54 protein-coding genes and 1 other RNA gene (2 of these 55 only partly in view) are annotated in these 57,671 nt (G+C 31.4%); 36 read left to right on the forward strand and 19 right to left on the reverse strand.

The annotated features are described in order from the left end of the window. From D1816_RS23775 to D1816_RS23820, 10 genes are all read left to right on the forward strand, one after another. Positions 1-50, forward strand: partial view of a hypothetical protein gene (locus tag D1816_RS23775; RefSeq protein WP_147405044.1) — the final stretch only. It extends 190 nt beyond the left edge of the window; the window shows 50 of its 240 coding nt (coding positions 191-240); the start codon falls outside the window, past its left edge; it ends in the stop codon at positions 48-50. A gap of 358 nt (positions 51-408) precedes the next feature. Beyond that, positions 409-1,131 (forward strand): HNH endonuclease, encoded by a 723-nt coding sequence (locus D1816_RS23780; protein WP_118506325.1) that lies wholly within the window; start codon positions 409-411, stop codon positions 1,129-1,131. Between the two features lie 33 nt (positions 1,132-1,164). Then, a complete protein-coding gene (locus tag D1816_RS23785; RefSeq protein ID WP_118505973.1) occupies positions 1,165-2,460 on the forward strand; it encodes a phospholipase D family protein in 1,296 nt (431 codons plus the stop codon). Between the two features lie 205 nt (positions 2,461-2,665). Further along, the gene (locus tag D1816_RS23790; RefSeq protein WP_118505974.1) at positions 2,666-5,395 is read left to right on the forward strand and encodes an N-6 DNA methylase; all 2,730 of its coding nucleotides are present in this window, start codon (positions 2,666-2,668) and stop codon (positions 5,393-5,395) included. Then, on the forward strand, positions 5,386-6,813 hold the full coding sequence (locus tag D1816_RS23795) for a restriction endonuclease subunit S (RefSeq protein WP_118505975.1): 1,428 nt from the start codon (positions 5,386-5,388) through the stop codon (positions 6,811-6,813). Before D1816_RS23790 ends, D1816_RS23795 begins: the two co-directional genes overlap by 10 nt. Before the next feature lie 10 nt (positions 6,814-6,823). Continuing rightward, positions 6,824-7,387: a hypothetical protein gene (locus D1816_RS23800; RefSeq protein WP_118505976.1), complete on the forward strand. Its 564-nt coding sequence runs from the start codon at positions 6,824-6,826 to the stop codon at positions 7,385-7,387. 209 nt (positions 7,388-7,596) lie between these two features. Next, complete coding sequence (locus D1816_RS23805; RefSeq protein ID WP_118505977.1) at positions 7,597-8,178, forward strand: hypothetical protein; 582 nt, start codon at positions 7,597-7,599, stop codon at positions 8,176-8,178. Next, complete coding sequence (locus tag D1816_RS23810) at positions 8,133-9,953, forward strand: sensor histidine kinase (RefSeq protein ID WP_118505978.1); 1,821 nt, start codon at positions 8,133-8,135, stop codon at positions 9,951-9,953. The genes D1816_RS23805 and D1816_RS23810 overlap by 46 nt, the downstream gene beginning before the upstream one ends. After that, entirely contained in the window at positions 9,950-10,570 is a 621-nt protein-coding gene (locus D1816_RS23815; RefSeq protein ID WP_118505979.1) for a response regulator transcription factor, read from the forward strand. Before D1816_RS23810 ends, D1816_RS23815 begins: the two co-directional genes overlap by 4 nt. A 123-nt stretch (positions 10,571-10,693) precedes the next feature. Continuing rightward, positions 10,694-11,746: a hypothetical protein gene (locus tag D1816_RS23820; RefSeq protein ID WP_147405043.1), complete on the forward strand. Its 1,053-nt coding sequence runs from the start codon at positions 10,694-10,696 to the stop codon at positions 11,744-11,746. 122 nt (positions 11,747-11,868) lie between these two features. Here D1816_RS23820 and ssrA read toward each other — a convergent pair. Next, positions 11,869-12,267, reverse strand: a transfer-messenger RNA (tmRNA) gene (ssrA, locus tag D1816_RS23825). Between the two features lie 154 nt (positions 12,268-12,421). Here ssrA and D1816_RS23830 point away from each other — a divergent pair. The 4 genes from D1816_RS23830 to D1816_RS23845 all read left to right on the forward strand — a co-directional run bounded on the left by D1816_RS23830 (position 12,422) and on the right by D1816_RS23845 (position 16,459). After that, the gene (locus tag D1816_RS23830) at positions 12,422-13,627 is read left to right on the forward strand and encodes an NAD(P)-dependent oxidoreductase (RefSeq protein WP_118506326.1); all 1,206 of its coding nucleotides are present in this window, start codon (positions 12,422-12,424) and stop codon (positions 13,625-13,627) included. A gap of 24 nt (positions 13,628-13,651) precedes the next feature. Next, complete coding sequence (gene pyrF / locus D1816_RS23835; RefSeq protein WP_118505981.1) at positions 13,652-14,470, forward strand: orotidine-5'-phosphate decarboxylase; 819 nt, start codon at positions 13,652-13,654, stop codon at positions 14,468-14,470. Positions 14,471-14,802: 332 nt separating this feature from the next. Next, on the forward strand, positions 14,803-15,591 hold the full coding sequence (locus tag D1816_RS23840) for an ABC transporter substrate-binding protein (protein WP_118505982.1): 789 nt from the start codon (positions 14,803-14,805) through the stop codon (positions 15,589-15,591). Between the two features lie 88 nt (positions 15,592-15,679). Beyond that, positions 15,680-16,459 (forward strand): alpha/beta fold hydrolase, encoded by a 780-nt coding sequence (locus D1816_RS23845; protein ID WP_066313946.1) that lies wholly within the window; start codon positions 15,680-15,682, stop codon positions 16,457-16,459. 9 nt (positions 16,460-16,468) lie between these two features. Here the strand turns inward: D1816_RS23845 and D1816_RS26310 are convergent, their stop codons facing one another. The 3 genes from D1816_RS26310 to purU all read right to left on the reverse strand — a co-directional run bounded on the left by D1816_RS26310 (position 16,469) and on the right by purU (position 18,529). Further along, positions 16,469-16,648: a Lacal_2735 family protein gene (locus D1816_RS26310; protein WP_118505983.1), complete on the reverse strand. Its 180-nt coding sequence runs from the start codon at positions 16,646-16,648 to the stop codon at positions 16,469-16,471. Between the two features lie 174 nt (positions 16,649-16,822). After that, a complete protein-coding gene (locus tag D1816_RS23855; RefSeq protein ID WP_118505984.1) occupies positions 16,823-17,542 on the reverse strand; it encodes a DUF4197 domain-containing protein in 720 nt (239 codons plus the stop codon). A gap of 132 nt (positions 17,543-17,674) precedes the next feature. After that, positions 17,675-18,529 (reverse strand): formyltetrahydrofolate deformylase, encoded by an 855-nt coding sequence (gene purU, locus D1816_RS23860; RefSeq protein WP_118505985.1) that lies wholly within the window; start codon positions 18,527-18,529, stop codon positions 17,675-17,677. Positions 18,530-18,809: 280 nt separating this feature from the next. On the opposite strand from purU, the gene D1816_RS23865 reads away from it, so the two are divergent. The 4 genes from D1816_RS23865 to D1816_RS23880 all read left to right on the forward strand — a co-directional run bounded on the left by D1816_RS23865 (position 18,810) and on the right by D1816_RS23880 (position 26,464). Beyond that, complete coding sequence (locus tag D1816_RS23865; RefSeq protein ID WP_066313941.1) at positions 18,810-22,244, forward strand: methylmalonyl-CoA mutase family protein; 3,435 nt, start codon at positions 18,810-18,812, stop codon at positions 22,242-22,244. Between the two features lie 120 nt (positions 22,245-22,364). After that, positions 22,365-23,483: a hypothetical protein gene (locus D1816_RS23870; RefSeq protein ID WP_118505986.1), complete on the forward strand. Its 1,119-nt coding sequence runs from the start codon at positions 22,365-22,367 to the stop codon at positions 23,481-23,483. 93 nt (positions 23,484-23,576) lie between these two features. After that, complete coding sequence (locus D1816_RS23875; RefSeq protein ID WP_118505987.1) at positions 23,577-25,088, forward strand: sodium:alanine symporter family protein; 1,512 nt, start codon at positions 23,577-23,579, stop codon at positions 25,086-25,088. 44 nt (positions 25,089-25,132) lie between these two features. Next, the gene (locus D1816_RS23880; protein ID WP_118505988.1) at positions 25,133-26,464 is read left to right on the forward strand and encodes an amidohydrolase family protein; all 1,332 of its coding nucleotides are present in this window, start codon (positions 25,133-25,135) and stop codon (positions 26,462-26,464) included. Between the two features lie 10 nt (positions 26,465-26,474). Here the strand turns inward: D1816_RS23880 and D1816_RS23885 are convergent, their stop codons facing one another. Next, entirely contained in the window at positions 26,475-26,858 is a 384-nt protein-coding gene (locus tag D1816_RS23885) for a hypothetical protein (protein WP_066313934.1), read from the reverse strand. A 213-nt stretch (positions 26,859-27,071) separates the two neighbouring features. Here D1816_RS23885 and D1816_RS23890 point away from each other — a divergent pair, with 213 nt between their 5' ends. After that, the gene (locus D1816_RS23890) at positions 27,072-27,515 is read left to right on the forward strand and encodes an Lrp/AsnC family transcriptional regulator (protein WP_118505989.1); all 444 of its coding nucleotides are present in this window, start codon (positions 27,072-27,074) and stop codon (positions 27,513-27,515) included. Positions 27,516-27,831: 316 nt separating this feature from the next. Beyond that, complete coding sequence (locus D1816_RS23895) at positions 27,832-29,172, forward strand: hypothetical protein (protein WP_118505990.1); 1,341 nt, start codon at positions 27,832-27,834, stop codon at positions 29,170-29,172. Between the two features lie 776 nt (positions 29,173-29,948). Here the strand turns inward: D1816_RS23895 and D1816_RS23900 are convergent. Together D1816_RS23900 and D1816_RS23905 are read right to left on the reverse strand one after the other, a co-directional pair. Beyond that, a complete protein-coding gene (locus D1816_RS23900; protein ID WP_118505991.1) occupies positions 29,949-30,704 on the reverse strand; it encodes a DJ-1/PfpI family protein in 756 nt (251 codons plus the stop codon). Between the two features lie 5 nt (positions 30,705-30,709). Next, positions 30,710-31,927, reverse strand: a complete 1,218-nt coding sequence (locus D1816_RS23905) for an MFS transporter (RefSeq protein ID WP_162900360.1) — start codon at positions 31,925-31,927, stop codon at positions 30,710-30,712. A 175-nt stretch (positions 31,928-32,102) separates the two neighbouring features. Between D1816_RS23905 and D1816_RS23910 the strand changes: the two genes are divergently transcribed. Further along, positions 32,103-32,717, forward strand: coding sequence for a DUF1684 domain-containing protein (locus D1816_RS23910; protein ID WP_232517381.1), 615 nt, complete (start codon positions 32,103-32,105; stop codon positions 32,715-32,717). Between the two features lie 68 nt (positions 32,718-32,785). On the opposite strand, the gene D1816_RS23915 is transcribed toward D1816_RS23910, so the two are convergent. The 4 genes from D1816_RS23915 to D1816_RS23930 form a co-directional block, all read right to left on the reverse strand. After that, positions 32,786-33,931 (reverse strand): porin, encoded by a 1,146-nt coding sequence (locus tag D1816_RS23915; protein ID WP_066314637.1) that lies wholly within the window; start codon positions 33,929-33,931, stop codon positions 32,786-32,788. A gap of 340 nt (positions 33,932-34,271) precedes the next feature. Next, entirely contained in the window at positions 34,272-34,610 is a 339-nt protein-coding gene (locus tag D1816_RS23920) for a P-II family nitrogen regulator (protein ID WP_066313927.1), read from the reverse strand. Between the two features lie 15 nt (positions 34,611-34,625). Next, positions 34,626-34,991: a fluoride efflux transporter CrcB gene (gene crcB, locus D1816_RS23925; RefSeq protein WP_066313926.1), complete on the reverse strand. Its 366-nt coding sequence runs from the start codon at positions 34,989-34,991 to the stop codon at positions 34,626-34,628. A 66-nt stretch (positions 34,992-35,057) separates the two neighbouring features. Then, positions 35,058-36,092 (reverse strand): GyrI-like domain-containing protein, encoded by a 1,035-nt coding sequence (locus D1816_RS23930; RefSeq protein WP_118505993.1) that lies wholly within the window; start codon positions 36,090-36,092, stop codon positions 35,058-35,060. Between the two features lie 183 nt (positions 36,093-36,275). On the opposite strand from D1816_RS23930, the gene D1816_RS23935 reads away from it, so the two are divergent. Further along, positions 36,276-38,321 carry a dihydrofolate reductase gene (locus D1816_RS23935; protein WP_118505994.1) on the forward strand — a complete coding sequence of 682 codons (2,046 nt, stop codon included), beginning with the start codon at positions 36,276-36,278 and terminating at the stop codon, positions 38,319-38,321. A gap of 73 nt (positions 38,322-38,394) precedes the next feature. On the opposite strand, the gene D1816_RS23940 is transcribed toward D1816_RS23935, so the two are convergent. From D1816_RS23940 to D1816_RS23960, 6 genes are all read right to left on the reverse strand, one after another. Then, entirely contained in the window at positions 38,395-39,099 is a 705-nt protein-coding gene (locus tag D1816_RS23940; RefSeq protein ID WP_066313922.1) for a hypothetical protein, read from the reverse strand. Positions 39,100-39,202: 103 nt separating this feature from the next. Continuing rightward, complete coding sequence (locus tag D1816_RS26315; RefSeq protein ID WP_369886870.1) at positions 39,203-39,583, reverse strand: LuxR C-terminal-related transcriptional regulator; 381 nt, start codon at positions 39,581-39,583, stop codon at positions 39,203-39,205. Positions 39,584-39,594: 11 nt separating this feature from the next. Further along, positions 39,595-39,828 carry a response regulator transcription factor gene (locus D1816_RS26320; protein ID WP_369886871.1) on the reverse strand — a complete coding sequence of 78 codons (234 nt, stop codon included), beginning with the start codon at positions 39,826-39,828 and terminating at the stop codon, positions 39,595-39,597. Beyond that, positions 39,825-41,717: a sensor histidine kinase gene (locus D1816_RS23950; protein ID WP_118505995.1), complete on the reverse strand. Its 1,893-nt coding sequence runs from the start codon at positions 41,715-41,717 to the stop codon at positions 39,825-39,827. The genes D1816_RS26320 and D1816_RS23950 overlap by 4 nt, the downstream gene beginning before the upstream one ends. After that, positions 41,718-42,500: a hypothetical protein gene (locus tag D1816_RS23955; protein WP_118505996.1), complete on the reverse strand. Its 783-nt coding sequence runs from the start codon at positions 42,498-42,500 to the stop codon at positions 41,718-41,720. Positions 42,501-42,524: 24 nt separating this feature from the next. Then, positions 42,525-43,328, reverse strand: a complete 804-nt coding sequence (locus D1816_RS23960; protein WP_118505997.1) for a caspase family protein — start codon at positions 43,326-43,328, stop codon at positions 42,525-42,527. Positions 43,329-43,749: 421 nt separating this feature from the next. Between D1816_RS23960 and D1816_RS23970 the strand changes: the two genes are divergently transcribed. Further along, complete coding sequence (locus tag D1816_RS23970) at positions 43,750-44,136, forward strand: nucleoside triphosphate pyrophosphohydrolase family protein (RefSeq protein WP_066313914.1); 387 nt, start codon at positions 43,750-43,752, stop codon at positions 44,134-44,136. A 62-nt stretch (positions 44,137-44,198) separates the two neighbouring features. Here the strand turns inward: D1816_RS23970 and D1816_RS23975 are convergent, their stop codons facing one another. Continuing rightward, positions 44,199-45,266: a branched-chain amino acid aminotransferase gene (locus D1816_RS23975; RefSeq protein ID WP_066313911.1), complete on the reverse strand. Its 1,068-nt coding sequence runs from the start codon at positions 45,264-45,266 to the stop codon at positions 44,199-44,201. A gap of 182 nt (positions 45,267-45,448) precedes the next feature. On the opposite strand from D1816_RS23975, the gene D1816_RS23980 reads away from it, so the two are divergent. The 3 genes from D1816_RS23980 (at position 45,449) to D1816_RS23990 (ending at position 47,656) form a co-directional block, all read left to right on the forward strand. Then, on the forward strand, positions 45,449-45,952 hold the full coding sequence (locus D1816_RS23980; protein ID WP_066314635.1) for a DUF4920 domain-containing protein: 504 nt from the start codon (positions 45,449-45,451) through the stop codon (positions 45,950-45,952). A gap of 11 nt (positions 45,953-45,963) precedes the next feature. Further along, positions 45,964-46,638 (forward strand): tRNA (5-methylaminomethyl-2-thiouridine)(34)-methyltransferase MnmD, encoded by a 675-nt coding sequence (gene mnmD / locus D1816_RS23985; RefSeq protein WP_118506327.1) that lies wholly within the window; start codon positions 45,964-45,966, stop codon positions 46,636-46,638. A gap of 112 nt (positions 46,639-46,750) precedes the next feature. After that, the gene (locus tag D1816_RS23990; RefSeq protein WP_118505999.1) at positions 46,751-47,656 is read left to right on the forward strand and encodes a TIGR01777 family oxidoreductase; all 906 of its coding nucleotides are present in this window, start codon (positions 46,751-46,753) and stop codon (positions 47,654-47,656) included. A gap of 57 nt (positions 47,657-47,713) precedes the next feature. On the opposite strand, the gene D1816_RS23995 is transcribed toward D1816_RS23990, so the two are convergent. Next, entirely contained in the window at positions 47,714-48,385 is a 672-nt protein-coding gene (locus tag D1816_RS23995; RefSeq protein WP_118506328.1) for a YceI family protein, read from the reverse strand. A gap of 161 nt (positions 48,386-48,546) precedes the next feature. Between D1816_RS23995 and D1816_RS24000 the strand changes: the two genes are divergently transcribed. From D1816_RS24000 to D1816_RS24045, 10 genes are all read left to right on the forward strand, one after another. Then, on the forward strand, positions 48,547-49,089 hold the full coding sequence (locus D1816_RS24000; RefSeq protein ID WP_066313906.1) for a nucleotide exchange factor GrpE: 543 nt from the start codon (positions 48,547-48,549) through the stop codon (positions 49,087-49,089). Positions 49,090-49,095: 6 nt separating this feature from the next. After that, on the forward strand, positions 49,096-50,211 hold the full coding sequence (gene dnaJ / locus D1816_RS24005; RefSeq protein WP_118506000.1) for a molecular chaperone DnaJ: 1,116 nt from the start codon (positions 49,096-49,098) through the stop codon (positions 50,209-50,211). A gap of 342 nt (positions 50,212-50,553) precedes the next feature. Beyond that, on the forward strand, positions 50,554-51,483 hold the full coding sequence (locus D1816_RS24010; protein WP_118506001.1) for an ABC transporter ATP-binding protein: 930 nt from the start codon (positions 50,554-50,556) through the stop codon (positions 51,481-51,483). Next, the gene (locus D1816_RS24015) at positions 51,476-52,768 is read left to right on the forward strand and encodes an ABC transporter permease (protein ID WP_118506329.1); all 1,293 of its coding nucleotides are present in this window, start codon (positions 51,476-51,478) and stop codon (positions 52,766-52,768) included. The genes D1816_RS24010 and D1816_RS24015 overlap by 8 nt, the downstream gene beginning before the upstream one ends. A gap of 4 nt (positions 52,769-52,772) precedes the next feature. Further along, the gene (locus D1816_RS24020; RefSeq protein WP_118506002.1) at positions 52,773-53,687 is read left to right on the forward strand and encodes a mechanosensitive ion channel family protein; all 915 of its coding nucleotides are present in this window, start codon (positions 52,773-52,775) and stop codon (positions 53,685-53,687) included. A gap of 20 nt (positions 53,688-53,707) precedes the next feature. Next, complete coding sequence (locus tag D1816_RS24025; RefSeq protein ID WP_118506003.1) at positions 53,708-54,607, forward strand: DUF6268 family outer membrane beta-barrel protein; 900 nt, start codon at positions 53,708-53,710, stop codon at positions 54,605-54,607. Further along, positions 54,607-55,770 (forward strand): sigma-54 dependent transcriptional regulator, encoded by a 1,164-nt coding sequence (locus D1816_RS24030; protein WP_066313896.1) that lies wholly within the window; start codon positions 54,607-54,609, stop codon positions 55,768-55,770. Before D1816_RS24025 ends, D1816_RS24030 begins: the two co-directional genes overlap by 1 nt. A 111-nt stretch (positions 55,771-55,881) precedes the next feature. After that, positions 55,882-56,400: a hypothetical protein gene (locus D1816_RS24035; protein ID WP_118506004.1), complete on the forward strand. Its 519-nt coding sequence runs from the start codon at positions 55,882-55,884 to the stop codon at positions 56,398-56,400. Between the two features lie 122 nt (positions 56,401-56,522). Next, the gene (locus D1816_RS24040) at positions 56,523-57,401 is read left to right on the forward strand and encodes a PPK2 family polyphosphate kinase (protein WP_066313894.1); all 879 of its coding nucleotides are present in this window, start codon (positions 56,523-56,525) and stop codon (positions 57,399-57,401) included. 51 nt (positions 57,402-57,452) lie between these two features. Continuing rightward, on the forward strand, positions 57,453-57,671 hold the 5' end (the start) of the coding sequence (locus D1816_RS24045) for a M20/M25/M40 family metallo-hydrolase (protein WP_066313893.1). 1,170 nt of this gene lie beyond the right edge of the window; 219 of the gene's 1,389 nt are visible here — the first part of the coding sequence; the start codon lies at positions 57,453-57,455; its stop codon lies beyond the right edge, outside the window.

Raw genomic sequence — 57,671 nt, forward strand, 5'->3', positions numbered from 1 at the left:
TAATTAGGTATATACTATCTATTACTAATGCAAAGAAAAAGGTACTGTAAAATGATATAAATCTTTATGCAATACGTTGCGCACGGCAACTGCCAAAAGCTTTACTATGATTTAAAAAAGTGCAACAAAAAGTGCAACAAAAATTTTAAAGACTTAAAGGGTGCGGGTTAAGTGTTTGTTTTTTAGGTTTTTACTTTGATTAAATCGTGTTGCACTTTTTGTTGCAGTCGCGTATTGTAGCACTTTTTTTAACAATTCTTGGTAATGACTGTAAAATAATGTCTAAATTTAGAAAGTAAACACATAACCCCTGTGTCCGAATTATATATTTGGGCAGAGGGGTTATGTGTTTATGTAGAAACTTTATAACGGATTATTACAACAAAATTGGAAAAAAGCCCTAACCTAATGAGAAAGATTACGAATGAAATGGTTGAAAAAGCTTTTGAAATTGGAAAGAAAATATATCACAATCAATTATCTCGAAAAGAAGGAATTTCAATTCTTGAAAAAATGGGGATGAAAGAAAGCTCAGCTCATGATTATATTTATAGCTACTTTAATTTAATTCAAGGAAAACTATTTACACGAACAACAAGTGCTTATGGAACGGAATATTTTCTTGAAAGGATTTACAATGAAAATGGAATAAGTGGACTTAAAAACGCTTTACTTGCTCTATCACAACATTTCGATTATTATGAAGAAATTTCAGGGGGTTCAATAAAGAAAAGAAAAGAAATTTATAACCGTTATTATGATTTAGTAAAGGATTCTTATGATAATTCTGTTTATGCAGATGAGGTAGATCCAAATCAAAAATATTCTGAAGGTAAAACAAAACAGGTAGTTGTTAATAATTATGAGCGTAATCCAATTGCAAGAAAAAAATGTATCGAACATTTTGGATTGGATTGTCAGGTATGTGGTTTTAACTTTGAGGAGAAATTTGGTGAACTAGGAAAAGACTTTATTCATGTTCATCATAAAGTGGATATTGCATCTATAGGTAATGAGTATTCTATAAATCCGATAACTGATTTAATTCCTGTTTGTCCCAATTGCCATTCTATGCTGCACAAGAAAAAACCGTCCTATTCGATCGAAGAATTAAAAAGTGTATTGAAGTAAATACTGTTTAATTGATGTTTAGAAAAATGAAATATGAAAGAAAAGATAATACTTAATCCAATTTCTAAAGTCATAAAAGAAAGCATTAGTAATGCAAGCAAGAAAATAAATATAGCAGTTCCATTTATAAGTCCATTTGCACAAAAAATAATCAAACAAGAAGTTATACTTAGTACAGTAGATAAACGATTAATAACGAGGTTTGATGAAAACAATATTAATACATTTGATTTGCCTACTCTTGAATATTTAATTGATTGCGGATTCCAAATTTGTTACAATAATAGGATTCATCTTAAATTATATATAACTGACAGCAAAACATTTGTAACTTCTTCCAATTTAACTAAAGGTGGTTTTGAAAATAATATTGAGTTGACAGTTGATGTAGAGTCTAATAATTTTGCAAATTGCCAGCAAATATTTGATGACTTATGGGAACAATCAAAAAATAACTTAATTACTAAAGCTATATTAAAAAAGAATTATGATAAGTATGAGGTTCTTTTAAAAAGACAAAAACATAAAACAGAAAAAATCCCAGAGGTAGGTGAGATCTTCCGATTAGGCACATTAGATGTTCGGAAGCTTATTGACGAAGTGTTTAATTCAAACGAAGATTACTCAAACCACATAAAATTATCTGGTGTAGCAAATAAATCAAGAAACCAGATTAGAGATAGATTAAAAAGCAAAGGTTTTAATGCTATATGCTTTTATGCTCCTGAAGGACATTCAAGGAGATATAAAAATTTGTTTTATGACTTTTCTTATGGAATTGAATCAAAATTGGCAGGAACTGGTTTAAGAGAGTCTCAATTTAGAGCTGTATTCGAACACTCAGATTTTAAGAAAGTCATATCATATGTGTATCCAGAGTCTATAGGTTTAGAACCTTGGAATTTCGAAGATGAAAAATCCCGCCTCAATTTTTGCAACGGACTTTTTGATTTCAGGATACCACAGTATGCTGAAGCATTACCTATTAGATTGGCTTCTTATTTTTACCCTCAATATTTTGTTTCGATTTTTCGACTAAGTCATATGCAAAAAGTTTGTGATGAATTAGGAATAAATACGGAAGCTAAAACTAAGGGGGAAAGGTTGTACGCATATAGTACATTTTTGAGTAATATAATGAGAGATATTCCATATGACAGTTATATTAAATCTGTAATGATTTATCAAATTCTTTACTCTATAGAGCTTTTTAGACGAATTGAAGTGGGTGAAGATTACGATGAAATTTTAAATAGTTATAAAAAACAGTGGATGAAATACTATATCGAAAAAGGAAAAGTAATATTAAAAAGAATTAAAGCTATTTAAAAGATAGAATTAAGACTTATTGTGGTGTGTTATGGAGTGCTTTTAGAAGAATTTTTTTAATATCAATAGGTGAAGTAATCTTCTGATTAGTGAATGATTTTTTGGGTGTCACAAATGAAATAGTAGAAAATGATTAGTACATTAGTGCTTTGAATTAAAATTAAAAAAAAGGAAAAATAGATTCTAAAAAAATGAATCAGAACCAATGAGTGATTGGAAAATATTAACTAAAGAAAAACTTGCCAAAAGCAAGAATAAGGTTGCCAAAATCGACCTAGAAAAAGAAAAAGTTGAGTATTCTAAAGATATTACAAAACCGAAAATTGAAAAACTAGGACCAGAAGAAGTTGTTAGAGCTTTTTTGGTTGACAAACTTGTAAATGAACTTGGTTACTCTGAGAAAAATATAGAACTTGAAAAATACTATGTAAGAGATAGTATTGGAAGAGAAAAGCAAAAGAATAAAGACGATTCAGCTAGAATTGATGTTATAGTTAAAGACAAGCTTGGAAATCCTTTTTTATATATTGAAGCAAAAGCACCTGATAAATTTGAAGATGGTCAAAAAGACATTAAAGGTCAGCTTTTCGAACTTTCTGATTTAGAAGAAAAACAGAACAAAACAAAAGTTAAATATCTTGTTTACTATTCCTTTGATACAAGTGAAGAACTTGCTGATCGTATGTATCTCATTGAAAAAGACGAATACAAAGAATATGATGATTGGTTAGAGGGAAAAGATAAAACTTTTGGTTTAGAAATTCCTTACAATTATGGAAAACCTAAACTTAAAGAACGAGTAAAGGATGAAGATGATTCTGACCTGCTTTCTATTTCAGAATTCAAGATGTCTGAAATTAGAAGAAACATTCATAACACACTTTGGAGTTCTGGAGTTGAAGATAATGAAGCTTATATTTTCTTAGTTAAATTCTTGTTGACTAAAATTTATGACGAAGATGAAACCGCAGAAGATGAAAAATATCAATGTCAGATTTACGATAAAGATTATGATGATGAAACAAAATTTTTTGATCGTATAAACAAATGTTATAAAGATGCTCTTCAAAACAAATTAAACTATACGGAAGAAGATTTAAAAAATGTAGGTAACATTTTAACTACAGAAAAAATATCAATTCAGAGTTTATATTTCCTTGTAAAAGAGCTTCAAAACTATTCTTTCTCTAAAAGTATTAGAACACAGAAAAAAGATATTTTAGGACACTTTTTTGAAGAAACAAACAGAGAGAAGTTTAAACAATCAAAAGGACAATTCTTTACAACAACCAACGTAGTTGACTTTTTAGTTTATGCAATGAAAGTTGACGAATTAGCAATTAAATGTTTTGAAAAAGATTATTCCTTACCATATATCATAGATCCTAGTGCAGGAAGTGGAACTTTTTTAATCGAAGCAATGAAAATTATTACCAAAGAATTTTCTAAACATGATTTTAAGTTAACCAACACAAAAAAGAGTAAACTTAAAAAGCTTTTTCCAGAAGAAAAACCAAACGATTGGGCAGAACAATATATTTACGGAATAGACAACTCATATAGCTTAACTGTTTCCACAAAAGTAAACATGATACTGCATGGAGACGGAAGCAGTAACACTTTCAAAGATGATGGTCTTAAAAGCCTTCAAACCTTTTCAAAGTATACAAATACGAAGTTAGCAACTTATGAAACAGGTCATAAAGTCTATAACAAAACAAAAGGGAACATTGGAGTAAATGAACAATTTGATGTAATTATTTCGAATCCACCTTTCAGCGTAAATATAAACGACTCAAAAGAAGAAGTAGATAAATATTATTTATTTGGAAAGAAAAAGAATTCCGAAAACTTGTTTTTAGAACGATATTACCAACTTTTAAAAGAAGGGGGGAGATTAGGGGTTGTTTTACCTGAAAGTGTCTTTGATACTACGGAAAATAAATACATTCGTTTGTTTTTGTTCAAGTATTTTAAAATAAAAGCAGTAGTAAGTTTACCACAAATAACATTTGAACCTTTTACTTCAACCAAAACAAGTATTCTTTTTGCTCAAAAAAAGAAAGTAGCAGAAATTGAAAAATGGAACATTAAATGGGATAAGTTTGGTAAAGAATGGAGTTTGCTTAAAACAAGAATGAGTAGTTATGTTCAATTTTTTACAGAAGATAAAAAACTCAATAAAAAATGGGCAAAAGATGTGGTTTCTGATATTGAGAAAAATAATACCAAAAACATTCTAAAAAATATACATAGATTTTTAAAAGATTACCTAACCAAGGAAGATAAAGTCTTAAAAATAAAAGAACTTCTAACTAAATATAGTTCTGAAATTACTGATTTATCTAAGTACGAAAAAGAAACAGAAGTATTTGGATTCTATAACGCTTGGTGGGTTTTTGGAGAAGTCGCCAAAGAAATGGATATTGATTATGATATTTTTATGGCAGAAGCCGAAAATGTAGGTTACAAAAGAACCAAAAGAGGAGAAAATCCAAGACCAAACGATTTGTTTGATATAGAATATGCTCCAAAAAAATTAGAATGCTCTGCAATAATTGACAATTATGATAATAAAATTAAGACATACGAAGATGATCAACTAGAAGCTAAAACAAAAAAAACAGCTATAGAAGCAAAAAAGAAAACAGCTAAAACGAAAAAATCAATAAAGAAATTTGAAACGGAAATTGAAGAACTAAAAACGAAAATTGAAGAACTTAAAGCCGAAAAAGAAACAGTTATTGAGATTTTGGCTATCTATTATGAGAATGATATTTTAAAAGCGGAATATGATGAAAGAACAGACATCGATTTAATAAACCATTTTGATAAAGGACTTTTAGAAAAGCACAGATGTAATGATGTCTTATTAAGAAAAAAAGAAACCCATAAAATTTTAGATTCAATTAGAAAAGAAGTCATATGGGAGTAAAAACTACAACATTTAAGTTTAGTGATTTTTCAACTCACAATTTAGTTAGAGTTGACTTTAAATATTTGAATTTCAAAAAAAACATCGAGTTAGATTATAATAAATTTTATAAAGTAAAAGATGTTTTAAAATCATATTATAAAGGTTTTGCTTTTAAAGGGAAGGATTTTTCTGAGGAAGGAAAGATTTATGCTATTAAAGGGGATTCTTTTAATCAAGATTTTTCTATTGATTATCAAAACTGTTCCTTTTTACCGGATGATTTTTATTCTAATGGAATCTATGATCGCTTTAAAGTAAATAAAAATGATATTATTATTTCCCTTGTTGGGAGTATTGGGAAAATGGTTGTCGTAAATGACGACAAGAAATCATTATTAAATCAAAATAATATTGCTTTACAATTAAATCAAGATTTTTATAACATTAAAATTTTTTCATATTTATTAAAACAAAAAATAAAAATTTTAGTAGATAATGTATACAATGGTGCTGGTTATTCATTTTTAGCTATTGATGACTTATTTGATATTAAATTACCCGTAATTAAAGATGAGAAACAAGAAATAATACTAAAGAAAATAGAACCTTTAGAAGTAGAAATAAAGCAATTAACTTCAAAAATAAATTCTCAACAAGAAATCATTAATACCGTTTTTACAGATTTTTTCAGCATTGATTTAATCAAAGCGAAAGAGGTTGATTCTAAAAACATTTTTCAATTATCATTAAGTGAAATTTCATTTAGAAACTCAAACTTTAGAAATAGTTCTAGATGGTTTAAAGTTCAAAGGATTCAGGAATTCTTGTATAAAGATATTGATTGTATTGAAAAATTAGGAACTTACATAACTAAAACTAAAAATGGTTGGAGTCCAAATTCGCAAGAAGGAGGGGATGGTACACCTATTCTAGGCCAAGAGCATTTTAATACAAATACAACCTTAGAGGTTTCTCCATCTAAAACAACGATTAAAACAAGAGAAAACATTAAAGACTTTTACATAAAAAAAGGAGACTTTTTTGTTAGTAGGGGAAATACAATTGATTTAGTTGCTTTAGCTTCTATTGTAAAAGATGAAGTTGCAGAAGGTGTTTTATTTCCAGACTTATATATTAAGCTTGAGTTTGATGTTGAAATTATTGATGAGGAATATTTAGCCTATTTGTTTAATTCATTTTTTGGTAGATATTATTTTAAATATGTTTCTAAAGGTAAAAACCAAACAATGGTAAAAATATCTTCTACAGAACTAGATAACTTTTACATTCCAATTCCTGATAAAGACAAACAAGTTGAAATAGTAAGTAAAATAAAAACACAAATAAACGCTCAAAAAGAAATTGACAAGAGAATAGGAGAGAAACAAGCAGAAATAAGTGCGATAATAGAAAAAGCGATACAAGAATCTAGTTGAAAAATAATGAATGGGTAAGCTTTTTAATATAAATAAAACAGAATGGGAAAATCACTCCTTAATTCATAACACAATTGATAAGTGGTTGTTTTATGCAGAAGGTTATAAAATTGCTTCAGAATTAATAGAGAAAGAGTTGATAAAGACTCTTAAAGACAGAGATTCTTTAATATATCCTTTGATGTATTTGAATAGGCATTATCTCGAATTAAAACTTAAGGAAATAATTGTTGAAGGAAATTATATTCTGGATAATAAGCATTTTATGCCTAAAGGCGGACACGATTTAATGACACTTTGGATTGAATCTCAAAGAGTTTTAGTTAAAGTGTGGAGGGGAGAGTATGATAAACCATCAGTTAGAATTTCAAATAAAATTAAGGAATTTCATAAGGCTGATTTAAAATCTGACGGATTTAGATATCCAGTGAATAAAGAGGGCGAAGATAACCTAATAGAATTTCAAAGAATCGATTTTAAAAGCTTCATAAATGAGTTTTCCGAGGTGAAAGAATATATGGAAGAAATTACAGATGGATTATATTATCTCAAAGATGAAAAAGATAGTATCTGATGTTTTAATGATGTAAAAGCTAAATAGATTTTTGAACATCATTATAGGATTTTTCAGGATGCTATAATAATACACTACCCCAAAGTGGACATATGCCAAAAATACCGTCGTGAAGGTATATTTTATATATGTGGATTCTAGTAATTTCCCCTAAGTCAAAGTTTTAATGTCTTTGACCATTAAATAATAACTTTTTAAAATATGAGAAAATGGAAATTACTATTATTATTCTTGCAACATTTTTAATTTTGTCTTATGCTTTAAGTATATCTAGACCAATCGATTGCTCTCTAAGAATTAGAACTAATGTGTTTATTAATACTAATTCTTTAATTAAGAAAAAAGAAAAAAAGAGAATTTACCAACCTATTTTGGTATCAAAAAAGTTTACCAGTACTTTTTCAGTAATGGCAGATTTTTTATATGATAAATGTCTAATAGAAGGCGAAGAAGCTTGTATTCTTAATGTAATAAAATTTAAAACAGATAAAATTTCAGGGTTGTTTCATTTTAAGATTTTAGACATTGATTTTTCCCAAATACAAGCTACGGGTAAAATTTATATAGTATTGAAACCTAGTTTGTTTAAAGGGAGAATTTACCCAAAAGAAGTAAAGGGAAATAATGAATATGTAAATGGTTGTTTAAAACAATTTACAATGGTACCTTTATACAAAGTCCCACTGAGTAAAACACCTATGAAGGATAATCTTTGTAGGAATCCAGAATTTTTTGAAGGTAGAATATGCAATTTCAATATCTCTTACGATACGAACGTAAAGCCAGAATAGTATATCTTTTAATAACATCGCTTTTTTTTAATTCTGTTTTTGGTCAGTCTAAAAGAAGACTAAATAGTGATATTGATTCTTTAAGTGTTTTAATTAATCAATGGAAGCTAGAAATGGAGGCAGTAGGTTTAAATAATGAAAACTTGCATCAAAAAATTGAAAGGCTAAATTCAGAAGTAGCAGCCCCTGCTCCTAGTTACTTTATCCATTTGGGTAATTATTATTTTGATAAAGCAAATCAAAGTTTATCCTTTCAGAATTATAATAAAGCATTCGATCTTTCAATAACAACTAAGGATAAGTTATTAATTTGTAATTCGGCACATCAAATATTAGAACTAATAAAAAGAAATGATAGCTTATCTTCATACAATGGAAAGTATATTTCTGGTTATATTAAATATGCAACAACATTATCGCAGAAAGCCTATAGTATTTATTATCAAAAATACTTTGAACTAGTTGCATCTAAAAATTTTCGTTTTGCTGATTTTACTGATGGTTTAGATCTCGCTATTAAATCTAATAACTATAAATGTATAGCAGATTATTATCAACTTCTAGGTGTTGGGTACGACGTTTTTCTCGGGAAATCAGATAGTGCATTATTCTATTATAAGAAAGTGGAAGATATAGTCAAAAGAGATACAACTTATTATAATAAAAGTAGACTTCAAGGCGTGTATAATAATATAGGTGTACTAGAGTATCAAAATAATCATCTCCAAAATGCAATCGGAAATTTTAGAAAAGCATTATCTATAGATACAACATCAAGAAAATTAAAAAGTAGGATTTTTATTCTTGGATGGTTAGAACAATCTTATAAAAAGCTTGGAAATTTAGATAGTGCTTATCTCTTTTTAAGCAACAAAGTTAACTTGGAAAATAAGTTTAGCCAAATCGAGTATGCTTCTCAAATTGCAAGGTATAAAAGGAAATATGACCTAGAAAAAAGCCAAAAAGAAAATACTATTCTTGAATCTAATAAAAGAAATTTACAGCTTATCTCTTTTACTATTGCTCTTATAGCTCTAATACTTTTTTTGTTAATGTTGAATTATAGAAATAAGAAGAAGCTTGCTGAAAGTGAAAAGCATATGGAAATGGAAAAGGCTGATAAACTATTAAAAAGACAGGAAATCGTAGGGATTGATGCAATGATATCTGGTCAAGAAAAAGAACGTAAAAAAATAGCAGATGATTTACATGATAACTTAGGAAGTGTTTTTGCTCTAATAAGTCATCATTTTGATTATCTGAAAAAGAAAAAACAAAAATTACTAGATATCGAAGATGATATGATAGAGAAAACTTCAGAGTTAATAGAAGAAGCATATCAAAAGATAAGGGCAATGGCTCATTCAAGGAATTCAATCACAATTGGTGGTCAAAACCTAATTCAGTCAATCAACCAATTCGTAAAACAATTAAATTCTTTGAGTAACCTTAATTTTGAAGTTATTTCTGATGGAATGGATGTCTCGATTGATAATGAAGTAGAAATTCAATTATTTAGAATGATCCAAGAATTGACTACAAACGTAATAAAACATTCAAATGCCGATGAAGCAAATATATACTTAACAAATTATGGAGATAAAATTAGTTTGATTGTTGAAGATAACGGAGTTGGTTTTGATCATAATAACATTGTGGATGGAATGGGGTTAAGTTCAATAAAGGATAGGATTGAATTGTTGAGGGGAGACATTGTAATCGATTCAAATGAAAATTCTGGTACCAGTGTAATTATAGAAGTTTCTACGATATGATAAAAGTACTAATTGCAGAGGATCATAATTCTATGATTGAAGGAATACAATTATTCTTGGAATTTGAAGATGATATTAAGATAGTAGGGTTTGTAAATAATGGGGTTGAGCTTCTTTCAAAAATAGAAAGAATTACTCCAGATGTTGTAGTCGTGGATATTAGGATGCCAATAATGGGAGGGTTTGAGGCTACGGAAATTCTTAAAAGGAAATATCCAAAAGTAAAAGTCATTGCTTTTACAACATATGATGATCAAATAGCGCTCAAAAAAATGTTAGATGCTGGAGCATCGGGTTATATTTTAAAGAAGACTAGATTAACCGTGCTAAGAGAAGCAATAAGAAATGTCGCAAATGGTGAAACATTTATTGATCCCAGTGTCGATAATGAAAAATCTACATCAAGTAAATTATATGGTGATAAGCTTACTAAAAGGCAAAAAGAGATTCTAGCATTGATAGCTAGGAATAAAACAAATGAGGAAATAGCAGAAATTTTGTTTATTTCTAAGTATACCGTTGGAACTCACAGAAAAGATATGATTAGAAGACTAGGTTTGTCGGGCCCTACAGCATTACAGGCATATGCTTCTGAAAACAAATTTAATTTTGATTAGAATAGTATAGATTCTTGATATTAAGTAACAAATATACCTTGATTAAGGTATTTTTTTGTGTCCAATTGAAAGATAGTTTTGTGGTGTAAATAATTACAATTCAATCATTTAAAATATTAAGTTATGAGATTTAATTATCAAGATTTGGGGAAAATTATTGTTTCATTGTTTTTCGTTTTTACATCGAACCTCATGAATGGCCAAGAAGCGCCAGAGGTCAATAGAAAATTTTTTAATATAGATTCACTGCCTATTGAATTAAGAGAGGATATTAGAGAAACTGAAAAAATTGAAATTTTTAATATTGGTACGGAAGTACTAGATAGAAATGTCATTATAGCTGATAAGGTAGTCTTCAATAAAGGTGCTTTAGCCTCGATTAATAACTTTAATTGGGATTATGTAATAATTATGGCAGATGAATTTTTATTTGCAGATGCGCAGGTTGGAGCGCAAATAATCAGAAAGTTGGAAGCAAAAGCTACAAGGCCATCTAAACCTTATACACCTTCAGCACGTCCTAATGCAGGGAGAAGTGGAAGACATGGTAATCATGGACAGAAGGGAATTAATGGATTGGTCGGTCCAAAGGGTGATACAGTTAAAATTCCTGATTTATGGTTAATTACAAATAGAATAGGAATTCAAGGTGCTAATACTAATGAATCGGCTTTGGTTAATTTTAAGATTTATGTTCCGGGAGTAAGTGGTTCAAGAGGCGCTGATGGAGGTGACGGAGGAAATGGAGGAAAAGGAGGTGATGGTCAAAGAGGTAGTGCAGGACCTTTCGACTGTAGAAGGGGGCCAGGAAATGGAGGAAATGGAGGTCAAGCGGGAAGTGGCGGTAGAGCTGGTGATGGAGGAAATGGAGGAGATGGAGGTAATATTTATTATGTTGGACCTGAAAGTGTTATTGATGTTTTGCAGTTTACCTCGGTAGAAAACTATGGGGCTAAAGGAGGTGAACCAGGAATTCCTGGATTAGCTGGACGTCCAGGGTCAGGAGGGGCAAGAGGATCAAGACCAGGATTATGTCGAGGAGGACGATCAGGATCTGGTGGAGGAAATGCATCTCCTAAGAATTTAGGAAAAGGAGTTAAAGGGGTAGATGGGAAAAAAGGAAATACAATAGCATATATAATTAATGATGTTAATGTATTATTAGATAGTAACTAGTAACTATAGAGTTATTAGGTATAGAATTATCTAATACTTTTTTCTTTTGTTGACTAAATGTTGGCTAGATAGTAAAATAAAAATCCGTAAAACTTTATAAATAAAGTAATTACGGATTTTTAAAGTGGAGTCGGAGGGATTCGAACCCTCGTCCAAACAAGTAATACAATAGCTTTCTACACGCTTAGTTCTTGTTTAATTTTCGTCGATAAGAAAGACCAAAAACCGCCAACTTATCGCTTATTCTCAATTAGATTTCGAAATTATATCAAGACTCTATAATTTCTAGGTTTACTTTTACGATACTCAAAACCAAACGCCATAAACCAAGGCTTTTGAAGAGTATCCTGCTTGTCTACCTTGTAGACCGAGGCATTATCTTACTAAAATTCAGATTATGCAGCTAGGGCGTAGTTATTCTCGCCGTTTAAAAAAGTTGAAATATGATATTTACGAGCTGTATCTCAGCGCTCGACGTGCTTACCACTCTATTAATCTCGCTGTCAAAACCAGTCGACCCCAATAGTATTTTCTTTGAAATTGATCATTATAGATAAACAATATACAACTACTATTTATAATTTGATTAAAAAATCAAAGGTCGGCAAAGATACATATAATTGTCATATCTTTAACCGCAATTTTATAATACAAAATACATACCAATTACATATGATCAAGTTCGGTATTATTAAAGAACGTAAAAACCCGCCAGATCGTCGTGTCGTTTTCTCACCAAATGGCTTAAAAAACACAATATCAAAATTTCCAAAAGCTTCTTTTACTGTTGAAAACTCTGATATTAGAGTTTTTGAAGATGCATCATATACAGCAGCCGGTTTCGAAGTTACTAATGATATGTCGCATTGCGATGTATTACTAGGGGTTAAAGAGGTGCCTATCGAAGCATTAGTGCCTAATAAAAAATATTTTTTCTTCTCTCATACGATTAAGAAACAACCGTATAATAGAAATTTACTTAGAGCAATTCTAGAAAAAAATATTGAGTTTTATGACCATGAAACGATTGTAGGATCAAGAGGATTCAGGCTTATTGGTTTTGGTCGATACGCTGGTATTGTTGGAGCTTACAATGCATTTAGAGCTTGGGGGTTAAGAGATGATAGTTTTTTTCTTCCTAAAGCAGAAACACTTAGTGATCAACATGCTTTAGAAGTACAGCTCTCAAAAATCAAGCTACCTAATATTAAGATTGTACTTACAGGTAATGGTAAAGTGGGTAATGGTGCCAAAGAAATTTTGGATGCTATGAAAATCAAAGAAGTTACTGTTGATGAATATCTAAATAATGAATTTAGAGAGCCCGTTTATGTGCAAATAGATGTGTTAGATTATAACAAAAGGAAAGACGGTGATGATTTAGATAAGAATGATTTTTATAAAAATCCAGAAGAATATGTAGGCGATTTTATGAAATTTGCAGAAGTTAGTGACTTATATATTGCGGGCCATTTTTATGGAGATGGAGCTCCTTTTATTTATACAAAAGAAGATGTTAGATCCAAAGGTTTTAATATTAAAGTAGTTGCAGATATTTCTTGTGATATAGATGGTCCTGTTGCTAGCACTATAAAAGCCTCAACCATTGCAGACCCAATATATGGTTATGATCCCCAAACGAGCTTAGAAATAGATTATAAAGATCCAAAAGCAATAGTGGTAATGGCTGTAGATAATCTTCCGTGTGAACTGCCAAAAGACGCTAGTGAAGGTTTTGGTGAAATGTTTTTAGAACATGTTATTCCGGCTTTTTTTAATGATGATATCGATGGTGTTTTAGAAAAAGCAAGAATGACTAAGGATGGAAAACTAACAAAATCATTTAGTTATCTTCAAGCTTATGTAGATGGTAAAGAATAATTGTAAAAAAAGAATATTTATTATATGACTACTCAAGAGTTAGTACAACAGATTTATAAAAAGAAATCTTTCTTGTGTATAGGATTAGATGTAGACCTTACAAAAATCCCTAAGCATTTATTAGATAAAGAAGATCCAATCTTTGAATTTAATAAAGCTATTATAGATGCTACGCATCATTTGGCTGTTGGATACAAACCAAATATTGCGTTTTATGAGGCATACGGGGTTAAAGGATGGAAATCCTTAGAGAAAACAATACAGTACATAAATATTAATTATCCAGAACTTTTTACTATTGCTGATGCAAAACGTGGTGATATAGGTAATACAAGTACAATGTATGCAAAAGCGTTCTTTGAAGATTTAGCTTTTGACTCTATTACGATAGCACCGTATATGGGTAAAGATTCTGTAGAACCTTTCTTGGCTTTTAAAAACAAGCATACTATCCTGCTAGCGTTAACATCTAATCAAGGTGCTTTTGATTTTCAAACCAAGAACGTAGAAGGAAAAGAGTTGTATAAACACGTATTAGAGGTTTCTAAGTCATATAAAAATTCAGAAAACCTAATGTATGTTGTAGGCGCGACGAAAGCAGAATATTTATCAGATATCAGAAAAATAATACCAGACAGTTTTTTATTGGTACCAGGAGTAGGTGCTCAAGGAGGAAACTTAGATGATGTATGTAAATATGGATTAAATCATCAGGTTGGATTATTAATTAATTCTTCAAGAGGAATTATTTATGCTTCAGATGGCTTAGATTATGCCGAAGTTGCAGCAAAAAAAGCACTAGAGCTTCAAGAAACAATGGAGAAAATATTGAATTCTAAATAAAAAAAGAAGACCAAAAATATTTTAGATATTCTTGGTCTTCTTTATTAGTAATTTTAAATTACCGATTAGTAAACAATAGAATTAACGTCTGTTGGAGTTAAATACTTGTCTGGCATATCCGTAGAGTCCATAAGAAATGAATATTACGAAAAATGCAATAATACCGTAAATAATAAAATTTAGTAATTCTGAATTCATAGCCCCGAAATTTTAATTAGTAATAATCTTAAATATACATGTTTTTGAAATAAAAAACAATTTTAAATACATGATTTACAAGTATTTATGTTTTTTTTATGATTTGTTTGAAAGTAATGTAATGAAATAAAACCATGGTATACGTAGATCAATTAAATAGGGAAATTAATCTTATAAATACACCAAAACGTATTATTTCCTTAGTTCCTTCTCAAACAGAATTATTGATAGATCTAGGTTTGGGAGATAAGATCGTAGGAATAACTAAGTTTTGTGTACATCCCGATACGTTAAGAAAAGAAAAAACTATAGTTGGGGGGACAAAAAAAATTAATTATAATAAAATCAAAGCCCTTCAGCCAGATATTATACTTTGCAATAAAGAAGAGAATACAAAAGAAATTGTTGAAACTTTAGAAAGAGAATATGTTGTTCATGTTTCTGACATATTTACATTATATGATGCTTTTGAAATGATAGAGCAATATGGTAAAGTTTTTAATATAGAGACCAAAACCAATAAATTGATTTCGGAAATTAAGGTCGAAAAAGAATCTCTTGATCATTTTATAAAACAACTACCCAAAAAAAGAGTCGTATATTTTATCTGGAAAGATCCTTGGATGGCTGTAGGAGGAAATACATTTATAAATCACCTTTTGAAATTAAATAACTTTGAAAATGTATATGAAGATCAAACAAGGTATCCCGAAGTTTCAATCGATCGCATACGATCTTTGACAGATATCGATTTAATTCTTTTATCATCAGAACCCTATCCTTTTTCAGAAAAACATGTAAAAGAGATAAAAAATAGTAATACTAAAGCACAAGTGGTATTGGTAGACGGAGAATATTTTTCATGGTATGGTTCTCGTCTATTAGGCGCATTTGCTTATTTTAAAACCTTGCATAGCAAGTGATATCAGATAAACATTTCTATAAATACTGTTAAGCATAGTTGTATTACCAAATAAGTTTATATTTTTGGCAGACTAAATAATCTTTATATTGCTTAATTACTCGGTATACCGTCATCCAAAAAATGTTGCATGGGTAACTTTTGTCCATGGGGCAGGAGGAAGCTCTTCCATTTGGTTTAAACAAGTCCGAGAGTTTAGAAAACACTTTAACGTATTGCTTTTAGACCTTAGAGGGCATGGTAACTCTAAACCTGTGCTTAAGGATGCGTTTAATTCTAAGTATACTTTTGATTCTATAACAGAAGATATTGTTGAGGTTATAGATAAAGAAAAAATAGAAAAATCTCATTTTGTAGGTATTTCATTAGGAACAATATTGATTAGGAATCTTGCAGAAAAACACCCGGGTCGAGTATCTAGTATGATCATGGGAGGTGCAATCATGAAACTTAACTTTAGATCGCAAGTGCTAATGAAGTTAGGTGTTGTGTTTAAGTCTGTTATCCCGTATATGTTTTTATATAAGTTTTTTGCATTTATCATAATGCCTAAAAAAAATCATAAAAAATCTAGGTTGCTGTTCGCAAATGAAGCTAAAAAATTATATCAAAAAGAATTCGTTCGTTGGTTTAGATTAACTTCAGAAATTAATCCACTGCTGAGGTTTTTTAGAGCTAAGGATATAAAAATACCAACCTTATATGTTATGGGAGAAGAAGATTATTTATTCTTGCCTTCTGTTCAAAAAGTAGTTCTAGCCCATCAATTGTCTCACCTTTTTGTAATTAAAAACTCAGGGCATGTTGTGAATGTTGAACAACCGGAAGTTTTTAATAAAGAAACAATTTCTTTTATAGAACAATGTTAAGCCAGTAATTTATAAAACCGATTGGTTTTCAATTTTCTTTATCTGACTTAAAATCTGATTGGCTTCGTCATGTAATCTATCACTTTTACTTTTGTCTGTAAGTGCTAATTTGTAGGCATGCTTCATCAGCTTACAGTAAGCATGCTGTAATTTTTGTAGTTCGGTTTTTTGTTTAATCCAAGCAAACATTTCTTATCTTAATAAACTTCATTACAAAAGTACAGGATAATACAAACAAGGTTTCACAACAATGAGTTAACATTATTTAAAGTTGTGTAAATATTGGATTCTTTTTTTAACTCTTGTTTAACTTAAAGAGAGCTACTAATTTGTTTTTCAGAAGATATGCAGGTCGCCTTTTTGTTAATCTTGTAGTGCAAAAACTTTTCGTAATAAATCTGTTGACCTAGAACTAAGTTTGGTTCTTATTTCTTTCTCTTCAATCGCAATCATTGTATATACACCCTTTAATGCTTCTTGTGTAACATAATCTGTTAAATCTGGATTCACATTATTAGTCAAAGGTATTGCATTGTATTTCTTGATAATATTCGCCCATATTTTATCGGCTCCAACTTTAGAAAAAGATTTATTTATAACAGGATTAAACTTTGCATACAAAGGACTTGTTGTTTTATTTTTTAAATATGAAGTTGCAGCATTATCACTACCTAAAAGTATTTGTTTAGCATCTGTAAATGTCATTTGTTTGACTGCACTTACAAAAATAGGAGTGGCTTCTTTAACAGCATCTTCTGCAGCCCTATTAAGAACTTTTAGCCCTTCGTCGGCAAGTTTACTAAGTCCAACATCTCTTAATGTTTTGTCAACTTTTCGTAGCTCCTGAGGGAGAAGAATTTTCACGAGTTCATTTCTATAAAAACCATCTTTTAAAGTGAGCTTATTTACTTGTTTGTCAATACCATTGTCTAAAGCTTCTCTTAGCCCATTAGCAATATCAATATTACTAATTCCGATACCACCTAAACCTCCGGTAGTCTGCGGGAGGTTGTTTACAACCTGTTGAAGTTCTGCACAACCACTAAAAAAGACAATACAAAGTAAAAAGATAGATTTTTTCATAAATAGTAATAATTGGGGTTAAAATAGTTTCCGCCTATTAGACGACTAATTTAAGCATAAAATTATTTGATCTTTACCTAAATAAAAAAATATTGATTTTAAAGCCCAGTATTTCCAAACGACTACAGTGATTTACGAAAAAATGACAGTTTTGTTGTTGTACACTAGAACTTTTCTTTCGATATGATGTTTAATAGCCCTTGATAATACTATCTTTTCAAGATCGCGACCTTTTAGAATAAAATCTTGAACGTTATGGATATGTGATACTCTAACGATTTCTTGTTCTATAATGGGGCCTTCGTCAAGATCAGAAGTTACATAATGACTGGTAGCCCCGATAATTTTAACACCTCTTTCATAGGCCGAATGATATGGTTTGGCTCCTGGAAAAGCAGGTAGGAATGAGTGGTGAATATTAATAATCTTATGTGAGTACTGATCCACAAAATTGGCAGAAAGAATTTGCATGTATCTGGCTAAAACAATAAAATCAATTTTATGCTCTTTTAGCGTTTTTAATTGTTCAGCCTCAGCCTCCTTTTTATTGCCTTTTGATACAGGGATATGCTTGAAAGGAATATTAAAGGCATTGGCAATTGATTCGAGATCCCTATGATTACTTATAATAATTGGTATTTTAACCTTTAACTCTCCAGAGGCATATCTTCCCAAAATATCATATAAGCAATGATCATATTTAGAAACAAATAATGCTAGTTTTGGAAGTTTTTCGGCATTGTAAAGCTCCCAATGCATATTGTAATTCTTAGCAACATGTTCATTAAAAGATTCTTTAAACAATGCTAGTTTTTCTTCGTCATGATCAAACTCACAATCTAATCGCATAAAAAACTCCCCTAATTCTCGATCAACATGTTGTTCTATATATACAGTGTTTCCCTTTTTAGCTAAGATAAAATTAGTAACTGTTGCAATAATTCCTTTTTTATCTGGGCAATTAATGAGTAGCGTCGTTTTTTTCATTATAATCTGTGTTTTCAACAATAAACATACTATTAATACTATGAATTACCTTATTATTTTGGGCAAAGCTGTGGTCGTAGGTGCTGTTTTTGAGTGATTAGAAATAGATAGCCAATATCAATACAGAATTTTCAAAAAAGGGAATAGAAATAGTGCTAAATTTGAACTATAAGTAATGAAAAGCTTTAAAGAGGTATTCGTATTAGATAATTCTAAAAAAACAATCCTTTTTGATGCATATTTCGTAAATTAGCAACATAAAAATCACTTTTTATTATCAATGGAACAAATAGCACCGTATACACCCAAGAATAAAGTTAGAATAGTAACCGCAGCTTCATTATTTGATGGACATGATGCTGCTATTAATATTATGCGCCGTATCATACAATCTACAGGAGTAGAAGTGATACATCTTGGTCATGATAGAAGTGTAGAAGAAGTTGTAAACTGTGCAATTCAAGAAGATGCTAATGCTATAGCAATGACTTCATATCAGGGTGGGCATAATGAATACTTCAAATATATGTATGATTTGCTTAAAGAAAAAGGAGCAACACATATCAAAATATTTGGCGGCGGTGGTGGTGTAATTCTACCTGAAGAAATTAAAGAGTTAATGGATTATGGAATTACCCGCATTTATTCACCAGATGATGGACGATCTCTTGGATTGCAAGGTATGATTAATGATCTGGTAGAACAATCTGATTTTCCTATCGGGGATAATTTAAACGGAGAAGTGGATCATTTAGAAGGAAAAGAAATTGGTGCTATTGCCAGAGTGATTTCTGCAGCCGAAAATTTTCCTGAGATAGCAAAAGATACACTAGATCAAATTCATACTAAAAATAAGACATCTAAAACACCTGTTCTTGGAATAACAGGAACTGGTGGAGCAGGGAAATCATCATTAGTAGATGAACTGGTACGTCGATTTTTAATTGATTTTCCAAAAAAAACGATAGGATTAATATCTGTTGATCCTTCTAAACGAAAAACAGGAGGAGCACTGCTTGGAGATAGAATTAGAATGAATGCTATCAATTCACCAAGAGTTTATATGCGTTCTCTAGCAACACGACAATCAAATTTAGCCTTATCTAAATATGTTGCAGAAGCCATAGAAGTGCTTAAAGCAGCCGAATTTGATATTATTATTTTGGAAACTTCGGGTATAGGACAGTCAGATACCGAAATATTAGAACATAGCGATACTTCCTTATATGTGATGACTCCAGAATTTGGGGCAGCAACGCAGCTGGAAAAAATCGATATGCTTGATTTTGCAGATTTAGTAGCGATCAACAAATTTGATAAGAGAGGCTCTTTAGATGCATTGCGTGATGTAAAAAAACAATATATGCGTAATCATCAACTATGGGATACTCCGCAAGATGATCTGCCGGTATTTGGAACAATAGCATCGCAGTTTAACGATCCTGGAATGAATACACTCTACAAAGCCATTATGGATAAAGTAGTAGAAAAAACGGGTGCTGATCTACAATCAGATTTTCATATCTCTAAAGAAATGTCTGAAAAAATATTTGTGATTCCGCCTAGTAGAACTAGATACTTATCAGAGATTGCCGAGAATAATCGAGCTTATGATAAAACAGCAGATATCCAAGTAGAAGTTGCGCAGAAACTTTATGGGATATATAAAACAATCTGTAGTGTAGCAGAAATAGATTTTATAGGATTGTCTAAAAATGGGATTGATGATGAACACCTTAGAAACGTCAAAGATGAAGACAGTTTAGCATTTATAAAACTATTACTAGCAGAGTTTGATAGAGTAAAACTTAACCTAGACCCATATAATTGGGAAATTATAACAGGATGGGCAGTAAAAGTTAAAAAATATAAGGATCCTATTTATTCTTTTAAAGTAAGAGATAAAGAAATTAAAATAGAAACACATACAGAATCTTTATCACACAGTCAAATCCCTAAGGTAGCATTACCTAAGTATCAAGCTTGGGGTGATATATTAAAGTGGTGTTTGCAAGAAAATGTGCCAGGAGAATTTCCTTACGCTTCAGGATTATACCCTTTTAAACGTACAGGAGAAGACCCAACGCGTATGTTTGCAGGAGAAGGTGGTCCAGAACGAACAAATCGTCGTTTTCATTATGTAAGTTTAGGTATGCCTGCTAAACGACTTTCTACAGCGTTTGACTCAGTAACACTTTATGGAAACGATCCCGATCATAGACCTGATATTTATGGTAAAATTGGTAATGCAGGGGTTTCAATCTGTTGTTTAGATGATGCTAAAAAACTATATTCTGGTTTTGATTTAACACATGCAATGACTTCTGTGAGTATGACAATTAATGGACCAGCACCAATGTTGTTAGGGTTTTTTATGAATGCTGCTATCGATCAAAATTGTGAAAAATATATAAAAGAAAATGATCTTGAAGAAGAAGTAGCTACTAAAATTGCAGAAATATATAAAGCAAAAGGAGTAGAGCGCCCAAAATATCAAGGAGATCTTCCTGAAGGAAATGATGGACTTGGGTTACTATTATTAGGGGTTACCGGTGACCAAGTGTTACCAGAGGCGATCTATAATGAAATTAAAATTACAACATTAAATACGGTTCGAGGTACTGTTCAAGCTGATATTTTGAAGGAAGATCAAGCACAGAATACCTGTATTTTCTCTACAGAATTTGCATTGCGATTAATGGGAGACGTTCAAGAGTATTTTATAGAGAAACAAGTGCGTAACTTCTATTCGGTATCCATTTCAGGTTATCATATTGCAGAAGCAGGAGCAAACCCAATTACCCAATTGGCGTTAACCTTAGCAAACGGATTTACCTATGTAGAGTATTACCTAAGCAGAGGTATGGATATTAATAAATTTGGACCAAATTTATCATTCTTCTTCTCAAATGGTATTGATCCAGAATATGCGGTAATAGGTCGTGTAGCACGTAAAATTTGGGCAAAAGCGCTAAAAAACAAATATGGAGCAAATTCTAGAGCTCAAATGCTAAAGTATCATATCCAGACTTCTGGCCGTTCTTTACATGCCCAAGAAATTGATTTTAATGATATACGTACAACTTTACAAGCCTTGTATGCTATTTATGATAACTGTAATTCGTTGCATACCAATGCCTACGATGAAGCAATCACAACACCTACAGAAGAATCTGTACGTAGAGCAATGGCAATACAACTTATCATAAATAAAGAATTGGGGTTAGCAAAAAATGAAAATCCAATTCAAGGTTCTTTTATAATCGAAGAATTAACAGATTTAGTTGAAGAAGCTGTTCTAACAGAGTTTGATAGAATTACAGAGCGCGGTGGAGTGTTAGGAGCGATGGAGACCATGTATCAGCGTAGTAAAATACAAGAAGAAAGTTTGTATTACGAAACCTTAAAACATACAGGAGAGTTTCCCATTATTGGTGTAAATACATTCTTAAGTTCTAAAGGTTCGCCAACAGTAACTCCAGGAGAAGTTATTAGAGCAACTGAAGAAGAAAAACAGTATCAAATCACGATGCTGAATGAACTACATAAAGGAAATACAGAGATAACTTCTGATTTGTTAAAAGATCTTCAAGAAAAAGCGGTGAATAATCAAAATATTTTTGAAACACTTATGGAAGTCTGTAAAAAGTGTTCGCTCGGTCAAATTACAGCAGCTTTATTTGAAGTAGGAGGTCAGTATAGAAGAAATATGTAAGTAATTTTCGGTAATAAATTACAGTATACTAAATCTTTGAAATAGATAACAGAAAAACCCTTTGTCATAAGGGTTTTTCTTTTTTTGGACTTTGCTTATCTTTAGCAGATAATCTCCTTTATGTTTCAACCAATAGAATATACAGTAACTACAATTGTTTGTCTTATTTCGGCAGTTGTGATTCAGCGAATATTTAGTAAAGAGAAATTAAGAGGGGCTGATCAAAATGCTATACAAGGCATCAAGTGGTTTGGATTAGCAATTTTCGTTTGGGGATTAGGGGCATTGTTTAACTTAATTACTGTGATTGGATTAAATTGGTCTCCAACCAATAAAATTCTAATATATTTTGGTGTAGTGGTTTCTTTGGCAAATTCATTGTGCATTATACTATCGCTACCTTCTATAGAACATCCCAAAAAACCAGGAATTATAGTTCGATTAGTACAGCGTTTTAGTGTTCGTGAGTTTGTAGGACTTTTTTGTGGGGTATTGGGGATGATTATTTTTGTATTCATGACAGCGTCTTATGGTAACCCCGAGATTAGCAATAATTTTATATGGATAATCGATATTCCGATTTCGATTTTAGTAGCAATTTCTTTATTGTATGAGCTTAATAAAGCTTTTGTAGGTAGGCAAATGCGATTTATGTACTTGCCAACATTTACTTTGTTTGTGCTCATTATCATAGCAGTTTGCCATCGAATGATACCACAGGATAAGGTGTTACAGTTTATAGACCAGGAGTTTTGGAGCGTTTTAGGAAGTATTACTGCGATATCCTTTAAATTTTTATTTATCCTATTGTTTTCTATTCTTTTGTATAGTTGGAAATTTCTTTCTGAAAAAGAGCAACAGCAAAGTTTGGTGGATGAATTAAATATACAAAAGGCAAAGTTGATAAAAGAAAAAGAACAATTACTTATTGCAAATGAGAGTCATTTAGATACAATCAAAACTTTAAAAATTGATTTAAAAACATTAAAATCCACTGCTAAAATTGAACTCTCAGATCGACAAAAAGAAGTCTTAGGATATTTAGTTCATTTTGGGAGCTATAAATCATATACAGAGATCGCTCAAGAAATGCATATTAGTACAGATGGATTTCAAACGCATATTCATCAAATCAAAAAGATACTAAACATAAGTGGAGCCGATGGAAAAGAGCAATTAATAGCTTTTGCTAGAGCTAATAATTTTTTAAAGTATACTTCTTTTGATGATCATGCGTAACCCTATGGTTAACCATAATGGTTGTTGAATTTGAGTAATGCTTAACCTTTTGTATAATAGGTTTTTAAGGCAATTTGCTTTAAAAATTTTTATATGTTACTTCCTTGTATTATTTCACAACAAAATTTAGACGAAAACATTAATCAAATGTTTGGTAATGCTACGGGCTGGTTTGTAGATGCAATGTTTGCAGAAATCCCGATAACATCATCTGTTGGTATTCCTTGGGTAGCTGTAGTATTGTTATTGGGTGCTTCTTATTTTACGGTATATTTTAAGTTTATTAATTTCCGAAGCTTTTATACAGCCTTTCAAGTAGTCCGTGGAAAATATGATGTCTTAGAAGATAAAATAAAAGCACAAGACGAAGTAAAAGATACTAATGATATTGGAGAAGTAAGTCATTTTCAAGCATTGACTACTGCCGTTTCTGCAACGGTAGGACTTGGTAATATAGCAGGAGTAGCAATAGCGTTATCAATAGGAGGACCAGGAGCTACGTTTTGGATGGTTGTAATAGGTGTCTTAGGAATGTCATCAAAATTTGTGGAATGTACGCTTGGTGTAAAGTATCGAGAGATTGATGAAAATGGTAGAGTTTTTGGTGGACCGATGTATTACCTGACAAAAGGATTAAAAGAAAAAGGATATGTTAGGTTAGGAAAAGTTTTATCGATTTTCTTTGCAATTATGTGTATTGGAGGCTCTTTTGGTGGCGGAAATATGTTTCAAGTAAATCAAGCATTTAAACTATTTGATCATGTAATTGTCTCAGAAAATTCTATGATTCATGGTCAAGGTTGGGTTTTTGGCCTTATTATGGCAATATTAGTCGGAGTTGTAATTATTGGTGGAATTAAAAAGATAGCCAGTGTAACGGATAAGATTGTTCCCTTTATGGTGTTGACCTATATCGTGACAGTATTCACAGTTTTAATACTATTTAGGGCAGAAATTCCCAAAGCACTGATAGCAATTTGGGAAGGAGTTTTTTATCCTCAAGGAGTCATTGGCGGTTTTGTGGGGGTGTTAGTACAAGGTTTAAGACGTGGTGCTTTTAGTAATGAAGCAGGAGTAGGTAGCGCTTCAATAGCGCACAGCGCCGTAAAGACTAGATTTCCAGCTAGTGAAGGTTTAGTGGCTTTACTAGAACCTTTTATAGATACCGTAATTGTGTGCACTATGACCGCCTTAGTCTTGATTATTACAGGGCAAATAAGCACAGGAGTTGCCATTAATGATGAGCAGGGTGTTTTGTTAACGGCTTCAGCATTACAAAGTGGGGTTTCTTGGTTCCCTTACCTGCTTACGATTGCAGTGATGCTTTTTGCTTTTTCTTCTATGATTTCATGGTCGTATTACGGGTATCAAGCATGGAGCTATCTCTTTGGTAGAGGTAAACAAACAGAATATGTATATAAGTCTATCTTTTGTTGTTTTACTGTAATAGGTGCAGCAGCAACATTAAATTCTGTAACAGATTTTAGTGATGCCATGATTTTTGCAATGATGGTTCCCAATATGATTGGCTTGTTTTTACTAAGTTCTAAAGTAAAAGAAGAGTTAATAGGGTATAAACAGAATATTTCAAATTTGACAAAGTGAGATGTTAAGTAGTTTTTTTATCTTTAGAGAAACACAAACTCATCATGCAAAAATTATTAATAGGCCTCGTATTTATTACAGCATTCTCCTTTGCGCAACAAAACCAAGTAAAGGCTTTGGTAGGGGGAACTTTGATTGACGGTTATGGATCTACACCCATACAAAATAGTGTTATTTTGGTAAAGGGAGATAGGATACAAGCAGTTGGTACTGTTGAAACTCTAACAATACCTGATACGGCAGAAGTTATATCTACCGAAGGAATGTCTATACTACCAGGGCTATGGGATATGCATGTACATACAATGATTAATGGACATGCAGATTATTCGTATTGGGACAAAACATATCCACCATTATTAGAAAAAGTTATTATGCCCTCTTCGGCAGAACAGTTATTAATGGCAGGAGTTACTAGCGCTAGAGACCTAGGAGGACCGCTTAAAGAAAGTATCGTTGTACGAGATCGAATAAATAAAGGTGAGATACCAGGAGCCACATTATATGTTTCAGGGCCGTTTATCCAAAAAAAACCATATCCGGGTACAGAAGCTTTTCGATGGGGAATTAATGGAGTTGAAGACGCAAAAAAGAAAATTAAAAAATTGGCCGATGCAGGTGTAGATTGTATTAAATTAATTGATCAAGATCAAATGACTTTAGCAGAACTGCAAGCAGTGGTTGACACTGCACATAAGTATAATCTAAAAGTTGTAGCTCATGGTCATCGACCTCAAGAAATTAGACAAGGTTTAAAAGTTGGTGTTGACTGTTTTGAACATACAGGTTTGTCTTCTGCTCCAAAGTATCCTGACGATGTTATTGATGCTATAAGAGAGAGAACAGCACAAATGAATTTAGGACCTATGTTTTGGTGCCCTACAGTCGAGGGATTATACAATTATGAATATGTAAGGGATAATGGCGAGCATTTAGATAATGACTCATGGCATAGGGGATTACATGATACGATTATTGCAGATATTAAAAATAGTTTTATGCATAAAGATCAGTTGCCTTATTTTCAATTAACTCCTATCAGAAAACCAACATTAGAAACAAAGATTAAACAATTAATGGATGCTGGTGTCGTATTAATGATTGGAACAGATAGTGGGATTCCTATGAAGTTTCATAGTCAATCTACTTGGAATGAATTAGATGTATGGGTTAATGAGTTTGGAATTGACCCAATGTATGCAATACGTGCGGCAACGTACTGGCCGTCGTTGTGGATGGGCGTTGCAAATGAAGTAGGTACAGTTACGCCTGGAAAATATGCCGATATAATAGCAGTAAAAGGAGATGTGTTAAGGCATATCAATATCTTACAAGATGTAGATATAGTAATCAAACACGGTAAAAGATATAAATAAGTAAAATGGTTTATAAACTTAGAAGCCACCTTCGTTGAAGATGTCTGAATTTTCTAAGTTCTTTTCGAAGAAGAATTAAAAATTCTTTTCCATTACTATCAGATTGTTCAAGTCGCTCACAATTTTTATACAACCTGTTCGTAATATGGATTAGTGAGTTAGCATGTTTGATTCGATCATCTTGAAAAGTCTGACTTTCTGCTGAAATGATTTTAGGAACCAATTCATCTGATTGCCTAATAATATCACCAGTAAAATAAATATGAGGATGTTCTGTACCATTATTTTGTAATGAGGCCATGTCATAAACGAGATAGTTAGAAATACTTCGAGAAAGAGTCAGTATTTCTCTTGCTTTCTTATATAATCTTTTATTTTTTGGTTGTGGTCTCATATTCTATTTGGTTTCCCAAAAATAGGGTTATTTTAAGTAAATTTTATTTTGATTTTAATGCATATTTGCTAATTTGCTTTAATTATTAATTGTAAAACCATTTTTTGATTTAAAAATTAAGATTTTCTATATTAAATCAGATTGGTACTTAATTTTAAGTCGTTTTTTATGATTAAAGATTTCAAATAGTTAAAAATATAAGCTGCTGTATTTATGAAGATTGATACTATAAATTGGGAAATTTTACAATGTCTACAGGAAAATGCAAGGTTATCTAATGCAGAAATAGGTAGAAAGGTTGGATTAAGTTCTCCTGCGGTAGCAGAAAGAATAAAAAAAATGGAAGATTATGGTGTTTTAAAAGGTTATGTAGCAAATGTATCCTATACCGAGGCGGGATATCAACTAAAAGCTATTATTACATTAAGAGCTTTTATGGGGCGTTTAAAGCCATTTTTAACTAAGGTATCAGAGTTTAAAGAAGTAACAAATTGTTACCGAATAACAGGTAATGAAAATATAATTATGGAAGTAGTCTTGAGAGACCAGATACACTTACAAGAATTTATTGATCGATTGATAACTTATGGTGAAGTAAAAACACATATCATATTATCTAATTTAATCGAGAATAATCCAATAACAAATGATGCTTGATTAAATACCGAAAAATGACTAGTTTTTTGGCATGAGATTTGATTATATTTGTATGGGAAACGATCTTTATCTTGTGTGAGGACATTAGTATGGGAAACTAAAGAGAGTACAAGTAAAAGATACGAGAACGCCTGAAGAGATTCAGGCGTTTTTTGATTTTCTTCGCAAGCTTTTCTTACATTTATATCATTAATAGTGGCACCTTTTTTGTTGCACGATTATTTAAATACAGTCAGTCATGCGGTTATCAGTCATAAAGGGGTTTAGTTTTTTTATAATTCTTTGTTTTACTTCAATTATTTACAGTCAAAATAGTTTGACTGTAAAAAAAGGAAAAGTTATTGATTCTTTGATTGTTCCTGGAGCAAATACAATATTTAGTATATACTTACCTAAGTCTTTTGACCTTAATAAAAAATGGCCAGTTGTTTTTGGTTTTGATTCTAATGGAAATGCAGGCAATATTACACGACTGTATAAAGAAGCAGCTGAAGAACTAGGTTATATGGTAGTAATTAGCGATTTTCCTGAAAAGGTAGAAATAAAAGAAAAGGCAGAATATGTTGCTTCTTTTATGGATCATATTTTCTCTATTTTTCCAATTCAAAAGAAAAGGGTATACACTACAGGATTAGGAGAAGATGCAAATTTAATAAGTTTAGTTTCTGTTTTGATTAACGATGTGGCAGGAACAATTGCTGTTGGAGATACACACTACTATAATTCTAGTGTAAAAATAAGGAAAAACTTTTCCTACTTTGGAGTCGTAAATGTTAGTAGTCATAATTATAAAAACTTCTTATATAATAAAATGTATCTTAAAAAGCAGAATGCTTTTGCAGACGTATTAGATTATGAGGGTAAACAAGATTTCCCAAACCCTAATTTGTTTAAAAAAATATTATCAAATTTTACCTTACAAACAATGAGTAAGGGTGTAATACCAAAAGATTCTATCTGGATTCAAAATTTATTTCAGACCGAACTAAAACAAGTAGAAATTAACCAGAATCAAGGAAATTTTTTGTTGGCTTATGAAGAAATAAAAAAAATAAAGGATAAGTATAAGTTATTTTTTGACACAAGCTATCTTAAAAAGAAAGAGAAGCAATTGAAACAATTTAAGGGATATGAAAGAGAGAAGAAACTATATGTAAAATACGATACAAAAGAAGCAGAGCTTAGACAATCGTATCAATTATCTTTGGCAGAAGATGTTGGAAATGAGGTATACGAGAATTTGGGATGGTGGCAACACGAGATGTCTAAATTAGATGAGCTATCCCGATCTAAAGAAAAATATGCGTCTAATATGGTACTTAGAATTAAAGGATATCTTAAAGAGAAGGTACGTAACTACAAAGCAGTTAAATTTGCTAAGGAAGATAAGTTCGAGAAGACAATGTATCTTAATATACTAAGTACGATAATAGATAAAAAAGATTATGAGTCCTACAGAACTGTTATTTCTTTAAGCGCGCAGGACCAAGATTATGAAACAGCCTTATTTTATTTAGAAAAATTACTTAAAAATGGTTTTAAGGATAAAAAAAACCTATATAACATAGAAGGTACATTAGGACTAAGGCTCTCAAAACCCTACAACATTTTAATAGAGAAATACCTTGGGTCATCAAGATATTTGTTTTCAGATTAAATTGAAATCATAAAAAATTGTGTATTTCATCGATTTTATTTGTTTTTTATCGTTTGTTTAAAAAAACTGTTTATCTTTACACCATCAAAAAGAAATACTCGATGTAATATCCATAACCAACATTTTAAGCTATATGACGATATGGAATTAAAATTTTAGTTTGGAATACATTAAGGGACAAATTGGATGTGAGGACATTAGTAAAAAGACCCCAGATCTTGAAACTAAAGAGAGTATGTGATTTGCCCTAAAACACAAAAGCGTTTGCTGAAAAAGCAAACGCTTTTTTTATGCTCCTATTAGAAGGGGAGTAGATCATTTAGATATGAAATTAAAAGAAGGTGTACTAAAAACATTTAATTAGATAACTATTATATATAAAGTACAGAGAATATATAAGATTTTGTTACCGCTCAATGATTAGAAAATGTAATGTTTATTTCTATTCTATTAGTGCTTAAAACGACTAATTTGTTAAAATTTGTGTATTTCATCGATTTTATTTGCTTTTTATCCTAAAAAATTACTATATTAGTATTGTTAGTTAATGAATAAAGGAGTTCTTAAAAATTATGGTTTAAACGGTTATGACGATAATTAGATAAGCTGTATTTTTTTTGATCATCCGGGAAAAATTACGTGTGAGGACATTGGTTAAAGACCCCAAATCTAGAAACTGAAGAGAGTACATAATTTGCCCCAAAAGAAATAAAAAAGCACCTGAATAAGGTGCTTTTTTATATTAGAAAGAGTTTTATTTGTTAAAAAGTTACCTCTTATTTTTTAGTTATTAAATGTGGCACGTCTTCTAATTTCCAATCAATGACCAATCCACCAGCTAGGGACCTAGCAATTTCACTCCCATATAAATATTCACATAGGTATAATGCAGCTTCAAAACTCTTAGCGCCACCAGCAGAGGTAATGTATTTTCCATCATGAACAAATAATACTTCTTTTCTGATATCTAAGCCCGGAAACATAGTTTTCATTTTATCGATATCACTAGGAAAAGTAGTTGATACTTTATCTTCTAACAGACCAGCTTTAGCAAGCACAAAAGCTCCATCACAATGCGAGGTCATATATAAAGCATTCTTATCAACCTCTTTTATGAAATTAATCATATCGACATCTTCAAGATCTGTATCAAGATGATGTTCGGCACTTGGTACTACTAGAATATCAATTTTAGGAATCGAGTCTTTAGTATAATTATAGTCAGGAATAATTTTAAGACCTTCAAAAGTAGTTATTGGTTGATCTGTATTTGCCACAGTAAAAACATTCATTTGTTTAATGCTTTTTCGATATTGAGTATGTTGAAAAATATCGTAAGGAGCAGTAAATTCTGTATTATACGTCCCGTCCATAACTAAAAATGCAACATTATAACGATTTGGGACTAATTTTGGAAATGTTTTTATATTAGATGTGCTTTCTGTTTCAGTAGCTACCAAAGGATCAGGTTTTTTGATCTCACTACACCCAAGTATTAGGATTGATAATAGGATTAAAAATGATTTTTGCATTGTCGTTATATATTTGTTATTGATTCTTTACGAACCCTTAATTTTACTAATACTAATAGAAAAGTTCCTAAAACCATTATTGATGTCATAAAGATCCAGGTGTTATTATAGCCAAAATTATCAATAAATTGCATTCCTGAGTTATGCCCAAAAATATGAGCTAAAGAAAAAGACATACTGTATAACCCCATGTATGCTCCTTGTCTTCCTTTTTTTGCTCTATCCAATGCAAATGCATTTCCAAATGGAAAAGCCACCATTTCACCAAGAGTAGCAATAATCATCCCAATGATTAATATTCCGGCCCAAGGCGTTACAAGCAAAAGAATAAAGCTTATCCCTGTTAATATAAAACCACTTATAACATGTCCTGTCTTGGAAATTTTAGTTTTTTCAAGATAGGCTATTAAGGGCATTTCAAAGAAAAAAATTAATGCTCCGTTTAAAGCTAGTAATAAACCAATTTTTTCTTCTGATAATTGATGGATTTCTTTATAATACAAAGGAATCGTAGAAAAATATTGAACAAATATAAAGCCAAATAATGCTAATGAAATTAAAAAGATAATGTATGTGGTATCTCTATATGCTGGAGTAGGGTTTTCTATAACAATTTCTTTATCTAGTTCTTTTGCTTTTTTGGGATGTAAGGTTTGTGTCATAACTAACCCGGCGATAATACAAGTAATACCATCAACCCAAAATAGTCCATAATAACCTATCGAGGCGATAATTAATCCTCCTATAGCAGGGCCTGCAGAAAACCCTAAATTAATAGCTAGTCGTATAAAAGTAAGAGACCTAGTCTTGTTTTCAGGTTTGCTATAAGCACTTAAAGCAACAAAAAAAGCTGGTCTTGCAGCATCTGCAATAGCTATGAGAACAAAAAAACTGATACAAATACTCCAGAAACTAGTAAAATATTGAACAATCAAAAACGATGCACCTGTTAGAAATAAAGAACCTAAGATTACTTTGTAATATCCAATTTTGTCACTTAATTTACCTCCAAGCCATGCTCCAAAAAAAGAACCTAACCCAAAACTGGTCATTATCCACCCAACTTGTTCTAAAGAGAAATTTAAATTGTCAGTTAAGTACAAGGAAAGAAATGGTATTACCATTGCTCCGGCTCGATTGATTAATGTAATAAGGGCAAGCCACCATACCTCTTTGGAGAGTCCCGAAAAAGAATTTATGTAATGGCGTAACATAGTAATAATGAATTTAGGATTTGCGCTTACTTTAATAATTTGTAAAAGTAGTTTTTTATCTATGATAGAGATACAATTTATATGAAATTTAGTAGTTACTAATTGTTTGTATTAAATTAAATTATAAAGCACATTTATAGATTGAATGAGTATAAATTGTACTTTTGCAAAAACACAAGGGAAGGTGAATAAATTATTTATAATATTATTTTTTGTAGTAGGGAATGCTTTTGCACAAGATTCTTCTAGTATAAGACGTATATTACAGTTCCAAGAAAAATTGAATGAAGAATTTGCTTCAGAAGATAAATCACCACTAAGCCCAAAGGATTTAACTCATTTCAAAACCTTAGCGTTTTTTGATATTGATACTACTTTTTGTGTTCTTGCTAATTTTGTGAGAACTCCACATGAAACTCCTTTTATTATGAAAACAACTACGGGAAGAGAACCTGTATATGTAAAATACGGAGAAGTACATTTTAATATTCAAGAAAAAGAATTTGCTCTAAATATATATCAGAATCAAGCGCTGAAGGCAAAACCAGAATATGAAGATTATTTGTTTCTTCCTTTTACAGATTTAACAAACGGAGAAGAAAGTTATGATGGAGGACGTTTTATTGATCTTAAAACCCCAGAAGGTAATACAATTTTAATAGATTTTAATACGGCCTACAATCCATATTGTGCTTATAATGAGCGTTATTCATGTCCAATTCCTCCTTCAGAAAATCATCTTGACATTGTAGTGCCGGTAGGTGTCAAAAAATATAGAAAATATCCTGATAACAACTAAATAAAAAGCCCGCTTATTAGCGGACTTTTTAACTTTAAACAAACAAAACATAGTTAATTTAAACTATATTAAAATTTATATATAGCGCCTAAAACAAAAGACGATAGACTTTTTGTAGCTTCTAAATCATTATCTAGAAAAGTATCCTCAGATGTAGAATCTAATCTTAATTCTGGTTTTAGTGTTAAACTACCTATATCATAACTACCTGTTAAGGTTGCAGCAACAACGCTTCCATCACCTTCGGTATCAACTCCAACAGCTCCTAATCCTAATAAACCATCATTGTATAATGCAAAATATTCTCCTCTTATTCCAATAGTGAATTTTTCAGAAGTTTTGTATTGAGGGTATAAAGCTACCCCATAAAAACCTCCAGCATCACCATCTGCTTGAGGATCAGTTGAAAGATATGTAGCATTTATACCTAAATAGAATTCTTCAGCTACGTCCCATCCTGTTGTTAAGTCAGCTTGAAATGTAGGTCCTACCAAACCAGGAAATCCTTCATTACCATATCTAAAGTTTAAGTAAGCACTGCCATTATCTGCAGAATATCCAAGCTGTGCACCTATAATATAAGTATCAAAAGGATTACTTTCTGTAAAATCTGTTGGATTCATAATTGCTAACATAGCTGACCAGTTATCATTAAGTGTAAAATCTGCTTTTAAACCTGTATGAGAAAAAGGTCCATAAGAAAACATATATGATGTAGAATAATTAAAGTTTCCTGTTGGAGAAATCACTTCATAACCAAGGTAAGTGTTAAAGTTACCAACTGTTAGTTTTACAGATTCTGAAACATTCCAGTATGCATATAATTGATTTACAATTTGAGCAGAACCATCAGAATTGAAAACGGCATCTTCTCCTCTTTGACCAAATACAAGATCAGCTACGAATCCAACTTTATCGCCTTCATATCCTAAAATTACATTAGCCATACCTAATGCGAACCCTGATTGATTAACAAAAGAAGTTCCAGGAGCAATATATGAAGGGTCAGTTGTCGGATCACCATCAAAATCACCTATTCTATTAGGAGCTCCAATGTTGTAACGATAATAACCATCTACTGATCCACTAACAGAAAAATTTTCGATCCAACTTTTTTCTTCTGATTCTTCTTGTGCTACTGTGGTGAAGCTTGCTAAGGCTAGTGCAACAAGACATACTTTTTTTAAAAAATTTGTTACGGTTTTTGTTTTCATAATAAACATTAATTATTGTAATTGTTTTAATCGGAACCGTAAAATTATGTTAAAAGAGTTTTACCCCAATATAAAAAGGGGATATGTGTGGTATTTTTATGTATTCTTAATTTTATACCCTAAAAAAATTAGGGTTTAACTTTATTTTGGATAAATTTTGAGAATTTGAAAGTCGTTTTTTGAAGTTTTTGAAGTTTTTTTCAAAAATTTTTAAGAGGATATTTCATATTGTTAAACATTTAAGTGTTCAATTTGTTAAAATTTGACAATATGTATCCCTATCCTTAAGTAAAAAATAAAAGAATTATTTATTTGTTTAGAAACCCTGTAAGAAGATAGCTTAATTAAGTGCTTGGTTTCCTTTCTCGCCAGTTCTAATTCTGTAGGTATTTTGAATATCTGAAACAAAAATCTTTCCATCACCAACTTCTCCAGTTTTTGCTGCTTCAATTATGGCTTGTATTGTTTTTTGTTCGAATTGGTCAGAAACAACTACAGACAAGTATCTGCGTTGTATATCGGTAGTACTATAAGTGATTCCTCTGTAAACGTGTCCTTTTTTTTCATTACCAACCCCAGTAACATCCCAATATGTAAAAAAGTTTACCTCAATTTCATGTAAGGCATCTTTTACGGCTTTAAATTGCGATTTACGTATAATAGCTTCAATTTTTTTCATAAACATATAAAGGGTTTATTTGGTAATAAACATTCCTAAAAATACAAAAAGCAATCCAATTGCAAATGATCCAATGGCATAGATTATGAAATTTACAAAATCTCCAGATTTTAAAAACAAATGATTTTCATGAGCAAAGGTCGAAAAAGTAGTAAACCCTCCACAAAATCCAGTAGCGAGGAAGGCTACCGTATTTTGAGACACCGAATTGTTCTTGACAGCAAGTCCAAGAATAATACCAATAATCAGACTGCCTAAAACATTCGCGGTAAAAGTGCCATAAGGAATATTAGAAGCAGTACTATTTAGGTATTTACTAATAAGGTATCGAGCTATACTTCCTGTGCCACCTCCTAAAAATACCAATAGTATTTGTTTCATTAGTGAATCATTTAGAAACTGCATTTTAATGATTATAGTAAAATGCAGTTTGTGTAGTATCTAATATTATTTTATTGGAATATAAATTTCTGTAACCCATTCTGCCGGGTTAGGTTGTAATTCTGGTTCTACTCGATATACCTCAAATGCTGGTGAAGCAGTGTCCAGCTCTAAGCCATTATCAGCAATATATTTATATCCTGCTTTCCAAGCTTCTTTTAAATTTATATAGTCTCCTTTTAATGTTGTTTTAACCGCTTTTTGTTTAGGTAGAAAACCAGAAAGAATATCACTGTCTTTAGGAGTAACTACTTTATCTCTGGTAGGGATTGCTGCAGAAAAAATAGCTGTTCCTTGCTCTTCATTAAATTCATTATATATTGTGAATGGCGTCCCAGTGCGAGGTAAATTATTTTGCATCATATATGCGTTAACATTAGGTAGCATTTGAGCAATTTTTTCAGAAGTATTTGCAATAGTTGAAGCGGTTGCACTATACATATAAAAACCACCACCATGTTCTGTTTCACCATCAACATGTATATGGTATTGTTTCATGACCTCTTTGGTTAGGTTATCTAGGTTTTCTAGTCCTTTTTTGTACATAGGACGTATTGTCTGTGATAAGGTACTGTCTTGTGTTGCCCAAAATGCTTTTTCCATAAAAGATTGTTCACCTTTCATACCCCAAGTCACCTTTGTCTTTCTTTCATCGATTTTTTCAAGTTTCCAATATACGTCACTTGTACTTTCACCCATAGGACTTATAAAGGTTAGCTTTTGATCTAAACTAGCAAAAGGTATCGTTTTTATAGTTTTCATGGTACCATCACCTTGCGTCTCGCTTTTCCAACTATACGAAGCTCCTTTACCACTTGTAGTAGTAGCATATTCAAGAATCATATCATCAGATCCATCTATCCACGGGTTCCATTTTTCCCAAGTTTTATATTCATTAATGCTATTAAACAGTAATTCATCAGGAGCGTCTATTGTTCTACTTTGTTCTATCTGATATTCGCCATTAATAGTTGCTACATATACAGCACCTCCAATAACAACCAGTAGTAATAGAAAGAATAAATACTTGATTATTTTCATGTTAGTTAGTTTTGATTATTTGATCAGCTAATATAACTAAATTTTGCCTCCTATTATTTTATTACATTTGTCTGAATAATGAAATGCTCAATATAAAATGCGTTATTACTAATTTTGATATTACATTAAAATTAAAGTAATAACGTATGTAGTACACAAATTAAAAAACATAAACTATAACACATGAAACTTAACAAAATACTTGTTTTTACAGCTTTTATAGCGTTTACAGTAGGTTGTAAAAATGAACCAAAAGTTCAGGATCAAATAGATCAAAAAGAAGCAGAGATTACTGAAGAGAAATTTGAATATGTAGTAGAGCAATTTGCAGACTTAAAGATTTTGAGGTATCAAATCCCTGGATGGGATAATCTTACCTTAAAAGAACAGAAATTAGTATACTATTTAACACAAGCAGGTTTAAGCGGAAGAGATATAATGTGGGATCAAAATTACCGGCATAATCTTACTTTAAGAAAGGCTCTTGAAAAAATCTATACAACATATGATGGTAATAAAACGTCTAAGGATTGGAAAGCATTTGAAATTTACCTGAAACGAGTTTGGTTTTCAAATGGTATTCATCACCACTATAGTAATGATAAAATTAAACCAGAATTTGATCAGGATTATTTTAGTTCTTTGTTGGCAGCGACAGGAACAGAAGTTTCAAAAGAAGTTTATGAAGTAATCTTTAACGAAGCAGATGCTAAAAAGGTGAATCAAGCAAAAGGAGTTGATAATGTAGCATTGTCTGCTGTTAACTTTTATGGCCCAGGAGTAACAAATGATGATGTGGAGTCTTTTTATGGAAAAATGAAATCTCCAAATCCTGAGAAACCATTGTCTTTCGGTTTAAATTCTCAATTGGTTAAAGAAGAAGGAAAACTAAAAGAAAGAGTATATAAATCGGGAGGATTATATGGTACTGCAATAGATGAGATTATTAAATGGTTAGAAAAAGCTAAAACAGTAGCAGAAAATAAAGCTCAAGGCGATGCTATTGGTTTGTTAATTGAATATTACAAAACAGGGGATTTGCAAACGTGGGATGATTATAATGTGGCTTGGACTGCTGCAACCGAAGGAAATATTGATTATATCAATAGTTTTATTGAAGTATATAATGATCCTTTGGGGTATAGAGGTTCTTATGAAACTATCGTACAAATCAAGGATTTTGACATGTCAAAGAAAATGTCTGTATTATCCGAAAATGCACAATGGTTTGAAGATGAATCACCTTTGATGGATGAACATAAGAAAAAAAATGTAGTCGGAGTTTCGTATAAAGTTGTTGCTGTCGCAGGAGAAGCTGGTGATGCATCACCAAGTACACCTATTGGAGTAAATCTTCCGAATGCAAATTGGATTAGAGCAGCCGTTGGATCAAAGTCAGTTTCTTTGGGTAATATCATTGGAGCTTATAATAACGCTGGTGGATCTGGACGATTGAAAGAATTTGTACATGATAATGAAGAATTTGAATTAGAAGAAAAATATGGTCAATTAGGGGATAAACTACATACAGCTTTACATGAAGTAGTCGGTCATGCATCTGGACAATTAAACCCAGGAGTGGGAGAGACAAAAGAAACTTTAAAGAATTATGCTTCTACAATGGAAGAAGGACGTGCAGATTTGGTTGGTTTATATTATTTAATGGATCCAAAATTACAGGAACTTGGATTAGTAGAAGATTGGGAAAAAACAGGTAAAGCTGCCTATGATGGGTATATCCGAAATGGATTACTAACCCAATTAATACGCTTAAATCTTGGGGATGATGTAGAAGAAGCCCATATGAGAAACCGACAGTGGGTGAGTGCTTGGGCTTTTGAACAAGGCGCAAAAGATAATGTTATAGAGAAAGTTACCAGAGATGGTAAAACCTACTATGATATTAAAGATTATCAAAAATTACGTGAGATTTTTGGACGTTTATTACGTGAGACGCAACGTATAAAATCTGAAGGTGATTATAAAGCTGCAGAAGCGTTAGTAGAAGGATACGGAGTAAAAGTTGATCAAGATATACACGCAGAAATATTAAAGCGTAATGAACAATTTACATCTGCGCCTTATAGTGGTTTTGTAAACCCAGTTTTACTGCCACAAAAAGATGATACTGGTGAAATCACTGGTTTTGAAATATTCCAACCGAAAACTTTTGAAGAACAAATGTTATGGTATAGTAAGAATTATAATTTCTTACCAGAAGTGAATTAAAATAATTCTGTAACTAATAATAAAAAACCTCTTTGAAAAATTATCAAAGAGGTTTTTTATTGCTTATAAATTGTTAGAATAGATTTCTATGATCTGTGATAAGCCTCATTTGATCATATTCCCCATCATCCCAATCTATTTTACTAGCCTTAACAGCAATAGGAAATGAGGAATTTCCTTCTGAAATCATTTCAATTTTACTTTCAGATACCCTAGAAAATGTAACTTTTCCTTCTGCAATATTATTTAATTCAATGTCTAAATCTATATTCAGGTCGGTATTAGTTTCAATAATAGCTTTGATGTTTTTTGCCATAATTACACCAGTTATAACAATTATGTTGTTTCGATTGGCATTTCTTAATAATTCTCTATTTGGGTGTATAAAATCAGCATTGCTCAAAAAATTTGCCAATTCACCTTGCACAACGGTTAAGGTTTTACTTCTGTCATAACTCAGACTGACTTTTTTTCCTTTATTAAATTTAGTGTTTAATCCTAAATTACCTAACCCTAAAGAAGTAAGAAGCTCATCAAGAACAGTGATCCCGAGATTAAATTTGTATTCTAATTTTTTAGTATGATCTACAGCAAAGGCATTATCTTCAATAATACTAATCTTCTGATCCGATATTAATGCATGTAAAATGTTTTCATAATATAATTCAACTGGATTAGAAGGTTTTTTTAGCCATAATTGTAGTGGTTTATGATTTCTTATAGGGCTATCAATAAGGTCATATCCATATGTTTTTCGTAATTCTTTTTTAAAATTCATTGTTTAGTGTTTTTTATAGATTTTACTCAAAACTACCTCACAATCAAGCATAAAAAAATACCCATAACAGGGTATATTTAGTGTTTATTGAGAATAAATGTACTTAAAAATCATACTTTTTCTCAATGGCATATCGCAATAATTCTCCCTTGCCATGCAGTCCAAGTTTTCGGATGATGTTTTTTCGATGTGTTTCTACTGTCGAAACAGAGTTAAAACGAATTGTTGCAATTTCTGATGATGTTTTCCCTTGTCCGATAAGTTTTAAAATTTCCCGTTCACTTTTTGATAAGATTTGTTTTTTGATTTCTTGCTTGGCATCTTTCGAAAAAAGCGAAGGGTCAAGAGCGGCATCAAAATAGGTTGCTCCTTTTGATATTTGCTTTATAGCGGTTAATACTTCTTCTAAGGGCGAATTTTTGAGGAGATATCCAGATGCTCCGGCTTCAATCATTTGTTTTACAGCGTCTTCTTGATCAAACATAGAAAATGCTATTATTTTTGTATAAGGAAACTCTTTTTTATAATATGAGTTGCTGCGATACCATCAATTTTTGGCATACGAATATCCATTAGTACTACCTTAGGTTGTTTTCTTCTAACAATATTGATTAGTTCTTCTCCATCATTAGCCATCCCTACGATGCTTATTTCCTCTTCGTATTTAAGAAGAAGTTCGATACCATCAATTAAAGACTGGTGGTCTTCTGCAATAGCTACTGTTATCATATTGGTATATTTATAATAATGTTCGTTCCTTTATTAATAGTAGAGTCTATCTCAAAAGTTCCTTCAAGATGTTCAACACGTTTTTCGATAGTGGCTAAACCCATTCCGTCTTTTTGAGGTAATATTTTGGCATCAAAGCCTATTCCGTTATCTTCAATAATAATGTTTAATAGTGAATCATGATTGGTTAACGATATGTTTACTTCTGAAGCTTTTGAGTGCTTAATTGTATTGGCTACCAATTCTTGAATCATTCTGAAAATTGAAATTTCAAGAGTGTTGTCTAATCGTTCTTCTAATCCATAATCTTGAACTTCTATAGTTAGTTCATTACTATTTGAGGCATTTTTAGCTAGTTTTTTTATTGCAGGTAAAAGCCCTTGATTAGCCATTACACCACTATTTTTTTCGTGTGCTATAGTTCGTACTTTTTGATAAGCCTCATCTAATAGATCATTTGTTTTAATAAATAATTCTTCTTTGTTTTTAATTTTAGAATTTTCTCTGTTATTTTTTAAATGATTGAAATGTAATTTTACAGTGGCTAAGGTACTTCCTAGATTATCATGCAGATCATTCGCCATTCGTTGACGTTCTTTTTCTTGACCAGCAATCATAGCATCAATAGCTGTTAATTCTTGGTCTTTAAGTAATTTTTCTGTTTTTTGAAATTCAATTTCACGTTCTTGTTCGGCAATACGTTGTTTGCGTCTAACGTTTTTATATACTAGAAAAGAAATTAGAATAGCCGTTGCTAAGAGAGAAATTGATCCAATTAGGAGATTTCTATTTCGAATTCTATGCGCTTCTGATTTTAAGTTGGTATTAAGTAGTTGTACGATTTTCTTTTCTTTTTCTGTTGTGCGGTACTTAGTTTCTAGTTCGTCATAAGCATTTTTATTACTTGATAATAGGAATTGTTCTGTTCTGGAAGTGTATTCTATTAAGTTTTTGAAAGCAGATTTGTAATTTTTATGTGTAGAGTCGATTATTGAGTTATAAAAGAATATATATTTTTTGTGATCATCTTCTAATTTGTTATATGCTTTGCTATTTATTTTTGGTAAAATAGCATGTGCATTTTCCATTTGTTTTAGCGAAATGTAATATCGTGCTAATGCTATGTACGAGGTTTTTAAATGTGTAGATTTATAATTGTAGGGAATTTTTTTAAAATTCGCTATCGCTTTTTTTTCAAAATCAACAGCTTTTGTGTTCTCCTTTAAAAAATTATAGTAACTGGATAGTAATTGAAATATCATACCATTAAGAAAGTAATGGTTACTATTTTCAGTAAAATTGATGAGTTGATCTTCCAGCGTCTGATCCCACTGCTCCTTTTTGAAATATTGAAAAGATAAAATAAGCTTGTAATAAGTATAGTAGGCTACCTCAATAGGATCATAAGTATTTGTTTTATATAGATCCATATACAACTTAGAAGAGGTGTTATCGATCAGATAATCAAATCTATTTATTTTAAGTAGTCGTTTAAGTACTTCACAAATTAATTGAGGCCTGTTATTCATTTCAGCAATTTTTAATGCTTCGAGATAAGCATTTCTCGCTTGGATATTTTTGCTGCTATATTTATAAAAAAGATAATCTCCTAAATTGATATAATATAAAAACCTACCAAGAATATTTTCTGTATTAAGTGCATTTTCCTGTGTTATCGAAGAAAACTTATGTTGATAAATATCAAATTCTTTAAGGAAATTTACTTGCCATAGAATCATTCGAGTAGTAAAGGGGTCATACGTGTTTTCGTGATTAAATTCATTCTCTAGATCATATTTTCGTAAGTTATCAATCACTTTAAAATGTTCTTGGGCCGAGAGATAGCCAAGGCCCAAGAAAAAGAAAATAACATATAGTGTCTTATTCATTTAGTTTATTTGGAAAAAAGCATTTTCAGGTCTACAGGCAAAAGTTATTCCTTTAGATTCTTTGTATGCTTTATATGCTTCGATTTTTGATAATTTTGTTTTTGTTTGTTCGTTTTGTTCATCGATACCCGCTGTTAGTAATGATTCTTCTGAAATCAGATCTAAGTGATATAAATTTACTAAAGCTTCTTCTCCTTCAGGAGTAATAAAAACATCTTCACCCATTCGTTCCATAAATAAATCGTCAACAAAATTTGATTCGTTTCTATTTTTATTGTCATAAATCAAGGAAATATCGGGTATTGCAGGAGTGAAAAACGGATTAGTGATTAAAATATCTCCCTGTTTTAATCTTATGTTTAATGGGGTAGTATGATCTTCAGGATAATTTTGAGTTTTGCTTTCCATTTTAAAGCCTTCTAAACCAATATGAAGATAATATTTTTTTCGATAAGTATATCTAGGATCGTTATCAGGATCATTTTCATCCATTTGGTCTACAATATCCATAGCTACGTAGCCATTAAACCCTATAGAAACTGATCCTGTATAGTTTTGCAGGTATAGTTGTATTTTATTGATAATGAAATCGTCCCCGTCTTTTTCACCTAAAAATTTTCCATATAAAAAATAGTGGGTACCATATTTTATATCCGAATAAATTGGTTGCCAATCTCCGATTTCTGCTCTGGATTGAATCGTGTTTCTGTTCATAGCATTAAAAGATCTAAATTCTTTGATGCTCTCGTCTAATCTTAATGTGTATTTTAAATTTTCATGCATTGTACTATAGTTGTTTGGTGATTATTATTTAAATACTGTATTATTAATGATGTTTTTATGCCCGTTAAGTTGTGGGGTTTGGTCATGTCCTTTTGACTGGTCAGGAAGAATATTTTGTAACTTTTTAATTAACTCTGCATACGTTATCTGTGGGTTGTCTTTAATATAACCTATAGTATAGTAGGTCAGTACCCCATTCATTCTTGCATTTTGATCTCGGATAAATAAATCTCCATATGCTAATTCATTTGGTTTGCAGGCAGAAAGTGTAATAAAATTTTTGTTAAGTGGTTTTAATAGTTTTCGGTAATTCTCTTTTGTGATTAAATTTTCTTTTAAAATTTTATTGGCATAACTTTTTATTTCTAAGTTTTGATTTTTTCTCTCTAAATTTTTGAGAATTAGTTCTTTAAAATCTACTCCGCCAGAGTAGCATGCGTCTACTATAGAAACAAAATATGCTTCGGGATTTATTTTATTTGTTATGGTACGTAATTCATTTTCATAAATAGATTTATCTCTTGCTCTAATACCTTCTTTTATGGTAGGTAAACCGTTTGTCGTAGTGAATTTCTGGTTTCCATGACCAGAAAAGATGAAAACTCCTAGATCTCCTTTTTCTAGACTTTTTACTAGTTTTCTTAATTCTTTTTTAATAGTAGAGGCATTTGTTTTGGGACCAAAAGAAAGTCTTGTAATATTGTTTTTTGGCACTTGTAAATCTTTATGAAATAATTGTTGCCAGTCTTTTGCATCATTAATGCATGATGTTAGTTTTGAAATTCCTAAGTAGTGATTTATTCCAACACAAAGTACCCTGATATTCATTGTCGTAATGGTTTTTTAGTTATTTCAAAACTCTTAATAATAGAAGCGTTAATCCATACCCAATACAAGGTATTTTAAATGTTGCTAATTAAAAAAAATGATTGAGCTATCAATAACCAAAATGTACTGATCTAAAAAAGGGAGATACGTAAGACAAAAAGAAGTGTATAAGGTTTACTTAGGTTGTAGGTATGTCTTAAGTGCAAATAACAGTAAGATAAAAACAATAAAACCAACTAAAATAAAAATACTGCCTTTGTAATATTTACGATGTAGTTTGATGTCTTTACGGTAGCTAAATATCATCAAAACGATAAAAGCAACAACAAAACACCCTGCAAATATTAATTGACCAGTACTAAACATAAATGATTATTTTTACAGCAAATATAAGAACTGAATACTAAAAAATAATAGATAGATGAAAGATAAAATTGCTGCTGTACAAGAGTTTCACACTGCCTTTGAAATTGGATATAAAAATGAACCAATAGCCGATTTAGGAGAAGCTAAAAATACACTTCGTTTTAATCTTATGAAAGAAGAGAACGAAGAATATCTTGAAGCTGCTCAAAACAATGATTTGATAGAAGTGGCAGACGCTTTAGGGGATATGCTTTATATTTTATGCGGCACTATAATTGAACATGGTATGCAGCACAAAATAGAGGAGGTTTTTAATGAAATTCAACGTAGTAATATGAGTAAGCTAGGTGAAGATGGTAATCCAATTTATAGAGAAGATGGAAAAGTACTTAAAGGGCCTAATTATTTTAAACCAGATATAGCTGCAATACTTGATAAATAATAAATAAAAAAACTCCGGAATAATTTTCCGGAGTTTTTTTATTGTTATAGTTTGGAAGACTATTATACTTTATATCTCCATCCAAAAGGATCCTCTACTTTATTGTATTGGATATCCATGAGTACTTTTTTGAAATACGAAGCATATGAGTTTTCTTGTTTTTCTATTTCATAATGTTCTCCTTTGTACCCAAAAGATTTAACCGGGCTTACTACTGCTGCAGTACCGGCTCCAAAAACCTCTTTTAAGCTTCCGTCTTTAGCGGCAGCTACTATTTCGCTTACTTTTACTGGTCTAACATCTACTTTGTAGCCTTCTTTTTCGGCTATTGAAATTAAACTTTTACGAGTTATACCATCCAAAATACGGTCACTAACCGGGGCAGTAAGCAACGTATCATTAATTCTAAAAAATACATTCATAGTTCCGGCTTCTTCCATATATTCATGGGTATTAGAGTCTGTCCAGATAACTTGTTGGTATCCTTGCTCTTTTGCAAGTTTTGTCGGGTAAAATTGTCCAGCATAGTTCCCCGCGGCTTTAGCATAACCAAAACCACCACTGGCAGAACGACTAAATTTTTCAGCAACTAATACGCTTACATCTCCACTATAATATGATTGTGCGGGAGAGCAAATAATTAAAAATTTGTATTCATCGGCTTCTGATGCTGATACAGAGGCTTGAGTTGCTATTACAAAAGGTCGTATGTATAATGAATTTCCAGAACCTGATTTGATCCATGCGTTATCTAATTTTAATAAAGTGTTTAAACCATCAAAAAAGTACTCCTCAGGAAATTCAGGGATTGCTAGACGTTCAGAAGATTTGTTAATTCGTTTAAAATTTTCATCGGGTCTAAACAAAAAAGTATCTCCATTATCATCTTTATACGCCTTCATCCCTTCAAAAACGGCTTGACCATAATGAAAAACACGAGCAGATGGTTCCATAGTTAAAGGTCCATAAGGAATAATCTTAGGTGTTTGCCAAGATCCATTTTTATAATCGCAGACAAACATATGATCTGTAAAGATTTTTCCGAAATCAAGATTTTCGAAATCAACTTGTCCAATTTTGGACTCATTTACTTGATTAACTTCCACGGTTTGTGAGATTGTATTTTTCATCCTATACATATTTTAAAAGGTTGGATAGTACTGTATCCAGAATTTGTATTCTCTACTCTTGGTCTGAAAACTAAGAGCATACTAACACCTTAAATAATTCCTAGCAAAAATACCCTTTTCTGACAAAATATAAATTTTTAAAATGCGTAATTTTGTATTCTGTAACCAATATTTATGAAATCATGAATAAAAGTATACTTTTCTTGATAGTATTGTTAATAGGATTAACAAGTTGTCAGCATAAAAAACAAGTTTCGTTTTCAGTTAAAAATATTCCCGTGGAGCAATATGAAAGTTTTGGAGAGGTGCTAACAGCAGAAAACATTTACTACAAGAAAGAAATAGTAAAACGTTATAATAATCTTGTAAAAGGTGATACCGTATCTATTGCTTTTACAGGAACGGTAAATGGTGTTTGTAAAGCAAAAGGATGTTGGATGAAAGTTGCAATGGGAGACGGCAAAGAAACTATGGTTAGGTTCAAAAATTATGGTTTTTTTGTGCCAAAGGATATCGAAAACGATACTGTAATTGTTCAAGGAAGGGCTTTTGTAGGAGAAATGTCTGTTGATGATCAAAGACATTATGCCACTGATGCAGGTAAATCACCAGAAGAAATAGCTGCAATCACAGAACCTAAAAAAACATATTCATTAATTGCAGAGAGTGTTTTGATCAAAAATTAATGCAAAAAGAAATAAAGAGAGAAATAAGTATAACTGCAGACGGTTCTACTACAATACATCTTCCAGAGTTAGATGAACACTATCATTCTAAACATGGTGCTATTAATGAGGCGAACCATGTTTTTATACAGAATGGGTTATATCATATTTTAAAATCCAGAACCTTTAAGTCATTAAATATTTTGGAAATAGGATTTGGTACAGGTTTAAATGCCTTAATTACATTGATAGAAGCTAAGAAAAAGGAACAAACTGTTAATTATGTAGGGGTAGAAGCATATCCTATTGCAGCAAAAGAAGTTCAACAAATGAACTATCCCAGGGCTTTAGGTAATATCGAAGCAGAACCTATTTTTAAAGAGTTGCATACATCTAATTGGGAAACTAACAGACCTGTTACCGATATTTTTACTTTACAAAAGCGAAAACAATTCTTTTCTGATATTGAGGATAAAAACAGTTTTGATCTTGTTTATTTTGATGCATTTGGTGCGCGAGTACAACCAGAACTTTGGACTGTTGTTATTTTTAAAAAAATGTTCGAAGCCTTAAATAAAGGAGGGGTATTGGTGACGTATTCGGCAAAAGGAAGTGTTAGAAGAGCTATGCTTGAAGTTGGTTTTGAGGTAGAAAGATTGCCTGGTCCTCCTGGTAAACGAGAAATGTTAAGAGCTACAAAACCATAAACAAATGCTTTGTGTTTTTGAGTATTTAACCATTTTAAACGATTGTTAAACCTATAATAAAGGAATAGGTTTTGTAATAAGCTGATAGTATTTTGCATAAAATTCAACTACAATGAAGGTTTTAATTACTGGTGCTACGGGTTTAATAGGCCAGGAAATTGTAACATTATGTCATCAATTAAAAATTGATGTAAATTACCTTACAACCAACAAATCCAAATTAAGCGATAATTCAAATTATAAAGGATACTTCTGGGATCCTAGTAATGGAATCATAGATGATAATTGTTTTACTGATGTCGAAGTGATTATTAATTTAGTAGGTGCCTCGGTAGCAAAACGTTGGACAGCTTCGTATAAGAGGGAAATACTAGAAAGTAGGACGCTTACTGCTAATTTAATTTTTAACTCTCTAAAAAAATTAAAACATAATGTTAGACATATCGTTTCTGCTAGCGCTATAGGGCTTTATCCAGATTCTTTTCAGAATTATTATATGGAAAATTCACCAGAAAGAGATACCGGTTTCTTAGGAGAAGTAGTGTCAAAATGGGAGGGAGCTGTTCTTGAATTTGAAGCTTTGGATATAAATGTGAGTTTACTTCGTATTGGTTTAGTGCTTTCTGAAAAAGGAGGAGCGTTTCCTAAAATAGTAAAGCCTATTCAATACGGTTTTGGAGCTCTTTTTGGAAGTGGTAAACAATGGCAAAGTTGGATACATGTTCATGATTTAGCACGTATGTTTGTATTTGTTGTTCAAGAAGAATTGACAGGAGTTTTTAATGCTGTAGCACCTAATGCAGTATCAAATAAAAAGTTTACCAATGTTATTGCCGAACGATTAAATAAAAAAATAGTATTACCAAATACACCTAAGTTTATAATGAAAATTATTCTTGGAGAAATGCACATACTTTTGTTTTCAAGCCAACGCGTCTGTAGCGATAAGGTTTCTAAACTTGGTTTTGGATTTAACTATGATAATATTAAATCTGCAATCGCGGATTTGGTTAAATAATTGAAAATAAAAAACCGATACTGCAAGTACCGGTTTATACAAAATAATTTTATTGAATTAAGCTTTTGTAGCTGTTACACTAATTTTTAGCTCTATATCATCATTAATAAACTTATCTCCTATATCTGTAATAATAGATTTAGATGCGTAGTTTATTCCCCAATCGGTTCTATTAATAGTAAATACTTCAGTGTTTAAGGTCATAGTATTACCATTAATGGCAGTAGAGACAGGAAAAGAAATATTCTTTTTAATCCCTTTAATTGTTAAATTGCCATTCATAAAAGTTTTATTCTCTTTTTTGCTAATTCCAGTAACTTCAAATGAAGCAGAGGGAAACTTTGTAACATTAAAGAAATGATCTTCTTCACCTTTAGCTTCACCTTTTAAATGACCTTCTAAACCAGCTTTTTCTTTTCCTTGAAGATCAGTTACAGTAATGGATGTCATATCGATCATAAAAGATCCACTTTGAATAACATCATCATTAAGAGCAATTTTTCCTTTAGCTACTTTAATTGTCCCAGTATGCTTTCCTGTAGGTTTAATGCCTGTCCACTCGATAGTACTTAACGCATCATTCACTATGTAAATAGAAGCTTCTTTTGGAGTTTCAGAGGTTTCTTGCGCTTCAGAAGCTACAGTTTCATTCTTTTTTTCACCTTTACAAGAAAATGAACCAATGCTTATTAAGGCAATTGCAAAAAGATTAATCAATTTGGTTTTCATAAAATATAACTTAATAGTTTTCAGAATTTCAAAATTATTTTTTTGACTTAAAAACACTCTTAAATATATACTAAAATATTCCTGTGACATTATGACATTAATTCAAAAATGGCAGTACTTTTGCTATTTCAAAATGAAAACTTATAAAAGTTACAGATTACATGAGTAAGAAAAATAAAAATACTGAAGATGTAAAAGATCAAGTAGAAGAAGTACTTGATACAAAAGTTGATGAGGAACAGGCTGAAGAAGTAGATGTAGAAACACAGCTAAAAGAAGATTTGGAAAAAGAAAAAGATAAATTTCTTAGGCTTTTTGCAGAATTCGAGAATTATAAAAAACGTACTTCTAAAGAACGTTTAGAGCTTTTTAAAACGGCAAGTCAAGATGTAATACAATCAATGTTACCGGTTCTTGATGATTTTGATCGTGCTACAAAAGAAATCGAAAAGTCAGAAGATAAAGACCTTATCAAAGGAGTATCACTCATACACAATAAATTAAAAGAAACATTAAAAGGAAAAGGGTTAACAGAAGTAGAAGTATCTGCGGGAGACACCTTTAATGCGGATGATCATGAGGCTATAACTCAAATTCCTGCGCCTAGTGATGATCTTAAAGGAAAAATTGTGGATGTGATAGAAAAAGGATATAAGCTTGGAGATAAAGTGATCAGATTTCCTAAAGTAGTAACCGGACAATAAAGAGGTATGAAGGAAGATTTTTACGACATATTAGGATTAAGCAAAAGTGCAACTGCATCTGAAATAAAGAAGGCATATCGCAAGAAAGCTATCGAATATCACCCTGATAAAAACCCTGGTGATACTAGTGCAGAAGAAAAATTCAAGAAAGCAGCAGAAGCTTATGAGATATTAAGTGACCCTGATAAAAAAGCACGTTATGATCAATATGGTCACCAAGCATTCGAAGGCGGCGGCGGCTTCGGAGGTGGTGGTATGAATATGGATGATATCTTTAGTCAGTTTGGAGACATCTTTGGCGGCGGTGGCTTTGGTGGTTTCGGCGGCTTTGGTGGTGGAGGCGGAAGACAACGACAAGCCAAAGGAAGTAACCTTCGAATTCGAGTAAAACTTACATTAGAAGAAATTGCTAATGGTGTAGAAAAAAAGATTAAAGTAAAACGTAAAGTACAAGCACCTGGTACAACCTATAAAACTTGTTCTACTTGTAATGGTACAGGTCAAGTAACCAGAATAACAAATACGATTCTTGGAAGAATGCAAACATCATCTCCATGTTCGACATGTGGCGGAGCAGGGCAATCAATAGATTACAGACCTGATGGGGCTGATGGACAAGGATTAAAAGCTTTAGAAGAAACAGTAAGTATTAAAATCCCTGCTGGGGTTGAAGATGGTATGCAGCTTAAAGTTTCTGGAAAAGGAAATGAAGCACCGGGTAATGGTATAGCTGGAGATTTATTAGTAGCAATAGAAGAGCTTGATCATGCAGATTTACAAAGAGAAGGTAATAATCTTCATTATGATTTGTATATAAGTTTTTCTGAAGCGGCTTTAGGAGCATCTAGAGAAATTGATACTGTTTCAGGAAAAGTGCGTATCAAAATTGAAGAAGGTGTGCAGAGTGGAAAAATCCTTAGACTAAGAGGTAAAGGAATCCCAAGTCTTAATGGATATGGCAGAGGTGATCTTTTAGTACATGTTAATGTATGGACACCAAAAACATTAAATAAAGAACAACGAGAGTTTTTCGAAAAAATGTCAAAAGATGACCATTTTAGACCTAGCCCAGATAGTGGCGAGAAGTCGTTTTTCGAGAAAGTAAAAGATATGTTTTCATAGATAAAACAAGTGGTTCGGATATTATGAATCCAAGCAGTTTTATTAATGGTTGAATAGGAAAAATTCGTATATTTGAGACATCACTAATGTATTTAGTGACAATTTTTCTTTTTCATAGCAATTTTTTTCCCATCCTTAATACTTGTATTTAGGGTGGGTTTTGTTTTTAATAAAAAAGTGTCTAATTCTGTCCCTTAATTTTTTAAAGAAATAAAAATCAAACTCGCTTATTTGATTAAGAACTTGTGCCGAAATAACATTAGTTACCTTTATTTTAGCATAAGTTTTTAAGTTTTCGTATCATTCGGGTATATTATAAATTATAAAATATTATTTCTATCTATGGCTAATCTTTTAGAGGTACAACAAGCTACAAAACAATTCGGTAGCTTTACAGCCTTGCAGAATGTTTCTATTCAGGTTCCTAAAGGAAGTATTTTTGGTTTACTTGGTCCTAATGGAGCAGGTAAAACGACATTAATAAGGATCATTAATCAAATTACATTACCAGATCAAGGAAGTGTGTTTCTGGATAATGAACCTTTAAAACCAGAACATATAAAAGATATTGGTTATTTGCCAGAAGAAAGAGGACTTTACAAATCAATGAAAGTAGGAGAACAAGCTTTGTATTTGGCACAACTTAAAGGCTTGTCAAAAAAGGAAGCTAAAGAGCGATTAAAATATTGGTTTGATAAATTTGATATTACACATTGGTGGGACAAAAAGATACAAGAATTATCAAAAGGGATGGCCCAAAAAGTGCAGTTTATAGTGACTGTTTTGCATAGACCTAAACTTTTAATATTTGATGAGCCTTTTAGTGGTTTTGATCCTATAAATGCAAATGTTATTAAAGACGAAATATTGCAATTGCGTGATGAAGGAGCGACAGTTATTTTTTCTACTCATCGTATGGAAAGCGTAGAGGAACTATGTGATCACATAGCACTTATTAATAAATCTCAAAAAATATTAGAAGGTAAATTATCAGATATTAAAAGAGCGTATAAATCAAATACTTTTGAAGTCGGTCTTTTAACAGATGATCACCAAAGCTTATTTTCAACACTGAATAATAAGTTTAGTGTTGAACCTGCCGATTTTAAAACCATAGATGATCAATTAAAATTAAAGATCACTTTGGACAATACAATGTCATCAAATGATATGTTAAGGTATCTATCAGAAAAAGCTCAGGTATTACGCTTTAATGAAGTCATACCTAGTGTAAATGAAATATTCATCAAAACCATTACAGAAAATGAGTAATTTAAAGCTAATCATTAAAAGAGAATTTATTGCTCGGGTTCGTAACAAGACTTTTGTTGTAATGACTTTTTTGAGTCCGCTTATTTTTGTGGGAATGATCGGATTAATTACCTGGTTAACTACTTTAAATAAAGATGAAATTCGTGAAATCGCAATAGTTGATGAGACAGGGTCTTTCGAACCTTATTTTAAAAGTAGTAAAGGGATAAGTTATATTGATTATACAAATCTACCTTTAAATGATGCAAAAGACTCTGTAGTGATCAAAGACTTGTATGGCCTGTTATATATTCCAGGGAATACATCCAATAAAGAATTAGAAAAGAGTATTCAGTTTTATGCAGATGAGGCTCCTAATATTGATATTTTACAACAGATAGAAAAAATTATTTCAGAAGAACTAACACATCAAAATTTTAAAAAGAAAGGTGTGGATATAGCAGTTATCGAGAGTTCAAAAGCTAAGGTAGATATACAAATAGAGAATTTTTTAGGAGAAAAAACATCCAAAATATCAAGCTATGTAAAAATGTTCTTTGGTGGGCTTGCAGGATATTTGTTATTGATGTTTGTAGTGATTTATGGTAACATGGTTATGCGCTCTGTAATTGAAGAAAAAACAAGTAGAATTATAGAGGTTATTATATCATCGGTAAAACCTGTACAGTTAATGATCGGTAAAATACTTGGTACAACATTAGCAGGTGTACTTCAGTTTTTTATATGGGTGATTATAGGTGGTGTTTTACTCTTTATAGCGAGTTTTTATTTAGGTATAGATGTGCAACCAACTACTCCAGCGCAAATACCGCAAGATGAATTGATGGAGCAATCACAACTTATTTTGCAAGATGTTTTAAACCTACCATTAGTTTCTTTAGTAGTTTTATTTCTTGTTTATTTTATAGGAGGATACTTTTTATATAGCTCAATTTATGCAGCAATTGGTGCCGCTGTAGATAGTGAAACCGATTCACAACAATTTATGTTGCCAATTATCGTTCCATTGATGCTAGCATTTTATGTTGGAGTATTTGCAGTGATCGAAAATCCACATGGTACTATATCTACAGTATTTTCAATGATTCCTCTTACTTCACCAATAGTTATGTTAATGAGAGTGCCTTTTGGCGTAGATTGGTGGCAAATCCTCATTTCTATAGTAATTTTAATAGCCAGTATATGGTTTATGGTGATGTTTGCTGCAAAAATCTACAGAATTGGTATATTGATGTATGGTAAAAAACCTAGCTATAAAGAAATTTTTAAATGGCTAAAGTACTAAGTTAATGATTCAAGACGACGTTTTAGACAAAGCTGAAGAGTTGATTACAAAGGATATCTGGGGTTCGATAAAAGAATTTTTAGAGTATGAATTATTCCATTTAGGTACCGATAAAAAACCTATAGTATTAACCGTGGGTATGATATTGGTGGCTGTCTTGGCAATTGTCTTAACTTCTGTAGTTTTAAAGTTTATTAGAAGAATTGTAACCAAAAAACTATCACATGATGGTAAAATAAAGTTTGTATCGGTATTTTCTTTTGCCAAATATTTTATCTATCTCATTATTTTATTCATAATGCTAGATAGCATTGGCTTCAATATTACCGCCATATTTGCAGCTTCAGCAGCATTATTAGTTGGTGTTGGTTTGGCGTTACAGACCTTAATTCAAGACATTATTTCAGGAATATTTATTTTTATAGATCAAACGGTACATGTTGGTGATATTATTGAGTTAGAAGGAAAAGTAGGTCGAGTAGAAGAAATAAAATTAAGGACTACTAGAGCGGTTACTATTGATAATAAAGTGTTAATTATACCTAATCATAAATATTTAACCTCCACACTGTATAATTGGACTCAAAACGGAGCGTTAACAAGAGAATCTATTAGTGTAGGTGTTGCTTATGGTAGTGATACAAAATTGGTCAAAGAACTTCTAGTGCAAGCAGCATTATCTAATAAAAGTGTATTAAAAACACCAGAACCATTAGTTTTGTTTACAGAGTTTGCAGATAGTTCATTAAATTTTAAATTAATATTTACAATAGGAGATAGTTTTCAGGCGTCAATACCTAAAAGTGAGATACGTTTTGAGATTGATCGTTTATTTAGAGAACACAATATCAGTATTCCTTTTCCGCAAAGAGTTGTAACTATGATTCAGGATGAAAATAACAATGTTTCAAAAATATAAATAACCTATAAGCCCCAAGAATGAAAAAAAAGGATCTAATCTTAATGTGCATATTTTTTTATGCTGTTTATTATATGAGATCCCAGGATACAAATCTAGCTAGGTTAGAGTATGCTTATATTCCTCAATCAGGTAGTGAAAATACTTATAGCCGTATTCGGTTTTCTGCTAATTATCCAATTAAAACAGATAATAAAGGGACATATATTGTAATATCTCCTCAATATAGATATAACGATCTTCAAATAAGAGATGAATTAATATTTGATCAAGGTGGTGATTTAAATGTTTTTCAAACTATAGGCCTAGAATTAGGGTTTACCTTTAAAATGAAAAATAACTGGCGCTTTGGAACAAAAATAGGAGTAGGTATCTCCTCTAATTTTGAAGGTTCAAAATTAGAGAGTGACGATTTTAGATATACAGGTTCTGTCTTTTTTGTTAAAAGCTACAAGAGTAGTATTACACCTAAAACATCACGATTAATTTTAGGGTTACGATATTCAACACCAGCTAGTATAAGTTTTCCTTTACCAATAATTAATTATTTTAAAAGATTTAGTCCAAGCTGGGCATATGGTATAGGTACACCTAAAACAAGTATTAAATATTTCTTTAATGAAATAAATACAATCCAAGCTTTTATTGGTTTAGATAGATTTTATGGTAATTTGCAGAATAACAGAACTTTTGTAGATGCAAACGGAACTACGAAAACAGTAGAAAATGCTTCTATGTTAAATGTAATAGGAGCTTTAGGATATGAGTTTTATTTTACGGAACACTTATTGTTCTATACATATGGAGGATATACATTAAGTAATGAAATTCGCTTACGAGATAAAAATCAAGATAATGTATTAACCATTAATAATGAAAATACATTTTATTTTCGAAGCGGAATTAAATTAAAAATATAATGGCAAAAATATTAGTAATTGAAGACGAAGCAGCAATTCGAAGAGTGCTGACTAAAATTTTATCTGAAGAGAATGATACTTACGAAGTTTTTGAAGCCGAAGATGGTTTGGCTGGTATAGAAAAAATAAAATCTGATGAGTATGATTTGGTTCTTTGTGATATTAAGATGCCAAAGATGGACGGAGTTGAGGTTTTAGAGGCAATCAAAAAAATAAAACCAGAAACTCCGGTAGTAATGATTTCTGGACATGGTGATCTTGATACAGCCGTAAATACAATGAGATTAGGGGCATTTGATTATATCTCTAAACCACCAGATTTAAATAGATTATTAAATACAGTACGAAATGCATTAGACCGTAAAGAGCTAGTTGTAGAAAATAAGAGACTTAAGAAAAAGGTTTCTAAAAACTATGATATGATCGGAGAGTCTCAGGCAATTTCGGATATTAAAAATATAATAGAAAAAGTTTCTGCTACAGATGCGAGAGTTCTAATAACAGGATCTAATGGTACAGGAAAAGAACTGGTGGCACACTGGATTCATCAAAAGAGCGAGCGATCCGGTGGCCCAATGATAGAGGTAAACTGTGCTGCAATACCTGGTGAACTAATAGAAAGTGAACTTTTTGGACATGTAAAAGGTGCATTTACATCTGCTAATAAAGATCGTGCCGGTAAATTTGAAGCAGCAAATGGAGGAACAATATTTCTAGATGAAATTGGTGACATGAGTCTTTCTGCGCAAGCAAAAGTATTAAGAGCCTTACAGGAAAATAAAATTCAAAGAGTTGGTAGTGATAAAGATATCAAAGTAAATGTAAGAGTTCTTGCCGCTACGAATAAGGATTTAAAGAAAGAAATTGCAGACAATAAATTCAGAGAAGATCTATATCATAGATTGGCAGTAATTTTAATAAAAGTACCTGCCCTAAATGATAGGCGAGAAGACATTCCGTTATTGGTCGACTATTTTGTAAAGAAAATAGCAGGAGAACAAGGGTCTACAGTAAAAACGTTTTCTGAAAAAGCAGTTAAACAGTTGCAACAGTATGATTGGACAGGAAATATCCGAGAATTGCGAAATGTAATAGAGCGATTAATCATACTCGGAGGAAAAGAAGTTAGCGAAGAAGATGTTAAGCTCTTTGCAGCCAAATAATTAAAAAAAAAGAAAATTACAGATCATAGAATCCTATTTTGTGATCTGTTTTTTTAATTGTTGTAATGTATCATATATCCTTTACGACCAATATCTGATATGCCCCTGAAAATGAAAATATTTGTTTTTTTAATCACATGCTTATGTGGTATTTATGCTTCTAATGCTCAATATGATCCTGGAGCTGTAAATTATGGATTAGTAGCTATAAAAAGTATTGGATTAGAAGATGAGGTGGGTTTAGGAGCTCGTGTAGAATATGCATTTAATTGTTATACTACCTTTATTGGTGAATATAACCGATCTTTTACACTTGATGATTCGACCTATGAGGGGCATAATGAGCTTGCTTTAGGAGTAAACCTTATACTGTTTAATTGGTATCCGACCACAATAACTGCAGGTATTGGGTATGCCGGTAATGATTCAAGCCTTTTTGAAGATATCGAAGATGAAGCTTTTTTGGGGTTTAGAACAGGAAGCTTTAATCATGGAGCACAAATTAAAATTAGAGCGTTACATCAACTCTCTAGATATGTGCACATTTTTGGAGAATTCAATCTAAAAAGTTTAGGGAGACGTTACGATACTTTTTTGATAGGGTTTAGCTATGATTTTTACGGAAAGTAAAATAATTAGAACAGTTTATAATTTTTAATAGTTACCTTATTATTTTGTAATTTTTATTAGTTAACTATTTTTTTACAAATCCAAAACTTTAGTATCTTTCAAGATATAATATTTGTTGCACTATGAATTCTATACATCACAAAGATTTTAAAGTAACTAACCCCGTAGATTTGTCTAAAATCCCAACAAAACATGATCTTGATGCGAGCGAAAAGAAAATTGAAAAAGAATTAGAAGAAGTACGGGAGGAGCTAGGAGAGTTTCAAGATACAATATATGCTCATGACAAATATGCAGTGTTAATTTGTTTACAGGGGATGGATACTGCTGGTAAAGATAGTTTGATTAGAGAAGTCTTTAAAGATTTTAATACTCGTGGAATTGTTGTGCATAGTTTTAAAGTGCCTACAGATCTTGAATTAGGCCATGATTATTTATGGAGACATTATATTGCCTTGCCACAAAGAGGTAAGTTTGGTGTCTTTAATAGAACACATTATGAAAATGTTTTAGTTACTCGTGTACACCCTGAGTATATAATGGGAGAGAAAATTCCGGGGATAAATTCTGTAAGTGATATTACCGATGAGTTTTGGGATAAACGTTTTGAGCAAATTAGAAATTTTGAAAAACATATTGCAGAAAACGGAACTTTGATTTATAAGTTTTACTTGCACCTATCCAAAGAAGAACAAAAAAATAGACTTTTAAGAAGACTCGAAAAGAAAGACAAAAACTGGAAATTTTCATCAGGAGACCTTAAAGAACGAAAGTTATGGGATCAATATCAATCGTGTTATCAAGATGCAATTAATAGAACATCAACCCCACATGCTCCTTGGTATGTTATTCCAGCAGATGATAAACCAGTAGCAAGATATATTGTAGCAAAAATACTGTATGATACGCTAACAAAATATACCAATATACAAGAGCCAGAATTAGATGATAAAACCAAAGCTAATTTAGAAATGTATAAAGAGCAGTTAGAGAATGAATAAACTGATCAGTGCAGTTGTTCATGCCTTAATTTAAACTTATAGTAAAACAAAATGTCAAAAAGAATAATCACAGTACTTTTAACCCTTTTATCCCTAAACTCTTTTTCACAGAAAGAAAATAAAGAAGATTCGATAATACTTAAAAAATTATACGATACATCATTGCTTAATGGGAAAAGTTATTCTTGGTTAGATTACCTTTCAAATCAAATAGGAGGAAGATTATCAGGATCTATAAACGCTCAAAAAGCAGTAGAATGGGGAGAGAAA

The organism is Aquimarina sp. AD10 (genome assembly GCF_003443715.1).
GTDB classification, from domain to species: domain Bacteria; phylum Bacteroidota; class Bacteroidia; order Flavobacteriales; family Flavobacteriaceae; genus Aquimarina; species Aquimarina aggregata.

Excerpts from the sequence above, each read along its gene's own strand:
- D1816_RS23795 (WP_118505975.1), top strand. The coding sequence starts at position 5,386 with ATGGGAGTAAAAACTACAACATTTAAGTTTAGTGATTTTTCAACTCAC.
- D1816_RS23800 (WP_118505976.1), top strand. The coding sequence starts at position 6,824 with ATGGGTAAGCTTTTTAATATAAATAAAACAGAATGGGAAAATCACTCC.
- D1816_RS23875 (WP_118505987.1), top strand. The coding sequence starts at position 23,577 with ATGTTACTTCCTTGTATTATTTCACAACAAAATTTAGACGAAAACATT.
- D1816_RS23785 (WP_118505973.1), top strand. The coding sequence starts at position 1,165 with ATGAAAGAAAAGATAATACTTAATCCAATTTCTAAAGTCATAAAAGAA.
- D1816_RS23935 (WP_118505994.1), top strand. The coding sequence starts at position 36,276 with ATGAAACTTAACAAAATACTTGTTTTTACAGCTTTTATAGCGTTTACA.
- D1816_RS23990 (WP_118505999.1), top strand. The coding sequence starts at position 46,751 with ATGAAGGTTTTAATTACTGGTGCTACGGGTTTAATAGGCCAGGAAATT.
- D1816_RS23915 (WP_066314637.1), bottom strand. The coding sequence starts at position 33,931 with ATGAAAACAAAAACCGTAACAAATTTTTTAAAAAAAGTATGTCTTGTT.
- D1816_RS23865 (WP_066313941.1), top strand. The coding sequence starts at position 18,810 with ATGGAACAAATAGCACCGTATACACCCAAGAATAAAGTTAGAATAGTA.
- D1816_RS24010 (WP_118506001.1), top strand. The coding sequence starts at position 50,554 with ATGGCTAATCTTTTAGAGGTACAACAAGCTACAAAACAATTCGGTAGC.
- D1816_RS26310 (WP_118505983.1), bottom strand. The coding sequence starts at position 16,648 with ATGTTTGCTTGGATTAAACAAAAAACCGAACTACAAAAATTACAGCAT.
- D1816_RS23880 (WP_118505988.1), top strand. The coding sequence starts at position 25,133 with ATGCAAAAATTATTAATAGGCCTCGTATTTATTACAGCATTCTCCTTT.
- D1816_RS24025 (WP_118506003.1), top strand. The coding sequence starts at position 53,708 with ATGAAAAAAAAGGATCTAATCTTAATGTGCATATTTTTTTATGCTGTT.
- D1816_RS23975 (WP_066313911.1), bottom strand. The coding sequence starts at position 45,266 with ATGAAAAATACAATCTCACAAACCGTGGAAGTTAATCAAGTAAATGAG.
- D1816_RS23810 (WP_118505978.1), top strand. The coding sequence starts at position 8,133 with ATGCAATTTCAATATCTCTTACGATACGAACGTAAAGCCAGAATAGTA.
- D1816_RS23960 (WP_118505997.1), bottom strand. The coding sequence starts at position 43,328 with ATGAATATCAGGGTACTTTGTGTTGGAATAAATCACTACTTAGGAATT.
- D1816_RS23940 (WP_066313922.1), bottom strand. The coding sequence starts at position 39,099 with ATGAATTTTAAAAAAGAATTACGAAAAACATATGGATATGACCTTATT.
- D1816_RS26320 (WP_369886871.1), bottom strand. The coding sequence starts at position 39,828 with ATGATAACAGTAGCTATTGCAGAAGACCACCAGTCTTTAATTGATGGT.
- D1816_RS23815 (WP_118505979.1), top strand. The coding sequence starts at position 9,950 with ATGATAAAAGTACTAATTGCAGAGGATCATAATTCTATGATTGAAGGA.
- D1816_RS23980 (WP_066314635.1), top strand. The coding sequence starts at position 45,449 with ATGAATAAAAGTATACTTTTCTTGATAGTATTGTTAATAGGATTAACA.
- D1816_RS23790 (WP_118505974.1), top strand. The coding sequence starts at position 2,666 with ATGAGTGATTGGAAAATATTAACTAAAGAAAAACTTGCCAAAAGCAAG.
- D1816_RS24030 (WP_066313896.1), top strand. The coding sequence starts at position 54,607 with ATGGCAAAAATATTAGTAATTGAAGACGAAGCAGCAATTCGAAGAGTG.
- D1816_RS23930 (WP_118505993.1), bottom strand. The coding sequence starts at position 36,092 with ATGAAAATAATCAAGTATTTATTCTTTCTATTACTACTGGTTGTTATT.
- D1816_RS23840 (WP_118505982.1), top strand. The coding sequence starts at position 14,803 with ATGGTATACGTAGATCAATTAAATAGGGAAATTAATCTTATAAATACA.
- purU (WP_118505985.1), bottom strand. The coding sequence starts at position 18,529 with ATGAAAAAAACGACGCTACTCATTAATTGCCCAGATAAAAAAGGAATT.
- D1816_RS23920 (WP_066313927.1), bottom strand. The coding sequence starts at position 34,610 with ATGAAAAAAATTGAAGCTATTATACGTAAATCGCAATTTAAAGCCGTA.
- D1816_RS23900 (WP_118505991.1), bottom strand. The coding sequence starts at position 30,704 with ATGCAAAAATCATTTTTAATCCTATTATCAATCCTAATACTTGGGTGT.
- D1816_RS23870 (WP_118505986.1), top strand. The coding sequence starts at position 22,365 with ATGTTTCAACCAATAGAATATACAGTAACTACAATTGTTTGTCTTATT.
- D1816_RS24040 (WP_066313894.1), top strand. The coding sequence starts at position 56,523 with ATGAATTCTATACATCACAAAGATTTTAAAGTAACTAACCCCGTAGAT.
- D1816_RS23970 (WP_066313914.1), top strand. The coding sequence starts at position 43,750 with ATGAAAGATAAAATTGCTGCTGTACAAGAGTTTCACACTGCCTTTGAA.
- D1816_RS23780 (WP_118506325.1), top strand. The coding sequence starts at position 409 with ATGAGAAAGATTACGAATGAAATGGTTGAAAAAGCTTTTGAAATTGGA.
- D1816_RS26315 (WP_369886870.1), bottom strand. The coding sequence starts at position 39,583 with ATGTTTGATCAAGAAGACGCTGTAAAACAAATGATTGAAGCCGGAGCA.
- D1816_RS23805 (WP_118505977.1), top strand. The coding sequence starts at position 7,597 with ATGGAAATTACTATTATTATTCTTGCAACATTTTTAATTTTGTCTTAT.
- pyrF (WP_118505981.1), top strand. The coding sequence starts at position 13,652 with ATGACTACTCAAGAGTTAGTACAACAGATTTATAAAAAGAAATCTTTC.
- D1816_RS23885 (WP_066313934.1), bottom strand. The coding sequence starts at position 26,858 with ATGAGACCACAACCAAAAAATAAAAGATTATATAAGAAAGCAAGAGAA.
- D1816_RS23820 (WP_147405043.1), top strand. The coding sequence starts at position 10,694 with ATGAGATTTAATTATCAAGATTTGGGGAAAATTATTGTTTCATTGTTT.
- D1816_RS23950 (WP_118505995.1), bottom strand. The coding sequence starts at position 41,717 with ATGAATAAGACACTATATGTTATTTTCTTTTTCTTGGGCCTTGGCTAT.
- D1816_RS24000 (WP_066313906.1), top strand. The coding sequence starts at position 48,547 with ATGAGTAAGAAAAATAAAAATACTGAAGATGTAAAAGATCAAGTAGAA.
- crcB (WP_066313926.1), bottom strand. The coding sequence starts at position 34,991 with ATGAAACAAATACTATTGGTATTTTTAGGAGGTGGCACAGGAAGTATA.
- D1816_RS23855 (WP_118505984.1), bottom strand. The coding sequence starts at position 17,542 with ATGAAAAAATCTATCTTTTTACTTTGTATTGTCTTTTTTAGTGGTTGT.
- dnaJ (WP_118506000.1), top strand. The coding sequence starts at position 49,096 with ATGAAGGAAGATTTTTACGACATATTAGGATTAAGCAAAAGTGCAACT.
- D1816_RS23890 (WP_118505989.1), top strand. The coding sequence starts at position 27,072 with ATGAAGATTGATACTATAAATTGGGAAATTTTACAATGTCTACAGGAA.
- D1816_RS24015 (WP_118506329.1), top strand. The coding sequence starts at position 51,476 with ATGAGTAATTTAAAGCTAATCATTAAAAGAGAATTTATTGCTCGGGTT.
- D1816_RS23955 (WP_118505996.1), bottom strand. The coding sequence starts at position 42,500 with ATGCATGAAAATTTAAAATACACATTAAGATTAGACGAGAGCATCAAA.
- D1816_RS24035 (WP_118506004.1), top strand. The coding sequence starts at position 55,882 with ATGAAAATATTTGTTTTTTTAATCACATGCTTATGTGGTATTTATGCT.
- D1816_RS23995 (WP_118506328.1), bottom strand. The coding sequence starts at position 48,385 with ATGAAAACCAAATTGATTAATCTTTTTGCAATTGCCTTAATAAGCATT.
- D1816_RS24020 (WP_118506002.1), top strand. The coding sequence starts at position 52,773 with ATGATTCAAGACGACGTTTTAGACAAAGCTGAAGAGTTGATTACAAAG.